Annotated in this window: 58 protein-coding genes (2 of these 58 cut by a window edge); 29 read left to right on the top strand and 29 right to left on the bottom strand. The window is 35.6% G+C overall.

Features of this window, described 5'->3' with window-relative positions:
- From KIK00_RS05785 to KIK00_RS05775, 3 genes are all read left to right on the top strand, one after another.
- A protein-coding gene (locus KIK00_RS05785; RefSeq protein WP_255815608.1) for a cupin domain-containing protein crosses the window boundary here: on the top strand, positions 1 to 5 show its 3' end. 382 nt of this gene lie to the left of the window's left edge; 5 of the gene's 387 nt are visible here — the last part of the coding sequence; the start codon falls outside the window, past its left edge; it ends in the stop codon at positions 3 to 5.
- 130 nt (positions 6 to 135) lie between these two features.
- Positions 136 to 1539 (top strand): dihydrolipoyl dehydrogenase, encoded by a 1404-nt coding sequence (lpdA, locus tag KIK00_RS05780; protein ID WP_255815607.1) that lies wholly within the window; start codon positions 136 to 138, stop codon positions 1537 to 1539.
- Between the two features lie 119 nt (positions 1540 to 1658).
- Positions 1659 to 2513 carry a DUF4476 domain-containing protein gene (locus KIK00_RS05775; protein WP_255815606.1) on the top strand — a complete coding sequence of 285 codons (855 nt, stop codon included), beginning with the start codon at positions 1659 to 1661 and terminating at the stop codon, positions 2511 to 2513.
- A 73-nt stretch (positions 2514 to 2586) separates the two neighbouring features.
- On the opposite strand, the gene KIK00_RS05770 is transcribed toward KIK00_RS05775, so the two are convergent.
- Positions 2587 to 3033 (bottom strand): hypothetical protein, encoded by a 447-nt coding sequence (locus tag KIK00_RS05770; protein ID WP_255815605.1) that lies wholly within the window; start codon positions 3031 to 3033, stop codon positions 2587 to 2589.
- A gap of 137 nt (positions 3034 to 3170) precedes the next feature.
- Here KIK00_RS05770 and KIK00_RS05765 point away from each other — a divergent pair, with 137 nt between their 5' ends.
- Positions 3171 to 3995, top strand: a complete 825-nt coding sequence (locus KIK00_RS05765) for a S1 RNA-binding domain-containing protein (protein WP_255815604.1) — start codon at positions 3171 to 3173, stop codon at positions 3993 to 3995.
- A 31-nt stretch (positions 3996 to 4026) separates the two neighbouring features.
- On the opposite strand, the gene KIK00_RS05760 is transcribed toward KIK00_RS05765, so the two are convergent.
- Positions 4027 to 4404, bottom strand: a complete 378-nt coding sequence (locus KIK00_RS05760) for a helix-turn-helix domain-containing protein (RefSeq protein WP_255815603.1) — start codon at positions 4402 to 4404, stop codon at positions 4027 to 4029.
- A 179-nt stretch (positions 4405 to 4583) separates the two neighbouring features.
- Here KIK00_RS05760 and KIK00_RS05755 point away from each other — a divergent pair, with 179 nt between their 5' ends.
- From KIK00_RS05755 to KIK00_RS05720, 8 genes are all read left to right on the top strand, one after another.
- Positions 4584 to 4868, top strand: a complete 285-nt coding sequence (locus tag KIK00_RS05755; RefSeq protein ID WP_255815602.1) for a hypothetical protein — start codon at positions 4584 to 4586, stop codon at positions 4866 to 4868.
- 74 nt (positions 4869 to 4942) lie between these two features.
- The gene (locus KIK00_RS05750; protein WP_255815601.1) at positions 4943 to 5671 is read left to right on the top strand and encodes a GLPGLI family protein; all 729 of its coding nucleotides are present in this window, start codon (positions 4943 to 4945) and stop codon (positions 5669 to 5671) included.
- Between the two features lie 23 nt (positions 5672 to 5694).
- Positions 5695 to 8262: a hypothetical protein gene (locus tag KIK00_RS05745; RefSeq protein WP_255815600.1), complete on the top strand. Its 2568-nt coding sequence runs from the start codon at positions 5695 to 5697 to the stop codon at positions 8260 to 8262.
- A 512-nt stretch (positions 8263 to 8774) separates the two neighbouring features.
- On the top strand, positions 8775 to 9368 hold the full coding sequence (locus KIK00_RS05740; protein ID WP_047374291.1) for a TetR/AcrR family transcriptional regulator: 594 nt from the start codon (positions 8775 to 8777) through the stop codon (positions 9366 to 9368).
- A 90-nt stretch (positions 9369 to 9458) separates the two neighbouring features.
- Entirely contained in the window at positions 9459 to 10811 is a 1353-nt protein-coding gene (locus tag KIK00_RS05735) for a TolC family protein (RefSeq protein ID WP_047385339.1), read from the top strand.
- Positions 10812 to 10820: 9 nt separating this feature from the next.
- On the top strand, positions 10821 to 11882 hold the full coding sequence (locus KIK00_RS05730; RefSeq protein WP_255815599.1) for an efflux RND transporter periplasmic adaptor subunit: 1062 nt from the start codon (positions 10821 to 10823) through the stop codon (positions 11880 to 11882).
- Between the two features lie 7 nt (positions 11883 to 11889).
- Positions 11890 to 15078, top strand: coding sequence for an efflux RND transporter permease subunit (locus tag KIK00_RS05725; RefSeq protein WP_255815598.1), 3189 nt, complete (start codon positions 11890 to 11892; stop codon positions 15076 to 15078).
- Positions 15079 to 15322: 244 nt separating this feature from the next.
- Complete coding sequence (locus KIK00_RS05720; protein WP_255815597.1) at positions 15323 to 16324, top strand: hypothetical protein; 1002 nt, start codon at positions 15323 to 15325, stop codon at positions 16322 to 16324.
- 74 nt (positions 16325 to 16398) lie between these two features.
- Here KIK00_RS05720 and KIK00_RS05715 read toward each other — a convergent pair whose 3' ends face one another.
- The 13 genes from KIK00_RS05715 to KIK00_RS05660 form a co-directional block, all read right to left on the bottom strand.
- Positions 16399 to 16845 (bottom strand): KTSC domain-containing protein, encoded by a 447-nt coding sequence (locus KIK00_RS05715; RefSeq protein WP_047374300.1) that lies wholly within the window; start codon positions 16843 to 16845, stop codon positions 16399 to 16401.
- 147 nt (positions 16846 to 16992) lie between these two features.
- On the bottom strand, positions 16993 to 17889 hold the full coding sequence (locus tag KIK00_RS05710) for a retropepsin-like aspartic protease (protein WP_255815596.1): 897 nt from the start codon (positions 17887 to 17889) through the stop codon (positions 16993 to 16995).
- A 187-nt stretch (positions 17890 to 18076) separates the two neighbouring features.
- Positions 18077 to 18841, bottom strand: coding sequence for a hypothetical protein (locus tag KIK00_RS05705; RefSeq protein WP_255815595.1), 765 nt, complete (start codon positions 18839 to 18841; stop codon positions 18077 to 18079).
- Positions 18842 to 19052: 211 nt separating this feature from the next.
- Positions 19053 to 19433, bottom strand: coding sequence for a VOC family protein (locus KIK00_RS05700; RefSeq protein ID WP_255815594.1), 381 nt, complete (start codon positions 19431 to 19433; stop codon positions 19053 to 19055).
- Positions 19434 to 19717: 284 nt separating this feature from the next.
- Complete coding sequence (locus KIK00_RS05695) at positions 19718 to 20380, bottom strand: DUF2306 domain-containing protein (RefSeq protein ID WP_255815593.1); 663 nt, start codon at positions 20378 to 20380, stop codon at positions 19718 to 19720.
- Positions 20381 to 20535: 155 nt separating this feature from the next.
- Positions 20536 to 20646: a hypothetical protein gene (locus KIK00_RS22895; protein WP_370647745.1), complete on the bottom strand. Its 111-nt coding sequence runs from the start codon at positions 20644 to 20646 to the stop codon at positions 20536 to 20538.
- A gap of 11 nt (positions 20647 to 20657) precedes the next feature.
- Positions 20658 to 21239, bottom strand: coding sequence for a GDP-mannose pyrophosphatase NudK (gene nudK, locus KIK00_RS05690; RefSeq protein WP_255815592.1), 582 nt, complete (start codon positions 21237 to 21239; stop codon positions 20658 to 20660).
- The gene (locus KIK00_RS05685; protein ID WP_255815591.1) at positions 21226 to 21585 is read right to left on the bottom strand and encodes a DUF4406 domain-containing protein; all 360 of its coding nucleotides are present in this window, start codon (positions 21583 to 21585) and stop codon (positions 21226 to 21228) included. Before KIK00_RS05685 ends, nudK begins: the two co-directional genes overlap by 14 nt.
- 52 nt (positions 21586 to 21637) lie before the next feature.
- Positions 21638 to 22228, bottom strand: coding sequence for a Crp/Fnr family transcriptional regulator (locus KIK00_RS05680; protein ID WP_255815590.1), 591 nt, complete (start codon positions 22226 to 22228; stop codon positions 21638 to 21640).
- 4 nt (positions 22229 to 22232) lie between these two features.
- Positions 22233 to 23141 carry a TIGR01777 family oxidoreductase gene (locus KIK00_RS05675; RefSeq protein ID WP_255815589.1) on the bottom strand — a complete coding sequence of 303 codons (909 nt, stop codon included), beginning with the start codon at positions 23139 to 23141 and terminating at the stop codon, positions 22233 to 22235.
- Between the two features lie 24 nt (positions 23142 to 23165).
- Positions 23166 to 23510 (bottom strand): hypothetical protein, encoded by a 345-nt coding sequence (locus tag KIK00_RS05670; protein WP_255815588.1) that lies wholly within the window; start codon positions 23508 to 23510, stop codon positions 23166 to 23168.
- A gap of 4 nt (positions 23511 to 23514) precedes the next feature.
- Positions 23515 to 24117 carry an HPP family protein gene (locus KIK00_RS05665; RefSeq protein ID WP_255815587.1) on the bottom strand — a complete coding sequence of 201 codons (603 nt, stop codon included), beginning with the start codon at positions 24115 to 24117 and terminating at the stop codon, positions 23515 to 23517.
- Positions 24118 to 25023 carry an arginase family protein gene (locus tag KIK00_RS05660; RefSeq protein WP_255815586.1) on the bottom strand — a complete coding sequence of 302 codons (906 nt, stop codon included), beginning with the start codon at positions 25021 to 25023 and terminating at the stop codon, positions 24118 to 24120. It abuts the gene before it with no gap.
- 395 nt (positions 25024 to 25418) lie between these two features.
- Here KIK00_RS05660 and KIK00_RS05655 point away from each other — a divergent pair, with 395 nt between their 5' ends.
- A complete protein-coding gene (locus KIK00_RS05655; protein WP_255815585.1) occupies positions 25419 to 26210 on the top strand; it encodes a hypothetical protein in 792 nt (263 codons plus the stop codon).
- A 203-nt stretch (positions 26211 to 26413) separates the two neighbouring features.
- On the opposite strand, the gene KIK00_RS05650 is transcribed toward KIK00_RS05655, so the two are convergent.
- Positions 26414 to 26776, bottom strand: a complete 363-nt coding sequence (locus tag KIK00_RS05650; protein WP_255815584.1) for a helix-turn-helix domain-containing protein — start codon at positions 26774 to 26776, stop codon at positions 26414 to 26416.
- A 348-nt stretch (positions 26777 to 27124) separates the two neighbouring features.
- Between KIK00_RS05650 and KIK00_RS05645 the strand changes: the two genes are divergently transcribed.
- The 8 genes from KIK00_RS05645 (at position 27125) to KIK00_RS05610 (ending at position 33460) form a co-directional block, all read left to right on the top strand.
- Positions 27125 to 27457: a single-stranded DNA-binding protein gene (locus KIK00_RS05645; protein WP_255815583.1), complete on the top strand. Its 333-nt coding sequence runs from the start codon at positions 27125 to 27127 to the stop codon at positions 27455 to 27457.
- A 14-nt stretch (positions 27458 to 27471) separates the two neighbouring features.
- The gene (locus KIK00_RS05640) at positions 27472 to 27927 is read left to right on the top strand and encodes an HRDC domain-containing protein (protein WP_255815582.1); all 456 of its coding nucleotides are present in this window, start codon (positions 27472 to 27474) and stop codon (positions 27925 to 27927) included.
- 124 nt (positions 27928 to 28051) lie between these two features.
- Positions 28052 to 29404, top strand: coding sequence for a histidine--tRNA ligase (hisS, locus tag KIK00_RS05635; protein WP_255815581.1), 1353 nt, complete (start codon positions 28052 to 28054; stop codon positions 29402 to 29404).
- Positions 29405 to 29630: 226 nt separating this feature from the next.
- The gene (locus KIK00_RS05630; RefSeq protein WP_255815580.1) at positions 29631 to 30482 is read left to right on the top strand and encodes a PH domain-containing protein; all 852 of its coding nucleotides are present in this window, start codon (positions 29631 to 29633) and stop codon (positions 30480 to 30482) included.
- A 9-nt stretch (positions 30483 to 30491) separates the two neighbouring features.
- The gene (locus KIK00_RS05625; RefSeq protein WP_255815579.1) at positions 30492 to 31340 is read left to right on the top strand and encodes a PH domain-containing protein; all 849 of its coding nucleotides are present in this window, start codon (positions 30492 to 30494) and stop codon (positions 31338 to 31340) included.
- A gap of 18 nt (positions 31341 to 31358) precedes the next feature.
- Positions 31359 to 32006, top strand: a complete 648-nt coding sequence (locus KIK00_RS05620) for a GNAT family N-acetyltransferase (RefSeq protein ID WP_255815578.1) — start codon at positions 31359 to 31361, stop codon at positions 32004 to 32006.
- A gap of 64 nt (positions 32007 to 32070) precedes the next feature.
- Positions 32071 to 32607, top strand: a complete 537-nt coding sequence (locus tag KIK00_RS05615) for a PH domain-containing protein (RefSeq protein WP_255815577.1) — start codon at positions 32071 to 32073, stop codon at positions 32605 to 32607.
- A 61-nt stretch (positions 32608 to 32668) separates the two neighbouring features.
- On the top strand, positions 32669 to 33460 hold the full coding sequence (locus KIK00_RS05610) for a bifunctional 2-polyprenyl-6-hydroxyphenol methylase/3-demethylubiquinol 3-O-methyltransferase UbiG (protein ID WP_255815576.1): 792 nt from the start codon (positions 32669 to 32671) through the stop codon (positions 33458 to 33460).
- A gap of 118 nt (positions 33461 to 33578) precedes the next feature.
- On the opposite strand, the gene KIK00_RS05605 is transcribed toward KIK00_RS05610, so the two are convergent.
- From KIK00_RS05605 to KIK00_RS05595, 3 genes are all read right to left on the bottom strand, one after another.
- Entirely contained in the window at positions 33579 to 33815 is a 237-nt protein-coding gene (locus tag KIK00_RS05605; RefSeq protein ID WP_149385995.1) for a YtxH domain-containing protein, read from the bottom strand.
- Positions 33816 to 33914: 99 nt separating this feature from the next.
- Complete coding sequence (locus KIK00_RS05600; RefSeq protein WP_255815574.1) at positions 33915 to 34757, bottom strand: isoaspartyl peptidase/L-asparaginase; 843 nt, start codon at positions 34755 to 34757, stop codon at positions 33915 to 33917.
- Between the two features lie 194 nt (positions 34758 to 34951).
- Positions 34952 to 35842 (bottom strand): cyanophycinase, encoded by an 891-nt coding sequence (locus tag KIK00_RS05595; protein WP_047374335.1) that lies wholly within the window; start codon positions 35840 to 35842, stop codon positions 34952 to 34954.
- Between the two features lie 198 nt (positions 35843 to 36040).
- On the opposite strand from KIK00_RS05595, the gene cphA reads away from it, so the two are divergent.
- Together cphA and KIK00_RS05585 are read left to right on the top strand one after the other, a co-directional pair.
- Complete coding sequence (gene cphA, locus KIK00_RS05590) at positions 36041 to 38671, top strand: cyanophycin synthetase (RefSeq protein ID WP_255815573.1); 2631 nt, start codon at positions 36041 to 36043, stop codon at positions 38669 to 38671.
- A 516-nt stretch (positions 38672 to 39187) separates the two neighbouring features.
- Positions 39188 to 39340, top strand: a complete 153-nt coding sequence (locus KIK00_RS05585; protein ID WP_255815572.1) for a hypothetical protein — start codon at positions 39188 to 39190, stop codon at positions 39338 to 39340.
- 154 nt (positions 39341 to 39494) lie between these two features.
- On the opposite strand, the gene KIK00_RS05580 is transcribed toward KIK00_RS05585, so the two are convergent.
- From KIK00_RS05580 to KIK00_RS05535, 10 genes are all read right to left on the bottom strand, one after another.
- On the bottom strand, positions 39495 to 39953 hold the full coding sequence (locus KIK00_RS05580) for a hypothetical protein (RefSeq protein WP_255815571.1): 459 nt from the start codon (positions 39951 to 39953) through the stop codon (positions 39495 to 39497).
- A gap of 21 nt (positions 39954 to 39974) precedes the next feature.
- Positions 39975 to 41153 (bottom strand): hypothetical protein, encoded by a 1179-nt coding sequence (locus KIK00_RS05575; protein ID WP_255815570.1) that lies wholly within the window; start codon positions 41151 to 41153, stop codon positions 39975 to 39977.
- A gap of 192 nt (positions 41154 to 41345) precedes the next feature.
- On the bottom strand, positions 41346 to 42179 hold the full coding sequence (locus KIK00_RS05570; protein WP_255815569.1) for a type 1 glutamine amidotransferase: 834 nt from the start codon (positions 42177 to 42179) through the stop codon (positions 41346 to 41348).
- A gap of 33 nt (positions 42180 to 42212) precedes the next feature.
- On the bottom strand, positions 42213 to 43331 hold the full coding sequence (locus KIK00_RS05565; protein ID WP_047374342.1) for a carboxylate-amine ligase: 1119 nt from the start codon (positions 43329 to 43331) through the stop codon (positions 42213 to 42215).
- A gap of 29 nt (positions 43332 to 43360) precedes the next feature.
- Positions 43361 to 44314, bottom strand: coding sequence for a RimK family alpha-L-glutamate ligase (locus KIK00_RS05560; RefSeq protein ID WP_255815568.1), 954 nt, complete (start codon positions 44312 to 44314; stop codon positions 43361 to 43363).
- A 54-nt stretch (positions 44315 to 44368) separates the two neighbouring features.
- The gene (locus KIK00_RS05555) at positions 44369 to 45082 is read right to left on the bottom strand and encodes an alpha/beta hydrolase-fold protein (protein WP_255815567.1); all 714 of its coding nucleotides are present in this window, start codon (positions 45080 to 45082) and stop codon (positions 44369 to 44371) included.
- A 28-nt stretch (positions 45083 to 45110) separates the two neighbouring features.
- A complete protein-coding gene (locus KIK00_RS05550; RefSeq protein ID WP_255815566.1) occupies positions 45111 to 45389 on the bottom strand; it encodes a hypothetical protein in 279 nt (92 codons plus the stop codon).
- Between the two features lie 3 nt (positions 45390 to 45392).
- Complete coding sequence (locus tag KIK00_RS05545) at positions 45393 to 46607, bottom strand: acetyl-CoA carboxylase biotin carboxylase subunit family protein (protein WP_255815565.1); 1215 nt, start codon at positions 46605 to 46607, stop codon at positions 45393 to 45395.
- Positions 46608 to 46748: 141 nt separating this feature from the next.
- Entirely contained in the window at positions 46749 to 48164 is a 1416-nt protein-coding gene (locus KIK00_RS05540) for a leucyl aminopeptidase family protein (protein ID WP_255815564.1), read from the bottom strand.
- Positions 48165 to 48256: 92 nt separating this feature from the next.
- On the bottom strand, positions 48257 to 49378 hold the full coding sequence (locus KIK00_RS05535) for an alpha/beta hydrolase (protein ID WP_255815563.1): 1122 nt from the start codon (positions 49376 to 49378) through the stop codon (positions 48257 to 48259).
- Positions 49379 to 49576: 198 nt separating this feature from the next.
- Here KIK00_RS05535 and glgB point away from each other — a divergent pair, with 198 nt between their 5' ends.
- The 6 genes from glgB to KIK00_RS05505 form a co-directional block, all read left to right on the top strand.
- Entirely contained in the window at positions 49577 to 51523 is a 1947-nt protein-coding gene (glgB, locus tag KIK00_RS05530) for a 1,4-alpha-glucan branching protein GlgB (RefSeq protein ID WP_255815562.1), read from the top strand.
- A 3-nt stretch (positions 51524 to 51526) separates the two neighbouring features.
- Positions 51527 to 52933: a glycogen synthase gene (locus KIK00_RS05525; RefSeq protein ID WP_255815561.1), complete on the top strand. Its 1407-nt coding sequence runs from the start codon at positions 51527 to 51529 to the stop codon at positions 52931 to 52933.
- Positions 52934 to 52967: 34 nt separating this feature from the next.
- A complete protein-coding gene (locus KIK00_RS05520) occupies positions 52968 to 53471 on the top strand; it encodes a hypothetical protein (protein ID WP_255815560.1) in 504 nt (167 codons plus the stop codon).
- A gap of 15 nt (positions 53472 to 53486) precedes the next feature.
- Positions 53487 to 54755 (top strand): glucose-1-phosphate adenylyltransferase, encoded by a 1269-nt coding sequence (locus tag KIK00_RS05515; protein ID WP_255815559.1) that lies wholly within the window; start codon positions 53487 to 53489, stop codon positions 54753 to 54755.
- 237 nt (positions 54756 to 54992) lie between these two features.
- Positions 54993 to 56033: an SRPBCC domain-containing protein gene (locus KIK00_RS05510; RefSeq protein WP_255815558.1), complete on the top strand. Its 1041-nt coding sequence runs from the start codon at positions 54993 to 54995 to the stop codon at positions 56031 to 56033.
- 125 nt (positions 56034 to 56158) lie between these two features.
- Positions 56159 to 57671, top strand: partial view of a 2-oxoglutarate dehydrogenase E1 component gene (locus tag KIK00_RS05505; RefSeq protein WP_255815557.1) — the 5' portion only. 1304 nt of this gene lie beyond the right edge of the window; the window shows 1513 of its 2817 coding nt (coding positions 1–1513); the start codon lies at positions 56159 to 56161; the stop codon falls past the right edge of the window.

Below are 57671 nucleotides of genomic sequence, written 5' to 3'. Positions count from 1 at the left end.
AATAACATTTTTCATAAAACTAAAGCATATAATTATCATTTTTAAAATTGATAAAACTCACTTTGGTGCTTGGTAATTTATATGTAAATTTGTGAGAATTAAGATAGATAATAATAAACAAATTCATAGAATAACATGAGTCAATTCGATGTTACCGTAATAGGTTCTGGTCCCGGTGGTTATGTTGCTGCTATCCGTGCAGCACAATTAGGTTTCAAAACAGCAATTATTGAAAAATATTCAACTTTAGGCGGAACTTGTCTTAACGTTGGATGTATTCCGTCAAAAGCGCTTCTTGACAGCTCTGAGCATTTCGAAAATGCAAAACACAATTTTGCAGGTCACGGAATCATCATCAATGAGCCGCAAGCAGATATCGCAAGAATGATCGAACGTAAAAACGAAGTGATCAAGCAGAATACAGATGGAATCAGCTACCTGATGAACAAAAACAAGATTACCGTTTTTGAAGGCGTGGGAAGCTTTGAATCTGCTACTCAGATTAAAGTTACAAAAAACGACGGTTCTACTGAAACTATCGAATCTAAATATACAATCATTGCAACGGGATCTAAACCATCTGCATTGCCTTTCATCTCTTTAGATAAAGAAAGAGTGATTACTTCTACAGAAGCTTTAAACCTTAAAGAAATTCCTAAACATTTAGTAGTAATCGGAGGAGGTGTTATCGGTCTTGAATTAGGTTCTGTATACCTAAGATTAGGAGCTCAGGTAACTGTTGTCGAATTTATGGATAAAATCATCCCAGGAATGGATGGAGCTTTAAGCAAAGAATTGACTAAAGTTCTTAAAAAACAAGGAATGAAGTTTATGCTTTCTACTGCGGTTTCTGCGGTTGAAAGAAACGGAGATACTGTAAAGATCACTGCTAAAGATAAAAAAGGAGAAGAAGTAGTAGTAGAAGGAGATTACTGTTTGGTTTCTGTAGGAAGAAAACCTTACACAGATGGTCTTGGACTTGAAAAAGCAGGGGTAGAACTTGACGAAAGAGGAAGAGTAAAAGTAAACGACCACCTACAAACTAATGTAGCTAATATCTATGCGATCGGTGACGTTATCAAAGGGGCTATGCTTGCTCACAAAGCTGAAGAAGAAGGAGTTTTTGTTGCTGAAACATTAGCAGGACAAAAACCTCACATTAACTATAATCTGATTCCTGGTGTTGTTTATACTTGGCCGGAAGTTGCAGGAGTTGGTAAAACTGAAGAGCAGTTAAAAGAAGAAGGAGTAGCTTACAAAGTAGGATCTTTCCCAATGAGAGCATTAGGTAGAAGCCGTGCAAGTGGTGATGTCGATGGTCTTGTGAAGATTATTGCAGACGAAAAAACAGATGAGGTTTTAGGGATGCACATCATCGGAGCTAGAGCCGCTGACCTTATTGCTGAAGGAGTAATTGCTATGGAATTCCGTGCAAGTGCTGAAGATATTGCAAGAAGTTCTCACGCTCACCCAACGTATGCAGAAGCAATTAAAGAAGCTGCATTGGATGCTACAGGGAAAAGACCAATCCATATGTAATAATTGGTTAAAAGATTTAATCATTTAAATATTTAAAATTAAAGGCTGTTTCTTTTTTGAAGCAGCCTTTTTATGTGGCTTTTGGCATGAAAATGGAGATTATTTTTGAAATTTCATGTATGAAAAAGATTTTTATTAGTTGGATGCTTTTAATAGGGATGAGCTCATTTGCTCAGGAAGCAGGAAAAGCAGGTGAGTTATTGAAAAATGAAGCTTCCACCACAGAAATGAAGGCTCCTAAAAGCTTCAATGAAAGAAACAAAATTTTTGACCAATCAAGACCCGGAAACAATCCGGCTCCTCAAGGAAACAGAATCAAAAATCCCAGCTACCAATGGAACAGAAACTATGGATATGCAGAAGTTTTTCTGAGAATTCCTGAGCAAGGTTTTTTTACTGTTGAAGTTGGAGATCAGATAATAGCAAACGGTTCAGGAAAATACAGATTCTTTGATTTGTCGTCAGGGAGAATGCCTATTTCCATCTATGAGAACGGTTTTCTGATGTACAGAACAACTTTGATGCTTCGAAATAATAATAGAATGGTGCTGGATTTTTTCACCAATGAAGGTTTATATCTTTTGGATTCTTATCCCGTTCAGGGTCAATATGGCTTCAATGACTGGAATGATGTATGGAATAATCCTTACGGAAATCAGTCAGGAGATGGATATAATCAGGGTAATGTAATGGATAATAATTCTTTTCGTCAGTTTTTTGATATGATGATGAGGAATGAGAGGTTTGACGATGGAAAAATTGCTATGATCAATCAGCAGATGCGAACTTCTATGTTCACTTCCGCACAAATAAGAGATCTGGTAAAAGCAATCAGTTTTGATAATAAAAAATTGGCACTCGCTAAATCTATGTACCGTAATTGTGCAGATAAAAACCGATATTTTATGGTATATGATGCTTTTGATTTTGAAAGCAGCAAGCGGGAACTGATGGATTATATTTCTAATTTATAATATTCAATAGAAACGGGTTTTAGCCCGTTTATTTTTTACAATCAATCCATTGGCTTCTGCCAAAACGTATTTTCTACATGATTTTTAGATTATCATAAAACATAGAATGTTTCGGAGCAATATTAAACTGGATTCCAAAAGTTACTCCTTTAAAATATTTTTCTCTATGGATAGGGAAGGCATAACCGCTATTGAGAAACACCATATTGAATAACGAAACACCAATTCTTGGTTCCAGTGAGTATGGATTGCCGGATATTCCCAGCAATAGTCCGGTGCGGAGAAGATTGATGTTGATCTCTGGGATTAATTTATCTGTCTTATTTACATGCGTATAAAGCAGAGATGGTCCAATAATAATAGAACCTTCATAGCTTTTGCCCAATCTGTATTCTAATCCTGCCTGCAGAACGTTTCTTCCAGTGTATCGGTAAGAAATATTCAGTGCCGTTTTCTCAAGCAACTGAGCATTTGAAAAGATAACCGAAAGGAGCAGAGATAGGATGAAATACTTTTTCATGATTATTTTTTTGTTCAAATGTAAGGGTTTTACGGCCTTTATAAAAAATGAAAATAATTCTTCAAAAGAATTATAACAGCATTAACTAGGTTGGCATCTTCAAATTTCCGTACCTTTGTCAGCTAATTTTATCATCAATGCAACTCGGAAAAACTCAGACTTTAACAATTTCAGAACAAATTAATTCAGGATGGATCCTCGTAGACGAATCCGGAGAAAAAGCTTTTCTGCCTAAAATCTTTATTCAGGATGAAAAAGAAATAGGTGATGAAGTTGAAGTTTTTGTGTATCAGGATGACGATAAATTAAAGGCAACTACTGAAATTCCATTAGCTGAAGTAGGTGAATTTGCGGTGATGAGCTGTGTACAGAGTCTTCCAAGTGGAGCTTTTATGGATTGGGGAATCATTAAAGATTTATTTATCCCTTACAAACAGCAGAAAACCAAAATTATCGAAGGTAAAAGATATCTGGTTTACATTTATGTAGATGAAGATATGGAGTTGATTACGGGCACAACAAAGTTTAAAAGAAATCCGCAGTATGATGATCTTCCGTTTCAAAAAGGAGACAAAGTAGATCTGCTTATGATGAACGAAAGTGAACTGGGCTGGAATGTGGTGATCAACAAACAATACATTGGTTTGATATATGCTTCCGATGTTTTCAAAAAACTATATCCACTGTCAGAAGAAACAGGATACATCAAAACCATCCGTGAAGACGGGAAAATAGATATTTCTTTACAGCCGGAAGGTTTTGAAAATATTGACGAGTTCAAACAGAAAATTCTTAACAAACTGGAAGAAAACTACGGACTTCTGTATGTATCTGATAAGTCTTCACCTGAAGAGATCAAAGATGAACTTCAGATGAGTAAGAAAAACTTTAAAAAGGCGATCGGAGGACTTTATAAAGATAAGATCATCGATATTTCAGACGATAAGATCAAATTATTATAAACAAAAGACGGGCAGAAATTTCTGCCCGTTTTTATTTTTTTTCTTTCAAAAATGAGATTTGTTCTTTTAGCATGACTATCTGGTCGTCTTTTGACTGGATTAGCTTGTCATATGTTTCTTTAATATCCTTAATAATATCTTTATAATCATTATTGATAATTTCTACATAGCCGTTTCCTTCATTGGATTGATTATTAAATACATTTTTAGTATCTATATCCAAAAGATTGGATAAATCTTCGTCGAGAATTTCAGATATTTTCATCAATCTTTCCACACTTAGTTTAGTTTCTCCGGTTTCTATTTTGCGATAAGCAGCAGGAGTGATGTCTAATTCATGAGCCATGTTTTCGAAAGTATAGCCTTTTTTACTCCTTTGTTGAGCTATTTTTTCAATAATTTTCTCCATTTCCATCATTTATATTTATTTTCCTCAAAAGTATATATTTTTTTATTAAAAGTAAAGATATTTTTACCAAAAGTATTTCTCCGCGTGGAGGGATATAGTTAGTTTAGCTAATGAAAAACACAAGTGCACAAATGTTTTTTTAGTGTATTAAAATTATTACAAATTAAAAATTTCATTTTATGAAAAAAATTCTATTCACGGCGCTTTTAGTTGCTGGAACAACTTTAGGATTTGCTAAAGACAACGTACAAAAAAATGAAGTAGAGACTGCTACAACAAAAGAAGTAAAACAATTTGTAAAAGCTCTTCAAATCAATTCTATTGAAGAAGATTTATTAAAAGCAACTTGTACGGATATTCATGCTTTTTTTGATGAAGTTGATGGAGAATTAGAGTATCAAGGGTCAATGGAGATAAGTTATGAATGTGACAATGCTGAAGTTAGCCTCTATATTTGGTACTAATTAATACTAAACTTAATTTGATAATTTGATAAGAGACTTATTTAAGTCTCTTATCTTGGTAAATTTATTTTGAAATGTATAAATCTATTATATTCTTTTCATTCTTTTTTTCAATATTTATCCATTCACAGGAAAAATTAAAAGTAAACTACGAAGTTATTCATCAAACTAATGTTTCCTGGGGAGACGCAAATTTATCTGATGAAATGAAAGATCAAATGCTGAAAAAAATAGAACAGCTAAAAAAGCGCCCCGAATCTTGTATTCTCTACTATTATGGAGGAAATTCTTATTTTACAGAATTAGTATCGGATGAAAAAAACATAAATAAAAAACAAAAAAAGGAATACTTTAAATTTAAAAACCAAAACAGTTATTATCAGTTAAATGATTACAGAGTTGAGGAATTCTACGGATATTATCCAGACAGCAGCTCTGAGATTGAATATAAGAACGAAAATCTGATTATTGAAAATTATCTCTGTAAACTAGCAATTGTCAAAACAGGTAATATTATCAGTAAAGTATGGTATACTGAGGAAATTCCGGTGTCCGCCGGACCCTATAACTATAACAGCCTGCCAGGTTTGGTTTTGAAAGTTGAAAATTCTAAATATTTGTGTTATGCTACTCATATTTCCAAAGATTGTAAAGAACAGGAAATAAAAAAAATGGACTCCAAGCTTTCGGTCTATAAAGGACTAGAATTGGAGACAAAAATAAAAGAAGGCCGGGATAAAATGAGAAAGAATGGAAGAGAAAATTTAGAAGCATTTAAACAAAAAATGCAAAACTCTAAGTAGAATTAAATTGAATATTAAAAAGTATGAAAGGTGTTGTTACATTATTATTTCTTTTTTTATTCGGTGTGTACTTTTCACAAAATATTTTGATAAAGCTTGTTGACCAGCAAGGAAAAAAACTTGATAACATCAATGTCCAACTTCAACAAAATGGACGAACATTACAATTCAAAAAAACTGATGTACAGGGAATTTGTAATATTAATATCTCGACAAAAGGAGTTTATACTTTAAAATTTACTTCATTACTCTACAAAACAAAATTTGTAGAAATCAATACATCGGAAAAGTCAGACTTTGAAATTACGTTGGAGCAACAGATCACAGAGATAAAAGAAGTAGAAATAAAATCACGACCCAAAATTGCGACTGTAAAGGGTGATACTATTTCGTACAATATTAAAGTAGTTAAGGATGGAACTGAAAGAACTGTAGAAGATCTGATCAAAAAATTACCAGGATTAGAGATCAATGAAAATGGAAAAGTAATCCATCATGGAGATATTGTAGGACAAGTTTTGATTGATGGAAACGAACTTTTTGGAAGAAATCATAAAATGTCTACACAAAATATTTCTGCTGATATGATTGAGGGCATTGATTTTTGGCAGAACTATACAACAATTAGCGGAAATCAATCTACTGCACTGAACTTAAAACTTAAAGATGGATATAAAGAAAGGATTACAGGGAACATTGAAACCAATTATGGAAATAAAAATAGTTATCTTGCTCATGTCAATCTATTCAAATTTAGTAAGGTTGGAAATTTAGCTTTAATTACAGATGCCAATTCCATTGCAAAAGATCCCATTGGAATAATGGATTTTTATGACATGAATAAACAGGAAGAAGCAGTTACTATAGATGGAGGAATAGGAATAGATACTCCTACTTTTTTGAATAATGACGGAAAAGTTAAATCAAAAGATAATCAATTTGGAGCTTTGCAATATTCAAAATCTGGAAAGAAATTATCTGTAACTGCATTTTCAATTTTTGATCGCTCAAAATTAGAGAAACTCTCAACAATTAATAGAATAGCATTTCCAGAGCAACCAACAAACTATAATTTCTATGAAAGTCGTTTGGAAAAAAATAATGGATATTTTGGAACAACTCAAATCAAAGTAAAAAAAACTTTTTCAGACAGTAGTTTTTTTTATTACAGTTTTGGATATAATCCATCGGAAGATAACTTCGATCAAGATATAAATAGAAATACATTTCTTAAAAACAGCATTTTTGATATTGAAAATACTGTTAGAGGTACAACATTTGGGAATTTTATTTCTTGGAACAAAAAAATTAATAGTTCTAAAATAATTCTTGCTTTTTTACAACAACAAAATAATTATAAATCAACATTAGATATAAATTCCACAGAAAATATTTTTCAAAATTCATTTAATAAATTAGCACAAATTTTAGACACAGATTCTAAAAAGTATGCTTTGGATTTTTTTCTGAAAAATGATTTCAAATTTATTACGGTTAATTTTCGTTCAGGATATTCTAATAAAAATGAAAATGCGTTATTATTAAAAGCTTTTACCAATAAATCAGAAGCGAGGAAACTCAAAACCTATCATTTTCTAAATGAAATTTTTACTCAAAAAAACTTGGGCAGCTTTGATTTTTTTGGAGCATTGAGTTCTCATTTTCTCAATTTTAATCAGAGTGAGAAACACTACTTTGAAAAAAAAATAAAGATAAAATTTCAGCCAAAGACAAATACAAAGACAGCTTTAACGCTAGAATATTTTAATAAGTATAAATCTCCCGAATTTACCCAATTATTATATGATGAAAATTATAATCGTGATTTATCATATATGCGAAATGTTTCCTTGTTTCCAGAAACTTTGATTAATACGGAAACTTTCAAATTCAATTTTATTCGTTTCAATTTGAAAAAAGGAAACTATTTATTTGCAATGTTGATGTATGAAAAAGCAAATTCTAATTTTACATCAGATGTATCTAACTATGGGATGTTTTCGGAAACTTTGAATGTTCTGGGCAGTTTAAATGACCGTTGGCTCTTACTTGTTTCTGATGATAGACGATTAGGGGATTTTTTCTCGCTCAAATCTAAATTTACAGGATCATATAGTTGTACTAATAATTTTATTAACCATAAAACTAATCAGACTAATTTGAAAAATTTTCAATTAGGACAAAAGTTCTTAACAAATTTTAAGGAAATACCTATACAATTTGATTTTGGATATACATTTACCCAATCATTTTTTAATCAAAGTCTTTTTAATATTACTTCAAGTCAGCAGAATTTAAAATTATCTTTAGGAATTCGAACAAATATTAAAAAAGAATGGATTGGAAGTTTTCTAGGAGAATACCTCATCCAAAAAACGCAACAAAATACAATAAAGAATTTTTTATTAGGTGGCCAAATTTCATACAGGAAAGAAAATTCGGTCTTAGAATATAATATGGCTATGAATAATATATTAAATCTAAACTCATTTAATTATATAAATAGCTCTGTTTCACTTTTAGGAACGGATGAAACTTCAACAATAGCATTACATGGATATATTATGGGTGGATTGAAATATAATTTCTGATTTTGTTTACTCTGAATAATCAGAAATTTTAATTTTATTCAAATAATATAAAAAGCATCAAAAGAAAGATAAAACATCTGGCTTAGTCGTGTTTACTCCTTTTGAAACCGCTTCTTTTACTGTACCATAGTACATCATTGAAGCTACAAGTGCTTCACTTCCTGCAAGCATAATAATCATTCAAATCAAAAGCCAGCTGTTCTGCAAGATTTGCTAAAGAATTTAATTCTGTAACTACAGATTCATCTGTCAAGGTCGAGCAAATTCAGGATTTATACTTATGTATTTGCTGCCATTATCTATTGTTGTAGTTTTTATCTCCCATTTTGAAAAGTGATTTTCTCTCATCTGGAGTAAGAGCCTGCAGACATGGAGTTAAAGCTTTACATTCTAACATTAATGTCCTTAAAAAGACATGATGAATGTCATGACATTTTTGTTTAATTTTTTTGTTTAACAATTTTGTCAAAAATAAATTTTAGTATAAATTTGCACAAATTTGTTTAACAAAAATGTCAAATCAAGCAAAAAAAGACCAAACACAGGAATTGATCAAGGAGACAGCGAAGAATTTGTTCTTTGTGAAAGGAAAATTTGATGCTACTACGCAGGAGATTGCAGATGAAGCAGGAGTGAACAGGACTCTCATTAATTACTATTTCCGTTCAAGGGATAAGCTTATTCAGATCATCTTTGATGAAGCACAAAGAGTAGAACAGGAAAAATCGAAGATTATTCAGAACTCTGCTCTGCCTTTTAAAGAAAAGATCAGCAAGTTCATAGAAAGCAGTCTTTCTACAAGCCTTCAGTATCCGTATCTGGAAACGTATATCGTATCACAGATCAATAAAGGAACCTGCCATCACAGAGAAATTGAAGAGGATATCCTGAATGAAATGTATAGTGACATCGAAAAAGAAATGGAATTGGGAAATATAGAAAAAATGGCACCTGTTCAGTTTATTCTTAATATGGTTGCTCTATTAGTATTCCCAAGTGCCATAAGACCATTATTTATGGAAAATTTATTAATTAATGATGAAGAATATGATAAGATCATTTCTGAGCGAAAAGAGATTATTATCAATATGTTGTTCAAAAACTAAAAAAAAACTAAAGTATTTCTTGCGATGATTCGTCATTCAGAAATAAATAATGACTGAAGATTAAATAAAAAATAAACGAAGTATAAAATTATGAATAGAAAACGTATAACTGCTACAAAGCTAAAAATTGGGATAGCTTCAGCATTTATGATTTTCGGCTCTACATTGATGTCTGCCCAGCAGCAGGTTTCCCTGCAGGAAGCAATAAAACAGGCACTTCAAAATAAGGCAGAAGCTAAAAAAGCTGCTTTACAGATCAAAAAAGCCGAATACAAGATTGATGAGGCCAGAGCCGGTGCTCTTCCACAGGTCAGTGCGACGGCGGGCTTAACCTATAATCCGATTATTCAGGAGTCTTTGCTGGAATTTGGAGGAGAGAAAATCAGGGCTCAGTTTGGGCAGCCTTGGGGTTCAACAGCTTCTGTACAACTTCAGCAGGCGATTTTTGATCAAAGAGTATTTACAGGACTTAAAGCTGCAAAATCAACAAGAGAGTTTTATGTACTGAATGCTCAGTTAACCAATGAACAGATTATTGAAAATGTAGCAACAGCTTATTATCAGGTGTTCGTACAGGAAGAAAATCTTAAAACGGTAACTGCCAGCTATGCCAACACTGAAAAAGTAAGAAATGTTATTAAAAGCTTGGTTGATAACGGTTTGGCAAAATCAATCGATTTAGACAGGACAAATGTTCAGCTTACGAATATTGGTTCCAATAAGCAGACTTTAATCAACTCTGTTGAACTTTCAAAAAATGCTTTGAAGTTTTATATGGGAATCCCGATTTCTACAGATATCGAGCTTGAAGAAAAAGAGATAGAACCAAAGCCTGAACTGATTGCGAGCAACGTAAATCTTAATGATCGTACAGAGATCAAAGTTTTAAATAAAAACAGGGAACTTTTGGTTTTCAATAAAAAAGCAACCGAAGCTTATCTTTATCCTTCAGTAAATCTTACTGCGAACTACGGATGGGGAGCAAATGGAGCAAAATTCCCGTTGACAAATGGTCTTAGTAAGGGCGTTCTTTGGAGCGATTATTCAGCAATTGGTTTGAATGTAAATATTCCTATTTTCACGGGAGGAGCTACAAAAGCGAAGATCAATCAGGCAGAAATTGATATTCAGGATCTTGATGTTGATATTGAAAACACCCAGTTGAGCTTAAGTTTAGATTATAAAAATGCAGTCACCAATATGGAAAATGCATTGATTAATATCGAAAGCATGAAAGATAATGTAGGATTGGCAGAAAGAGTTCAGAAAAATACCCAGTCAAATTATCAATATGGGTTAGCAACCCTTACAGAGGTTCTGGATTCTGAAAATGCTCTGACACAGGCAAAACAGAACTATTCTAATGCATTGCTGGATTACAAACAGGCAGAGATCAAGCTGATAAAAGCTAAGGGTGAACTAAACACACTACAAAACTTATAATAAACTAAAATGAAAAAAACTTTAATATATATCATCGTAGCAGCAGTACTGGTAGGTCTAGCCGCTTACAAGATTGCCGGGAACAAAGAAAAGCAGACGCAGGAAGTAAAAGAAGTTGCCAAGCAGGTAGATAAAATCAACGTAAATATTGTAACCGTTACAAGAGAAAATATTGATACAGACTACTCTGCCAACGGGACTTTCATTCCTAAGCAGGAAATGAACCAGTCTTCTGAAATTGCCGGACGTATTGTAAGCGTTTTGGTAAAAGAAGGTTCAAGAGTAAGTGCGGGTCAGGTTTTAGCCACCATCAAGAGAGATGCTATTGAAGTGGATGTTACACAAGCTCAGAATAATTTGCAGAATGCTATTATTGATAATCAGCGTTACGAGAACGCCTTTAAAACAGGAGGTGTTACAAAACAACAGGTTGATAATTCAAGACTTCAACTGAAAAATGCACAGGCAGCTGTGAAAGCTCAGGGAGTAAGAGTGAATGACACAAGCATCCGTGCAGGTATCAGCGGAACAATCAATAAAAAGTTGGTAGAACCTGGAACAGTTGTTTCGATAGGAACTTCTATGTTTGAAATCGTTAATATCAACAGCTTAAAACTTTCTGTTTTAGTAGATGAAAGCCAGATCGGGAAAATCCAGTTAGGTCAGGAAGTTCCGATTAAAGTAAATGTTTTACCTGAAGATTCTTTCGCAGGTAGAATTACCTTTATCGCTCCTAAAAGTGATGCTTCTTTGAATTTCCCTGTGGAAATTGAAGTTCAGAACAGAGGAAACCTGAAAGCGGGTATGTATGCAACAGCTAAATTCAGTACAAATAACGGTGCAGAAACTCAGAATATGCTGACAGTTCCTGCAGAAGCCTTTGTAAATGGAGTAAGCTCAGGACAATTATTCATTGTTCAGAATGGTGTTGCTAAATTGATCAAAGTAACCATCGGAAAAGTTTACGGAGATAAAGTTCAGGTATTAAGCGGATTGAATGGAGGAGAGCAGGTAGTAACCAGCGGACAGATCAACCTGGACAATGGATCTAAAGTGAACATTATAAAGTAGTAGATCTATGAAGTTAGCAGAAATATCGATTAAAAGACCCTCGCTGGTAATTGTATTATTTACAATTCTGACGCTGGGAGGTATCCTGAGTTATACGCTCATGGGATACGAATTGATTCCGAAGTTTGAAACCAACATGGTAACAATATCTACGGTATATCCGGGAGCTTCCCCTGCAGAGGTGGAAACATCTGTGACCCGAAAGATTGAAGATGCCGTAGGTTCCCTGGAAAACGTAAAAAAAGTAGAATCTTCTTCATATGAGAGTTTATCCGTAATCATGGTTCAGCTGAACGATGGGGCCGATGTAGACTACGCCTTGAATGATGCCCAGAGAAAGGTAAATGCCATCCTTGCAGACCTTCCGGACGATGTGAAAGCGCCCTCTCTGAACAAATTCTCTTTAGATGATCTACCAATTATCACGATGAGTATTTCATCTGATAAATTAAATAGTAAAGACCTTTACGACTTATTGGATAAAAAGATAGAACCTATTTTCTCCCGTGTAAATGGTGTAGCTCAGGTTGACCTTGTAGGTGGACAGGAAAGAGAAATTCAGGTGAATCTGGATGAGAAAAAATTACAGGGGTACGGACTTTCAATTGGAGACGTACAACAGTCAATTCTTTCATCAAACCTTGACTTCCCAACAGGGAGTTTGAAAACGAGAACAACAAAATCTACGATCAGGCTGTCAGGAAAGTATAAGTCTACTGAAGAAATGAACAATCTTGTAGTTTCCAATAAAAATGGAGCACAGGTACGTTTGTCTGATATTGCAACAGTTTTTGACTCTCAGAAAGATGTTGAAAAAGTAGCGAGATTCAATCAGTTTCCGACCATTTTGATGCAGGTTAAAAAACAATCTGATGCGAATGCGGTAGCAGTATCTGAAAGTGTTCAGAAAACAATTAAAACAGTAGAAGAAGCATATAAAGTTCAGGGTGTAAAAGTAAAAATTGTAAACGATACTACAGAATTTACCCTTGAATCAGCCAACCACGTTATTTTCGACTTATTCTTAGCGATTATCCTTGTGGCAATTGTGATGTTATTATTCCTTCACAGTATCAGAAACGCGTTTATCGTAATGGTTTCTATCCCTGCTTCATTGGTGGCAGCGTTCATCGGAATGAACTTAATGGGATATACTTTGAACCTGATGAGTTTACTGGGGCTATCCCTTGTGGTAGGTATCCTGGTGGATGACGCGATTGTAGTACTGGAAAACATTTACCGTCACATGGAGATGGGTAAAAGTAAGATCAGAGCAGCTTATGACGGAGCTTCAGAGATCGGATTTACCGTTGCTGCGATTACATTGGTAATTGTGGTGGTATTCTTACCAATTGCGATGAGTTCGGGTCTGGTAGCAAATATCCTGGCACAGTTCTGCGTCACGGTAGTTATTGCAACCCTGTTATCATTATTAGCTTCATTTACCATCATTCCTTGGCTATCATCAAGATTCGGTAAACTGGAACATTTAACAGGTAAAAACTGGTTTGAGAAATTCATTCTTTGGTTTGAAGGATTAATTGACAAGTTTACACACTGGATCACCGGTATCCTTGAATGGTGTCTGAAAACGACATTAAGAAGAATCTCAACGGTAGTGATCACGTTCATTGTCTTAATCAGTTCATTCATGCTGGTAGCATTCGGATTCATTGGAGGTGAATTCTTCCCGCCAATCGACCGTGGTCAGTTCCTGGTACAAATGGAATTATCAAAAGATGCAACCGTTGAAAAAACAAACCAATTAACATTAGATGTTGAGAAGTTCTTAAGAAACGATAAAGATGTTGTAGACCTTATTACAACCGTTGGACAGCAGTCTACAGGTTTTGGTGGAGCGCAGGCAACAACTTACCAGTCTGAGGTTCAGGTAAACTTAACAGATAAATCTGAGCGTTCTGAAAGCACCAACATCAAAGCTGCGAAAATAAAAAGACAGTTAGAAGAGAAATTCACAGGAGTTGAATTCAAAACTGCTCCAATTGGTATCATGGGTGCTGAAAATGCTCCTATTGAAATGGTGGTAACAGGACCGGATAACGAAACAGCTGTAAAGGAAGCAACAAGAATCTTAGAACTATTGAAAAAAGTTCCTGGAGCTGTGGATGCAGAATTATCTACAGATACAGGTAGCCCGGAAGTTCAGGTAAGTATTGACAGAGATAAAATGTCTTCTCTAGGTTTAAATCTTTCAAGTGTAGGACAGACAATGCAGACTGCATTCAACGGAAACACTGATGGAAAATTCAGAGCCGGAGAATATGAATATGATATTAATATCCGTTTTGGAGATGTCAACAGACAATCCATTGATGATGTTAAAAACCTTATGTTTACAAACCCTCAGGGGCAGCAGGTTCGTCTAAGCCAGTTTGCTGAGGTAAAAATGGGTTCAGGACCGAGTTTGCTTGAACGTAGAGATAAATCTCCTTCGGTAAAAGTAAGAGCAAAAGCAGTAGGTAGACCGGTAGGGGACGTAGCTAATGAGTGGGCAAACCAGTTCATGAACAGCAACAAAAAACCTATTGGAGTAGAATACATCTGGAGTGGAGATATGGAAAACCAGCAGGAAGGTTTCGGTACTTTAGGAATTGCTTTATTAGCAGCTATCGTATTGGTATACCTGGTAATGGTTTCGCTATATGACAGTTTCGTATATCCTTTCGTGGTATTGTTCTCAATCCCGTTAGCGATGATCGGAGTAATGGTGATCCTTGCATTAACTGCAAACTCACTAAACATCTTCACCATGTTAGGGATGATCATGTTGATTGGTTTGGTAGCGAAGAATGCGATCCTTATCGTTGACTTTACGAATGCAAGAAAGGCAGCTGGAGCTAATACTCATGATGCTTTGGTACAAGCTAACCACGCCCGTCTACGTCCGATCCTGATGACAACGATTGCGATGATCTTCGGTATGTTACCAATTGCATTGGCAACAGGTGCAGGAGCTGAGATGAATAAAGGTCTTGCATGGGTAGTAATCGGTGGTTTGACATCGTCTCTATTCCTTACCTTGATCATTGTACCGGTAGTTTACTCTCTGTTTGACTCTGTTCTACGCAGAATGGGTAAAGATACTAAAGTAGACTATGAAGCTGAAATGAAAGCAGATTACGTACACAGAGAACTGAATGAGGACGGATTTACTCCTAAGCATTTAGATAAATAAAAGTTAAGCCTTTAATTAACCAAAAGCGCCTCAGAATTTCTGAGGCGCTTTTTTTATTTGTAAATCCCGGTGCTTTCTAATCGTTATTTTTAAACTATATTTGCCATCCAATGTTTTCATTTTGGAAACATTCTTAGGCAGATTTCGAAAAACCTATAAAAAATTATAAACACAAATGAAAAAATTAATTTTGCTATCTTTATTGTATTGCACTAACATGGGCGCGCAGAACTTATATTGTACAATGTCAAGTTATTCTAATAACGTCATGTACGATTATATGAATAAACTGAATAATAGCAGCGGGGCACAAATGTCATCAAACTATTTGTTCAGCAATGGGAGTTCAAATATTGGCAGTGCATCATTCGATCCTTCTTCCAATATGATTTTTACTCTTAATTCAAGCTTGAATGTACTGGGTAAATATAATGTTGGAAATGATACATTTTCATCCTTATATTTACCTTGGCCTACCAATAGTGGTGAACTGTATGTAAACGTTGCCATTGCTAATGGAAGATTATTTGCCGTTAAAGAAAGTTCTTCCAATATTGTTTCTGTGTGTGAATTTGATAAACTAACAGGAAATTTTGTTTCTGAACATATTTATACAACGCCTTCCCTTAGTGGTTTTTCGGATTTTGCCTTTTGCCAGGAAACCAACGAACTTGTACTTTTGGTGAATAGTAAAATTGTTAAATATAACATTACAACAGGAAGTGAAACATCATTCAATTTACCTTCGGCAAGTTATAGCAGTATTGTACCTGTAAATCAGAAGCTTTATATTACGAAGCAGAATACCGTTTCAGGAAATATAGTGTTTACTATAGAATCTTATCAATTATCCACTGGGAACCTTGTTGGTTCTAATGTGCTTTCCACAACCTTTACAGAGGTGGATGAAGGAATCAGTAATTTATGTTTCCTGGGAGTTACCAACGAACTTGTAGGTACCATAAGTTCGCAGAATGAAATCAAGTTGCTAAAATTCAATATCGGTACATCTGCTGAAAGCTTAACCCATCTTTTTTGGGGACCTTACTATTTTTTAGGAGATATGGTAGCCACTACTCCTATGTCAACATTATCAACAAGTGAAAGTTTGGATAAAATCAAAAGCAAGAAAATAAAGAATGTTTATGATATATCAGGGAAGAAAATATCTCCTAATACTAAAGATCAGATAATCATTCTGGAATATGAAGACGGAACCCATAAAAAGGTATTTCAAAAGAGATAAAATACATTGGGAGTTTCGGTAATAAAAAGGCTTCCGATGTATACCGGAAGCCTTTTTATATTGTATCGTAAAAATTAATCTGCCATAGCCTCTCCGGACTTTCTGTAGATAAAGTTTCCATAGATGTGTCTTCTTGCAAAACGGCTTGGTGAATCAGCGTTGATCATTTTGATATAAGTATTTTTAGGAACTCCCATGTACTCATACATATTTCCGTTCAGATGCTGAACCGTTAAAATCGACTTTTCAAGATAAAAATCCTGAATGTTAGATTTTGTAATGGTTTCTGTATATTCTTCTTTATATTTTTCCTGCGTCTCAGAATTGATACTTACCAAAAAATGATATGCTTCAATCACAGACTTGCTTTTTTCTTCAGCTTCTATTTTTCCGGATTCATCATTAATGAATTTATCAGGATGTGTATCTTTCATCACATTTCTGTAAATAGTCTTTAATTCTTTTAAAGTAACATTTTTATCTACTCCAAGAAGCGTTCTGTGCTCACCAATTTTTTTCATATCTAACCCTTATTTTCGGGGTGCAAAATTAAGCAATTATATTTAAAAAACCATAACTTATTCATTATTAATTTATTTCGCGGAATGCGGGGTGGAAAAAATATCATAGCTTCAGACGGATAGAATGTGTATAGTTAACCCTTACAGTTAATTAAACTCCGAATACAGATTTTTATTCAGTTTAAAATAAATAAATCCGTTCTTAAAATCAATGACGGTATTGAATCTTTTTAAAAACTGATTGCCAAAAAATCCCGCCATTTTTTCGGTAGCATCAATTCCTTCTGTAGAGGCAGAAAGTGTAATCGGGAGGTTATAAAGATATTTTTGGGCGAATTGGACAGCCGGACAAAGAACCACAGGCATTTCGTATATAGAACCATCAGAACCTCTTGCTGTAGCTTTGCCTATGGTTTTCATAATTTTTACCAACTCATTACTTTTTGCAAAAGGAGAAGCTATTGTAAGCACATCATCCGCTCCGCTGTCAAGCCCGAAGAATCCTGAATATTCTTTGCCATTCACTATTATACTGCTTTCTACAGCGGGGTAGTTGCCAATCATATGAAGCTTTACTTTCTCATATCCTGCTAAGTCAATAGACAGGTTATTTTCTTCATGAAAGCGGATTTTATTTTGATGATAATCAATTTCAATGATTTTCCCTTTCATCAGATCAGTTCCGAAAACTCCGTCAAAATCAGCAGAACCATAGGGAATAAGAGTAAACTGTATATCGTTTTTCTGAATGTTTCCAAACTGTACTGTATTGTGATTGCTGTAATCAACGGAATTTACCCCGTTTGATCCTTTATTTTCAGACTGTCCGTCAATTTTCAACGGTACTTTTTTCTTTGCATTGATATTGATGACAGAACCATCGGCACCTGTATCAAACAGGAACTTTATACTGTCAGTTTTATTGACTTTACAATACACATAAATGGAATTGTTTTCCAGAGAAAAAGGAAGGATAGTAGGTGTCTTTTGAGCTGATACTGCTAAAGAAAATAGCAATATCAGAAAAATAATAATCAGTTTCATGGAATTGTTTTTAGAAGTACGAAAATAGAGGTAATGAGCAATTTCCCAAAGGAATAACCAGCCATTAACCCTCCTTTAACCATTCCTTAACTGTTCTCTGTAGAACTTTGCAAATAAAAAGCAGTACCCAATCTGAGTACTGCTGTTATATTTTTTTATAATTAAATGTTTCAATCTTTTAATCAGCCTATGGCTCATCACAAGTTCTTTTCAGCTTTGTAAAAATCTTATCAAAATCCTTGTAAGATGTTACCTCATCTTCACGCTTCTGTCTGAAGCTGCTGTTGGCACAGTTGTGAAAGCCAAGGCCAATCAGGTCTATCAGTGCATAATCTTCTTTTTGCGGATCATTCATTTTGGCATCAAATCTTGCCATTACACTTTTCGGATCAGCATTGTTTTTACTCTTAAGTTCAGTGTAATTTTTCCATGCAGCAAACATCTTTTCTCTGTCCGGAGAGGATATCGCGTCAATCTGTTCTCTGCAGGTATTGTAATATTTACTGTTTTTAAGGGTGGAAGGATCAGAATAAGCCAGTATTTCTTCTTTATTCAGCTGGTATTCATTTTCAAAAGAATCAATGGTATTTTCCATTAATTTTTTCCATCTGGGAAGATCAATGACTTTAATGCTGTATAATTCCTTTTTCTTTTCCTCGTACTGCTTTTCAAGGTCCTGTAAGTAAGCTTCTCTGTTTTGACGGATTTCTTCAAGCTGGGAAAGTTTAAAAACAGGGCGGGTATCAAATACAACTCCATTGAACTGATACAAAAGCTTATTGACTCCGTCTATTTCTTCTTTTTTATATTTAGCCGAATCAAAATATCCTTTATTGTCACAATTGAAAGTCTGATAACTATAAGGTGTCAGATTGTTTGTTTTTGCTGGAGCTTTTTGCCCCCATATAGTAATGGATAAGGCCAATGTAAGCCCGATCATCATTTTTTTCATGCACATAAGTTCTGAAAGAATCCGAATTTTTCTGAATTTCGGTGCAAAATTAAGGCTTTAAATTCAAAATCTAAAGAATTAAATAGATTTTCTCAATAGATTTCCCATATTTTATAAAGATTTTCTACCTGCATTTTATTTTTTGCAAAACTGAAGGAATAAAACACTAAAAAACGGGTAAAGAAAAACTAAAACAGAGTATATTTTTTACCTAATAATAGTTACTTACTTCAATAAGATTCTGATCCGGATCTCGGAAGTAAACCGATTTGATTTTTCCTACAGCTCCGGTTCTGTCTACAATCCCTTCAATGATTTCTACATTTTTCTGTCTGAGCTCTTCCATTACATCATGAATGTCTGTTTGTGCAATAAAACAAAGGTCTGCAGAACCAGTGGTAGGACGTTCTGCTTTAGGCTCAAATTCATGTCCTTTCTGATGAAGATTGATCTTTTGATTTCCAAAAATCAATGCTTTTCTGTTGTCTCCAAAAGTTACTGCTTCAAATCCCATCACATGGGTATAAAATTCAATAGTCTTATCAATATCTGTCACAGTGAGGACAAGGTGGTCAAGGTTCTTTATTTCCATAAATTAATTCTAAGGATCAATTCCAATCAAAATTAAGGTTATTTGTAAGCCTGTTGTTACTGTTATTGATTGTTTTTTTAGATTTAAAATAATAGATTTACACAAATTAACACGAAATCATGATATATTATTTTTTTCTTCTTTTTATTATCGCTTTTTTTGGAGGAATTGCTTATCTTATAATGCGTTTTTTCAGTAAATGGACCCGAAGTAACAAGTATGAAGTACTTTTTAACACTTTAATATTTATCACATCTTTTTTTCTGGTTTCATTTCTAAGTCTTTTAATCTTCTTTTCCACCGTTGATTTTTCCAGGTAATAAAGCCTCTTTTCTGAGAATTAAATAAGCAATGAAAAGGTTGATGAAAAGGGCAGCCCAGACATTCAAGCCGTAAAAAAGCTCGTAATCATGGCGAGTTTCATTATAAAACATATTTTTAACAATTCTGAAAGTAATGGCTGTGGTGGTCACCGCATAGCTTAAAATCATGTAAGTTCTATGTCTGCTGATATTTCCTTTTTTAATGGAAAGTACAGCAACAATGGTAAGATATGCCCAGAGAACATCCTGAATCAGAAATCCTGTAATCCCGATAAGACCACCATTTGAAAAAAGTCCCAGTACAAAACATGCCGGAACATTGATGATCAAAATATTGTAGACATATATTTTCCCAATGATCTTATGAAGGTCTCTGTTTTCAGTTAAAAACCGATTTGAAAACTGAGTAAGACCAGCCAGAAGACAAAGCGTTATAGAAAAAATATGAATGTAGAAAAAAGCCATCCAATACGGATTGCCGACTACCTGCTGCTTAAAGGCCAGAAACCCGATGTTTTTATCAAAAGAAGTATACTGAGAAATCGTTTTCAGCATGAGAATACTGAAAATCAAAACTGAAAATAAAGCGATTACTTTAATGATTTTTATTCCTAGCAACTTCATTATTCATAGATTATTGTAAAATATCTCGAGGATTGGAATTTAATCTTCCAAAATGACTCTGATCTGTTTTTCTATATCTTCAGGACTTTCAAACTTTCTTAATTTAAGAGATTTTCCGGAATTTCCAAGCTCTTCTATAATATCAAGGATCAATTCTAAGGCTCAACCTCATCGCCAAACATATTGCTGTCAAAGTCTGTTCCTACCAGTAATCCATCATTATTCATTCCCAGACACCAGTTTTCTGCATATTTATTGAGCGAAATAGGAGAGGGTTTTACATGATTCCTTTCATCCGTAGGTGCTGCAAAAGCATAATCGTTTTCGCATCTTTGATTTCACCGGTATCAATCATGGCCAGGCTTTCATCAAAAGATAGTTCAAGAACTTCTATATTTTCACCTTCCTCTTCCAATCCGCCGCCGTCCGTGATTTTCATTTCATTTGAATATTCTGCAATAAAGAAATGAAGGATTTCTGTAACAGATCCTGGGGACATATAGGCTTCAAATACCTTTTCAACTTTGGAAATTTTATATCCGGTTTCCTCTTCCGTTTCCCTTTTTATACAATCTTCAGGATTATCATTATCCAAAAGTCCGGCACAGGCTTCAATGAGCATTCCCGAAGGATTTCCATTGATATAAGTTGGAAGCCGGAATTGTCTGGTCAGAATAACCGTGTTTGAAAGTTTGTTGTAAAGGAGAATAACAGCTCCGTTTCCGCGGTCGTAGGCTTCTCTGCTCTGAGTTTCTGTAGTTCTGTCCTTTTTTAAGACAGAATAGGTGACTTTGTTTAAAGTATACCAATTGTCTGAAAGGACTTCTGTGTGAAGGATTGTTATATCAGGATTTTGCATAAGGAATATCTTCTATGTTATAATAAATGGTCAGACCTCTTTCTTTGGCTATTCTTACATCCTCATCAGCTCCTTTTGATGCTCCTTCTATACGCAGTACCGCATCACATTTTTCAAGAAGGGCATGAGCTACCGGATACTGTATTTCCTGCCATGCTTCATCGCCTATTTGGGTAGAACCGGCAAGATGGATCAATGGCAGCGCAACCCATTCTCCGATAATAGGAATATGCCCCTTTCTGAAAATAGGAAGAGCAACGGCTTCAAGATTGTTAAGATTCTGTTGGATAAGCTGCGGATCATCGTTCGTTCCGCTGCGGTAAGGGCCTGCAATAAGTATAAACATAATTTTTTTTGGTAAAGTAACAGAACTTTCAGAATAAAAAAAATAATATAGCTTAAGAGAAACTGTTTTTTTGTTTGGATTTTATAAGACTTAAAAATTCAGGAGTGATCCCTAAGTAAGAAGCAATTTGTTTTTGCCTGATACGTTTTACTGCTTCAGGATATTTCTGAAGAAAGTTATAATAGCGTTCTTCTGCCGGTAAAGAAAGGTTTTCAATTGTTCGGAGCTGTTCTCTGATGTAAGCGTTTTGCATCATAATCCGGAAAAAGCGTTCAAATTTGGGAATTTTGTGATAAAGGTCATTCAGATGATCTTTCTGAAGCTGCAAAATAGAGCTTTCTTCCAATGCTTCAATATTCAGCATGGCAGGTTTTTGATTGATAAAGCAGTACATATCAGTGATCCACCAATCGGGAACAGCAAACATGATCGTAGATTCTTTTCCTGTGGTATCCATATGAAAAGCTCTCAAAATTCCTGTCTGAACAAAATTGATCTCTTTACAGGCATGTTGCTGTTGCAAAATCAATTTTTTCTTAGCAACCTTTTTTTCTTTTAATAGAGACAGAAAATAAGACTGCTCCAGATTGGTAAGCGAAATATGCCTGGAAATGTTTTTTAAAATTAAATATTCTTCCCCCATTCTGTTATTGCTTCTTTAATAGATTCTTTAAAGCCTCATTCAGGTCCGGAAACTTAAAATGAAACCCCGCATCCTGAATTTTCTGTGAAGAAGCTCTTGAACCTTCCAATATAGCTGTAGCTAGTTCTCCGAAGATAAGTTTCAAGACAAATCCCGGAACATTAGGCATGAATAAAGGTTTTCCAAGTACTTTTGCAATCTTTTTTGTAAGATCTTTATTAGTAGTGTGTTGTGGAGAAACAGCATTATAGGCTCCTACCATAGTTGAGTTTTTTAAAGCTAGCTCATAAATAGAACAAATATCTTCAAGATGAATCCATGGCATATATTGCTTGCCGCTTCCTAACGGTGATCCTATATAATATTGAATAGGAGGAATCATTTTCTTTAAAGCTCCGTCTTTTTCAGAAAGTACAACGGCAGTTCGTATTTTGACTACTCTTTCTGTGAGATTCTTGTCTTTGAAATCATCAGCAGCTCTTTCCCATAAAACTACGACTTCACTTAGAAAATCATTGCCCGGAGGATCATTTTCAGTATAAATTTTTTCTGAAGTTTCAGTACCATAAAAATTAATTCCTGAAGCTGAAATAAAAGACTTAAGCTTTATTTTATTTTTTCTTAAAGCAGTTTGAAGTAATTCCGCTGAATCAACACGGCTCGAGATCAATTCTCTTTTTCTTTCCGGAGTCCAGCGTTTTTCTGAAATGTTGGCGCCGGCAAGATGAATGATGTGAGAGACATTTTCCAAAGCAGCCTCATCAATATTTCCTTTTATGATATCCCATTCATATTCGTAATCATGTTCTTTTTTTCGGGTCAGAAATCGGATTTCATATTCCCTGCCAATCTTTTTGGCCAGTTCTTTGGCGATCATGCCACTGGCTCCGGTGATCAGAACAACTTCTTTCATAATATTTTATTTAAGGTGTGCGGGTTATGCCTGGTTCTTTACAATCAGTACAAAATCATCTTCCAGAAGTTTATAGCCATAATCATAAATAAACTTGTATTCAGAACCGTTTTTATAGACTTTCAGGTTGGTGAAATAATCAAAATCAAAACCTAAGCCATCCAGCCTGGATCTGGCTACTTTTGTTTTACCGTCAGTATTGATCTCCATCAGGATGCGGTAATTTTTACGGAGTTTGTTGTTTACATTCCGCATCAGGTTGTTAGAATCCTTATTTTGCTTATTGTTATAGGCGTTCCGGCAGGCATCATTGCAAAACTTTTTATCAGACCTCCCGATGATTTTTTCGCCACATTCCATACAATTCATCTTCTTATTTTTTTATTTTATGGGGATGTGTGTGTCTCTTTTTTAACAGTCTCATGAACCTGCTGTGAGTAGGGTAACTTCTGTTAGGAGTAATATTATTAAAAAACAAAGCCACAAGCAGCAGAATGATACACCCCGAAAGAACGGGAGAGATCACATACCAATATCCCAGTTCCGGAATTTTCCCGGTAGAACTTACGGCAATCAGGGCTGTAGCACCACCTGGTGGATGCAAGGTTTTGGTGTACTGCATCAATACGATGGAAAAGGCCACCGCCAAAGGAGCCGAAAGCCATATAATATCCGGAACAAACTGATAGACTGTAACCCCTACCAATGCAGACAGTACATGTCCGCCTACAAGATTTCTCGGTTGTGCCAGCGGGCTCTGTATTGCTCCATAAATAAGAACACTTGAAGCTCCAAAAGAACCGATCAGAAATATATTCTCAGTTTCTGTTAACGAATGAGACTGGATAAATGCAATGATTCCAATTCCGAAAAATGCACCCAAAAATGACCAGAAATGCTCTTTGTAATCAACAAGCGTTTCTTTATAGATCACATATTTGGAAACTCTGAATGTTCTTTTTATGGTCTTCTTCATTTAGTCTTCTTTATTTTTTATAATTTGAATTAAATTTTCTACAAATGGCCGGGTATACATTCCGTTTTCATCATAATCAGGATCTAAAATAGTAATCTCTATCCCAAAACACAGAGGACTTTCAAATAAAGGTTCCAGTATTTCTCTGAGATCATCATAGCTGATTCCGTCTTCCATTCTGCTGTCTACAGCTGGCATTATTTCATCTTTCAGAATATCCACATCAAAATGAATAAAAAAACCGTCCAAGTCTTTATCATTCACCATTTTCAGAAAGTTCTCAGCAGTTTTTCTGAAACCATTTTCTCTGAGACGGTAAAGATCATAATAATGTATATTGGAATTGATGATTTGATTAACATATTCATCATCATCTGTTTCTGCATTTCCGCAGCAGAAAATATTTTCCTCAGATAAATAAGGTTTTAAGCCATCAATATTGGTCAGTTTCTCATGTCCGGTTCCGGTAATGATAGCGAGATCCATTCCTGCTGCACCTCCGGTTTCTGAAAGTTCTGGCGGGATAAAATCTGTGTGCCCGTCAAGATAAAAGAGCCCGAAGTTTCCCAGTTTTTTCAAAGCAATAGCATTTCCAATCAGGATACTGCAGTCACCGCCCAGGATAATATTGAATGTATTCTTTTCGTAATTCTTGAGAATACAATCAGACTGTTTTTTGGCATATTCAATAATTGGATCTGCATTTCTGACGTTTGATTCTTCATCAAAGTCCATGGAATATTCCGGAGCATCAAGCCTGAAAACTTTTTTAGGAGCAATTCTACGATGAAAATCAAATTTCCTGAGCCAGTCCGGAAGTTTTCGAACCCCGGGTTCTGTCTCATGTTCCTTTTTTGTAAGTCCCAAATTGAGAGGAAACTCAAAAATATTGATATTCCTTTTCATAGATGAATTTTCACAAAGATACGGAATTATCCGTTTGTAAATGGATAGCTGTGAGACAGGCAGTTATTTTATTGAAACAAGCTTTTCTTAGAATGGGATGTTTAATTAACTCTGAAATACAATAAATTATTCTTCTGATAGCAAAAAAACTAAACTAATTTGGTAAACCTCTGTTCACTTTTGCAATTTTAATTTTAGAATATTTAAGGCTGTATTTTGATTAATTCCCTTTTCCTTGAAAAAATTAGTATTTATCGATGTTTTAAATGATATTTTCATTCATAAAGTTTTATTGTTATGTATAACTATCTTATTTTCAGTAAATAAATTGTATTTTTATTTCACTCTATTGTGTTTTTTTGTAAATTTGATATTAACATTCAAAAAAACAAACCATGAAAAAATCCAATTTATTGATGAGTATTTTGTGCTCTTCTTTAGCATTTGCACAGGTAGGGATAAATACAACTTCCCCACAAGGTGTTCTAGACGTTACCTCAGCAAATTCAGCCGTCGTATTAACGAGAAATGCCAACCCTCCGGTCAATGTAACCACACCCACAGCAGGAATGATCATCTATGATTCCACGAACAAGACCTTAAGGTATTATAATGGAACTCAGTGGAGTACTGTAATTTCTTCACAAACACTTACAACTGCCAATGAAGGAGTTGTTAAGCTCAATAGTGGGGCAGGAGTGAAACCCTCATTTGCATTCAAATCTTCAGGAGGAGTTCCTTTAATGACTTATCAAAACATTGTTTACCAAACTCCGATGAATATTGTGACAGATTTTGCTGCACCTCCTACCACCACATGGCCGGAAAATATTATCAGTCCGGTGCCCGGGGATATATATGATCCGGCGACAGGAAGGTTTTTGGAAAATCCTATTGCCGGACAGGTACACATGTGGCGGGTTATTGTAAGTTATTCCAATAAGAACAATGGCTCTGTAGCCTTTGTGACGGTAAATCTTTCAAACCCTGTTCCTCCGTCTACATTCTCTATAGATCAAACCGCTGTGGCTCCTAATGGGGTAACATCCGGAGATCTTGTTTTTTACCTTGTGAGTGTTGCCGATCCCTTATCTATAGGCAGTGGATATCTTATTAAAATAAAATCTGATACTTCATTGGATGCTACTATTAATAGTATAACAAGGATTTCTCAAGCCAAAGATTAATCTCATTATTTAAAGCTTACTAACCAACTGATCATTGAATGAGAAACTCATGAAATTCCAATTCTAAGTTAGATGATTAAGTGAAAGGTACTCAATGGTTGCTTGAGTGCCTTTTTATTTATTTTTATGGTATCTCCTTTGAAAAAAGAAAGCCAGAATAGGAAACATTCCATTCTGACTTCAGTATTTTTAGTTGATGATTTCTATTTTTTCAGTCTTTCGATTTCTTCTTTCAACAGGACAATATATTCCTGCATCGTTTTTATAATTTCTATGCTTAAATCATTACTTATATTTGTTGTAGCATTATTATTTCCTACATTGACTCCAGTATTATCAGTAAAAACAGGATTCTCGAAGATGAATTTCGCTTCCTCTTCTTCGTAGATTTCTTCAAGAGGAACACTTAAAAAAGTGGCGAGTTTGGACCATTCTGTCTGTGTTATAGATACAGCACCACTTTCTTTTCTGCTATAGTTGGAAACGTCAGTGGGGATTACTTCAGCCATTTGCTGCTGAGTGTAACCTTTTCTCTTTCTTACTGTGCGTAGTTTTTCTTTTTGCATATCAGACATTTTTACAAATTTGCAAAAAAAAATTAAATTAAATGGAAAAAAATCCTTGTTAATGCATCTGTTTTTCAATGTTTTTTTAATAGAAAAATATTTTAGCACATGGTTTTTTATTATTGAATTTTTACTTAAAAAAATGTGATTATTGTTTTTTAAGCTTAGTAAATATTGTTTTAAGCAGAATTCTATTTATTTTATTACCCGTTTTCAAACGACTACAAACGGATTTAAATAGTTTATAACCGACTGAAGATTGATAACATCGCAATCTTTGCAACAGAGATTTGAGAAAAACAGTGAACGTCTCTTATCTGAATTATTAATCTTTAAAATCTAAAAGTTATGTCACTAAGAAACAAAGTAACATTAATTGGTTACACAGGAAAAGAAGTTGAAATGGTAAACTTCGAGAACGGAAATGTAAAAGCAAGTGTATCCTTAGCAACAAGTGATCATTATACGAATGCCAAAGGAGAAAAAGTAGAAGAAACGCAATGGCACAATCTTATCGCATTCGGGAAAACAGCTGAAATTTTCGAGAAATATGTTTCCAAAGGAAAAGAAATTGCCATAGAAGGGAAGCTTACCTACAGATCATATGATGACAAAGATGGGGTGAAGCGTTATATCACAGAAGTTCGTGTAGACGAGATCTTATTATTAGGAGGAAAATAATTCTAAAAACACAAATGATGAAAGTAAAAGTTTTTAAAATAAGACTTCCGGAAGAATTTCTCTACAAAGATCAGAAAATGCTGGATGATTTCCTGGAAGCCAATGAGATTACGAAAGTGGAAACAGCTTTCGTAAGTGAAGAACGGTATTGGTCTGTAATATTGTATTTTGAAAGTTTGAAACTGACAAAAAATACAGTTAAAGAACCAAAAGCAGTTAAATATTCTGCAGAGAATGATTTCCTGAATATGGATGAAGAAAAGATATTGGATGCACTGAAGTTTTGGCGGTCAGAAAAAGCCCGGGAGCAGAATCTTCCTACTTATTTCATTGCCAGCAATAAAGAGCTGATATCTGTAGCCAAATATAAACCTGCCAGGAAAGAAGAATTGCTGGAGATCAAAGGATTTGGAAAGCATAAGATTGAAAATTATGGTGAAGAGATCCTTGAGATTCTTGAAAGTGTCTGATTTTTCAGAATAATTGATAACACAACAGCAAAAAAGCTGGAGAAGATTGTTTCTTCAGCTTTTTATGCTGTGTAAAGTCCATGCAATTCCGTACTTTTGCATTTATCAAAATGACTTACAAAAAATGAAGCCAAGTTTAGCAAAAGGGACGAGAGATTTTACGGCACAGGAAGTTTCCAGAAGAAAATATATCATCAATATTTTACAGAATAATTTTGAATTATTCGGGTTTCAGCCATTGGAAACTCCAAGTTTTGAAAATCTTTCTACACTGACAGGGAAATACGGAGAAGAAGGAGACCGTTTGATCTTTAAAATTTTAAATTCGGGAGATTATACTTCTGAAATCAATCAGGAAGACTGGGATAATAAAAACCATCAGAAACTTATTTCTCAGATTTCAGAAAAAGCTCTTCGTTATGATCTTACTGTACCTTTTGCAAGATTCGTGGCTATGAATCATGGGAAACTGACATTTCCGTTCAAACGTTCTCAGATCCAACCGGTTTGGAGAGCTGACAGACCTCAGAAAGGAAGATACAGAGAGTTTTATCAATGTGATGCAGATGTGGTAGGAAGTGAAAGCTTATTACAGGAAGTAGAGCTGGTTCAGTTGTATTTAAAATCATTTGCTGATCTGAAAGTTCCTGTAACCATTCATATGAACAACAGAAAGATTCTTTCAGGATTGGCAGAATATGCAGGAATTACAGATAAACTGATTGACTTCACGGTAGCATTGGATAAGCTGGATAAGATCGGTAAAGAAGGAGTGGTAAAGGAATTACTGGAAAGAGAAATTTCTCAGGAATCTATTGATAAGCTGGATTTCCTGTTCAGCCAGTCAGACGATGCACTGGAAAACCTTCTTCAACTTAAAGAAAAATTTGCTGGTAACGAAATCGGACTGAAAGGAGTAGAAGAACTTGAATATGTTCTTACACAGTCTCTGAGCCTTGGTGTTGATATGCAAAACCTTGTATTCAATATTACACTGGCAAGAGGACTGGATTATTATACAGGAGCGATCTTTGAAGTGAAAGCAGATGAGGTTGCTATGGGATCCATTGGTGGCGGAGGAAGATATGATAACCTTACAGAAGTCTTTGGAGTTAAAAATATTCCGGGAATAGGAATATCATTCGGATTAGACAGAATTTATCTGGTAATGGAAGAATTGAACCTTTTCCCTGAAGAAGCATCATCCAAGATCGAGTATTTGTTTGCTAATTCTGGAGGTGAAGAAACAATAGAAGCTTTAAAATTGATTATGCAGTTAAGAGCAAAAGGAATTTCAGCAGAATTATATCCTGAAAATGCAAAAATCAATAAGCAGTTTACTTACGCAGAAAAGAAAGGGATAAAAAATATGGTTTTCCTGGGCGAAGAAGAAATTAAAAATAACACTGTTACTTATAAAGATCTTGAAGCGGGAGAAAAGAAAACGGTTTCTGTTGAAGAATTCTTGGGGTTATAAAATTGCAAAAATTGCCCAATAGTTTCTCATTTGACTTTGGGATATATAAAAAGAAAAAATCAACCACAAAAAACTTTTTGTGGTTGATTTTTTTTGATTGATATTAAGATTTGAATATTTTTGATCTTTAAAATCGACTCAGAATTTGTAATTTGGATCGATGTATATAAACAGAGTAAAAATTATGCTCTGAATTCATTAAAAAACTTTTAAACATAAAAACCAGATGAACACTATTTGCGCATTGTGCGGAACACCGCTAACGGCAACAGATATGTCTGTAGGTAAAAATAAACTTGCTGACGGTGGTTATTTGTGTGCGGGATGCTTTACCAAAGCTGTTACTATCAACAGAGACCTTATCCATAATCTTGATCAGTTTTATTTTGCAGAAATTACGGGAATGATTCTGAAAAGTAAAATTGATGCAAGCAGTCCCCAATATACAGAAAATAACCATTACGAATATGATGTACCAACAAGACTGGATGAAATAAAAGATCAGATTGTTGCTCTGAATGCAAGGTTAAGTGTTCTTGCCAATGAAGAAGTGAATGAATTGGCTAATGTTCTGGACAGAGATGAAAAATTGTTGGCTATTGCAGAAGGAATTGATCTTCAAAGTAACAGGGAAGGAATTATATTTTCAACACAGAAAAGGGTTGCCTTCATTGATAAAAAATTCTTGGGTGGAGTTGTAAAGAATGAGTTTCCCCTTCAGGATATCTCTTCCATTGATCATATTGAAAATCTTTTGTATTCAATTCTGAAAATCAATACCTATAGAGGTGATGCACAGTTTAAACTTCACAATAAAAACGATGGAAGAATGTTTTCCAATGTCAAAAACAAAAGTAAAAACTATTCTGAAAACGAATTGAGGCAGGATTCAAGTCCATTGCTGGCATTTTCTCAAACAATCCCGGATCTGGTTCAGGAAAACGTTTATTCTACCGATAAAGAAGATCCCGGAGCTATTTTTGAGCAGCTGGAGAAACTGGGTAAACTCAGAGAAATTGGAGTGCTGACAGAGGCTGAATTTGCCGAACAAAAGAAAAAACTGCTAAATAAATTATAAAAAGAAGAAATGAGTAATAACTGTGCATTGTGTAAAACAGAATTGACCTCTATGGATACGCTTCTGGGAGCCAATAAGCTTTCAGACGGCAATGTTTTATGCAATAAATGTTTGAATAAAACGAGCGATATCAATGAAGAATTGCTGTACAACCTCAATAAATTCAGTATTGACAATATTAATGAAATGCTGAAAACAGAGATAACGGAACCAGTTCTGCCGATAGCAGTGGTAGAACAAAATTTTCCTGTAACGATAGATTCTGATTCAAACCAAATTTCAAAAGAAGTTTATAAACGGAGACAGCGCAAAATAAAATTTGAACTGCAAAAGCTGAACGCCAATCTTTCAATGTTTACCAAAGGAGAGATCAAAGAACTTCCTTATCTGATTTCCGAAGATGAACAAATAATTGCGATTACAGATGCCCAGTTTGTCAATACATTGGATGCTGGAGTATTGGTGGCAACTCCAAAAAGGATGCTTTCTGTATCAAAAGGAATGTTTGGTGAAGCAAAGATTAATGATTATCATAATGAAAGCATAAAGGCGGTAAGCTTTGTAACAGATCCGAGATCCCCGATTATTAAACTGCATTTGGACGAAAGAGTAGTTGAATTTGAATGTTATATGGATAAAGAAGATGCAGAGAAGTTCTATGATACAATAAAAACCATTTATAATAATCCTAAGGAACAATCTCCGAAAGGAATTAATACAGCAAACAAAAATGTTTTAGTGTCATCAGAAGAAGTTTTTAATCAGCTTGAGAAATTAGGAAAACTGAGAGAAAACGGAATCTTAACCGATGCAGAATTTTCAGAGCAAAAAAAGAAGCTGCTGGAACAATTAAAATAAAACTTTTAACATCGAATTATGAAGGATAAAGTATCAGCAGAAATAGTAGAAAACTGGCTTAAAGGATGGTGTTTATCAAGAGAAGTATCTTTCCCTGTTCGGTATAAATCCGGATTCAATGTGATTGTAGGGGATGAAACACAAAAAGAACGTTTTGTATTTCCTCAACTTAATGATGATTTTTTCGAACTTGCAGATTCAATTGATGAGCCCTGGATTTATCTCAAAGTATCTACTTCTCCTGATGAATTTATGGGGAAAATCCCTGAAAGATGGAAACTACAGTCACAAGGATATATGATGACCTGTTTTCACCCGATGAATTTCCCGGAAATCAGTCTTGCAGAAGGGTATCACTTAGCATTTTCTGAGTATAATACAACCTTTGTTGTCAGGATTGTAGCAGAGAATGGCGAACAAGCTTCTATAGGCCGTGTCTCGCTTATAAATGGTATAGCTGTATATGATAGGATTATTACCGAAAAAAATCATCAAAGGAAAGGGCTTGCTTCTTTTTTATTGAGAGAGCTTGAAAAGATAGCTTTAGCAAAAGGATTTTCAAATAATATTTTAGTAGCAACAGAAGAAGGAAAGCTATTGTATGAAACGCTAGGCTGGAAGATGTATTGCTTGCACAGTTCTATTGTAATTCCATCTGAAAATTAATATTTAGCCAAATTAAATTATTCTTTTCCCAAGAAATAGTAATTTAGGCTCATAAACTGTTACTATGAGTGAAAAATCAAGACTTGACGAAATAAGAGAGGAACTTAAAAAGCTGGATATCAGCCCTACTATATTTGCCAGAAAAGAAATTCATGAGCTGCCGGATATTCTTTCAGCAAACGAAAAAATTGTCTATCTCGTTGAAGGCAGAAATAAAATAAACAATCATCATATTATTTTAGTAGCCACAGACAGAAGATTGATCTTTGTAGATAAGGAATTTATGTACGGATTAAAAGTAGAAGACTTTTCTTACAGCAAAATAAGCTCCATACAATATGAAACAGCAGTATTGCTGGCTTCCATAGATATTCAGGTAACTGATGACATCGTAGAGATAGATGGAGTAGGAAGGTACCATGCTGAGCTGTTTTGTGAAAAGGTAAGAGACTTTATGTCCCGTCCTGAAGTACCCTTTCAGAATATAGCTGAGCCGAGTGTTTTGGATCAGCTCGAACAATTGGGAAGATTAAAAGAGACTGGAGTTTTAAGCGAAGAAGAATTTCTTGAGCAGAAGAAAAAGCTCATGGGTAAATTATGATCAAAATGTGGAAAAGCTTTAATGAAAAAGCAGAGCTAACACTATTTTTAAACTAAAAACAATGGAAAATTACTTAGAAATAAATAAAAAATCATGGAATGCTAAGGTTGAACCGCACCTGAAGTCGGATTTTTACTTTGTAGATGAATTTCTGAAAGGAAGAACTTCACTCAATTCAATAGAACTAGAACTTCTGGGAGATATAAAAGGTAAAAGTATTCTGCATTTGCAGTGCCATTTTGGGCAGGATTCTATTTCCCTGTCAAGAATGGGTGCTAAAGTGACCGGAATAGATCTTTCTGATCAGGCTATTGATGCAGCGAAAGATCTTGCTCAGAAATGTGGTACAGATACAGAATTTATCTGTTCAGACGTATACGATCTGCCCAATGTGCTAGATCAGAAATTTGATATCGTGTATACAAGTTATGGTACAATAGGCTGGCTTCCCGATCTTGAAAAATGGGCGGGTGTTATCAGTCATTTTCTAAAACCCGGCGGACAGTTTATTATGGCAGAGTTTCACCCGGTTGTCTGGATGTTTGATGATGATTTTACAAAAGTTGCTTATAACTATTTTAATGAAAAACCAATAGTAGAAACCTATGAAGGAACTTATGCAGATCAGTCTGCACCTATCGTACACGAATATGTCATGTGGAATCATTCTTTATCAGAAGTTCTTGATAACCTGATTAAAAAAGATTTAAGCCTGGATACTTTCCGTGAGTTCGACTGGTCGCCTTATCCTTGCTTCAGACATGTAGATGAATTTGAAAAAGGAAAATGGAGAATTCCACAGTTTGGAAATAAGATACCTCTTGTGTATGCATTAGCAGCACAGAAAAAATAAAATTAATTGAAACAGATTAATACCTGAACGATTTAAATAAAAATAAAAAAGTCATCGTAGTGCTATTACGATGACTTTTTCCTATATATGAATGTTAAAAAAAACTGCTCTTGTTAAATTAGCTCAGAGAATCTTCAGCCTTTGTTTTTGCTTCGTCCACTTTAGTCTGAACTTGGGAAGCAACATCATTGGCTTTTGTTTTAAGGTCATTTCCCCATTTGTTAAGATTATCTTTCGCTGTATTGATTTTATCTTTTACTGCTTGTTGATCTTCAGGGCTTGAATTCTTATATTTCCAATAAGCTAATGCACCTAAACCTAATAAAGCTAATAAACCTTTTGCCTTGTTTCCCATGATTTCTATTTTTTTATATATTAATATTAAAGTTTGTTGTTATCAATAATGTAAAATACGTGCCAAAAAAATAAATCTACTTATAAAAAAATGTTAAATTTAAGAGAAGACTTCAGTATTTTCGCCATCAAAACTGGCGAAAACCATAGTAGGATAGGAGTCCTGATGATAAATATTCCCATCTTTGTCAATAGCGATGGCACCTGCGAACCCATCGATGGTTTTAAGTTCATCAAATGTCTTGCTGAAAGCCTCCTGAAGGCTCATCCCGTCTGTGACTCTCGTTACGATTTTTGCGGCAGTAGCATTGCTTACAATATCTTCCCCCACACCGGTACAGCTTACAGCACAGAAGGAATTGGCATAATTTCCGGCCACTGTGGCAGAATCTGAAATCCTTCCCGGAATCTCAAAACCTTTTCCGCCTGTAGACGTAGCAACAGCCAGCTTTCCTTCTTGATCAATTGCTACACAGCCTACAGTTCCTTTACCTCCGTTGGCCAGTTTGGCTTCATATTCCGCTCTTCTCTGAGGAACCTCTGTAGAAAAATTCTCAAAACCATGTTCCGTAGCGTAGATTTTTGCACCGTGGCCTCCCAAAACCCTGTCATCTTCTCCGATAAGATCTTTAGCAACAAAAATAGGGTTCTTTACATCCTGGATATTGATGACTCCACTTAGCTTTTGAGTTTGTCCATTCATAATAGCTGCACTCATACGGATAACACCATCACTCTGGATTTGAGAGCCGATTCCCGCATTATACAGCGGATCATCCTCTAATAGTGAAACGGCATAAGCAACGGTATCGAAAGCTGAATGCGTCTTAAGATAATCAAAGGCTTTTTTGGCGATCCCTCTTAAAGAATCCTGTTTTGCAGTTTTTACTTCATGGCTTTGGTCGCTTTCTGAGAAAAAACCGCCGTGGATAATAATTTTCATAAAATATAGATGAAAGTTGATAAATGTATTCTTCTACGAAGTTAATTTATAAATTCTAATTAATTCCTACATTTTTCTGTTTCCTGAAATAGAATTGCTTTTTAAACATTGAACTTTCAGTTTTAAACAAAAAAAAATGAAACCAAGGTCCCATTTTTTATACTGATTAGCAATATTTTTAACTACCAACTAAGTTACTTATCCTGTGGTATCGGATTAAACTGAGAATTCTCAATCGTTAATGTCTTTGTTGTAAGATCATAATGATCATTCATAGACATGACATGTACCGTTAAATTATCAATAGAGATAGGTTCTCCAAGATTGATATTCGTAAGATTGGTATCTTTAATAAATCTTCCGTCTACCAGAATTACAAGACCTGAACCTACAGCTGTCATCACATCATTATGAATGAAAAGTCCAGTATCCTCTCCAAGTCCTATTCCAAGTGTTCTCGGATTGTTGACTACCGCCTGGAAAAGACGGCCAATCCTGCCACGCTGTACAAAATGTGTGTCAATAATGACATTATCAATCAAACCTAACCCCTGAGTGGTTTTAATTTCTCCTTTTAAGAGTGCTTCAGAACTGCTTCCCTGGTAGATCATATTTTCAGATGCCGCTGCAGCTCCTGCAGAAGTTCCGGAATAAATAAAATCCTGTTCCTGGTATTTTAATAGAATTGTATCATGGAATCTTGTTCCTCCAAGAATAGAAGTCAGTCTTAGCTGGTCTCCTCCGGTGAACATCATAACATCCGCAGCGTTGGCTCTTGCCACCATTGCATCAGAGTTGGCTTCCTCGCGGTTATGGATGTCAAGAACATTTACATTTTTAGCCCCAAGAAATTCAAATGCTTTTTTGTATTCAGAACCTACAATCTGAGGGATTTGTGAGGCAGTTGTTACAATTTCAATAACAGAATCTTCCTTAAGTTTTGATTCGTTGATGATCTTTCTTAAGATCCCACGTTCAAAAAAATTAAGATTCTTTTCGATATTCTGATCATAATCGGTTTCAGCAAAACTTCCTTTGTTTACAGCTCCTCCAATAACTATTAATTTTCCAACAGGTTTCGTCATGGTACAAAATTAAAAAATAATTAACATTCTTTCGCGAATTTCATGCCATCTTTAATTGATTTTTAATGTTTTAGGAATGTTAATTAAAATTTATTTTTTTTTGACAAATCTTTAAATCTGCTATGGTTTCGTTTTGGGTTTTGCATTATCTTTGGCTATGAAAGGAGTTATTGTTAACTTTTAAAATGCCAATAGACTATGAAAATCGAAAAGATTCAGGCACTAAGAGGTCCTAACATCTGGAGCATCAGAAGAAAGAAGCTGATACAGATGAGGTTAGACTTAGAAGAAATGGAGAATTATCCTACCAATAAAATCGAAGGATTCAGGGAAAGGATTGAAAAATTAATACCCTCATTGATTACCCATCGATGCTCAGAAGGAGTGGAAGGTGGTTTTTTTCATAGAGTGGAAACAGGAACCTGGATGGGGCATGTCATTGAGCATATCGCTTTGGAAATACAGACACTGGCAGGAATGGATGTGGGGTTTGGAAGAACCCGGGAAACAAAAACTCCGGGAGTGTATAATGTAGTTTTCAATTATATTGAAGAAAATGCGGGAATCTACGCTGCTGAGGAGGCAACGAAGATTGCAGAAGCCCTGATAGAAGGGAAGGATTATGATTTAAATGCCTGTATTCATAGATTAAAAGAAATCAGAGAACGTGTCCGTCTTGGACCATCTACAGGAAGTATTGTAGAAGAAGCTGCTTCCAGAAGAATTCCTTGGATCAGATTGGGAACAAATTCCCTTGTACAATTGGGATATGGAGTAAATCAGCAAAGATTTCAGGCTACCATTACCGGAAAAACAAGTTCTATTGCCGTTGATATCGCATGTAATAAAGAATTAACGAAAAGAATGCTTCATGATGCTGCTATTCCGGTGCCGATTGGTGATTTGGTTGTAGACGAAGAAGGATTAAACGCTGTAATCAGAAAAATTGGTTATCCTATTGTTTTAAAACCTTTGGATGGAAATCACGGAAAAGGTTCTTCCATTAATGTCAACGAATGGGAATCTGCTAAAATAGGTCTGGAACATGCCCAAAAATATTCCAGAAAAGTAATCGTTGAAAAATATATTACAGGTTACGATTTCCGTATACTGGTGATCAATAATAAAATGGTGGCCGCTGCCAGAAGAGTTCCAGCTCATGTTGTAGGAGATGGAGAACTGAACCTTCAACAGCTTATTGAAAAAGAAAATAAAGACCCGAGAAGAGGCTATGGCCATGAAAATGTTCTTACTGAAATTGAAGTTGATAAAGACACTTTAGAATTACTTGATAAACTTCAATATACTTTGGAAACTATTCCTCAAAGAGGAGAAGTGGTCTATTTGAAATCAACAGCGAATCTTTCAACCGGAGGAACATCCATTGATGTAACAGATATGGTACATCCTGAAAATATTACGATGGCAGAAAGAATCTCCAAAATTATCGGATTGGATGTCTGCGGTATTGATGTGATGGCGGAAAACCTAACTCAGCCTTTAAAAGAAAGTGGCGGAGCTATTATTGAAGTAAATGCTGCTCCGGGCTTCAGAATGCACCTGGCTCCAAGTGAAGGACTGCCAAGAAATGTAGCTGCACCGGTAGTAGATATGCTTTATCCACAAGGCAAACCTTTTACCATTCCAATTATTGCAGTGACGGGTACCAATGGAAAAACAACGACTACAAGACTTATTTCACATATTGTAAAAAGTAACGGTTACAGAGTGGGATTCACGACTTCGGACGGAATTTACATTCAAAACACAATGTTGTCAAAAGGGGATACTACAGGACCGCTTTCAGCAGAATTTATCCTAAAAGATCCAACGGTAGAGTTTGCGGTACTGGAAACTGCCAGAGGAGGAATTTTACGTTCCGGGCTTGGTTTTTCACAATGCGATATTGGAGTTCTTACCAATATTGAAGAAGATCATCTGGGAATGAATGACGTTCACAACCTGAGAGACCTTACCAAGGTGAAACGTGTAGTACTGGACAGTGTCAAGAAGAGTGGCTGGAGTGTACTGAATGCCGATAATGAATATTCTATGAAGATTGTGAATGATCTCGATTCTAATGTGGCTATTTTCAGTATGGATGAAAACAATCCGCATATTGTAAAATTTGCGAAAGAAGGAAAGATTACCTGCGTGTATGAAGAAGGATTCGTTACCATTAAAAAAGGAGACTGGAAAATCAGAATAGGAAAAGCCAAAGATTTCCCGATCACAATGGAAGGAAAAGCCAGGTTCATGATTGAAAATGTATTAGCAGCTAGTTTGGCAAGTTACCTTTATGGATTCGGAATTGAAGATATTTCCAATTCTTTGAGAACATTTATTCCAAGTGCTCAGCTTACACCGGGAAGATTGAATGTCTTTAAATTCAAAAACTTTAAGGTGTTGATTGACTTCGCTCATAATCCTTCAGGGTATGAAGCTATTGAAGATTATCTTAAAAATGTTGAGTCAACAAAGAAAATTGGAATTATATCCGGTGTTGGAGACAGAAGGGATAACGATATTAGAGAATGTGGAAAGATTGCAGGAAGAATGTTTGATTATATTATCATCCGAAATGAAAAGCATCTTCGTGGAAGAACGGAAGAGGAAATTAACGGATTGATTATTGACGGGATTAACGCTGCAGGCAGAGATGTGAGTTACGAGATTATTCCTAAAGAGATCGAAGCATTAAAACACGCCATGGGAATGGCGGAAGAGGGAACGTTTATCACGGCATTAAGTGATGTTATTTCCAATGCAATTGATCTGGTACAGGAATATCAGGCGAGGGAATTGTTGGAAGACGACAAAAACGTGTAAATAAACCTTTATAAAACTTATTAAAATTGCAATGCGGAATAAATAAAACGTATTGCAATTTTTATATCCATTGTGCTATAGCTTTGTAGGTCATAATTTTTAGCTACCAGTTTACAAATATTTAATTCACTGTATTTACGGTTTCCCGTAGGGCTATGACGAGAACCTATCCGTATATTTACAGTGTTTGTACAAATTAAAAGTACACTTCAAGTTTTTTTAATGCCTCCCTTTTTGGGAGGTTTTTTTCCATGGCTCAGATATGCTGCTTAATAAAAATCTGGTAAACTAAAACAATCCATCCGATTCCACATGTCCAAGAGATAAATCCAATTAATTTCACTTGCCAATCTGGGCTCTGAAATAAGAGGCAGTCTTTAATAAATTCTTTCATCTTTCTAAGGTACTTTTATTGAACGTTTTTTGTTTACGGAAATCCGTAACGGATATTTTTTTATGTTAAATCTCTAATTGGAGAATAATTTTTATATTTGACTCTAAACTAAAATCAAAACCATGAAAAATTTAAAGAAAATCTCTAAGGAGAAATTAAGAAGTATCAATGGAAAAGGAGGATGTCCTCCAGGTTGGTATGATTGCCCTATGCCGTGGGGCGATGATAAAGTATGTATCCCGCATGACAACCAAATGGCATGTCCAGATTTATAAAACTATCCCTCGCTAAGAGGGATTTTTTGTTACTGTATTTCAAACTTTTTGAGCTTCTTCTCAGGTTATACTTTTTAATACAAAAGAAAAATTCATAGAAGGTCACAAGAATAAATAAAAAAATAAACCTCCGACATTTCGGAGGTTTTGTTTTTTATAAGCTTTCCCAGGTTTTCTTTATGCTCTGCATTTTCACGAGATAGAAATACAAAGGAATGAGTTCTAATCTAAGCGTAAAACTGATCGTTGGAATGGTAAATGGAATTATTGCCATCATAATGAGACAGATAGCAATTCCTATGATGGCATCAACTATTGCAGCTTGTACTGCCCATTTTTGTTCAAACCAAAGTCCGTAAGCAACAATACCTTTGAACAGGAAAAGGAAGCTGATCAAAAGTCCTGTCATTGAATAAGGATGATTAGCATTGATCCCATATATCGATAAAGAGATATGAGTCAGCAGAGAGCCTGCAATCAATAAGATAGCAGATATTGCGCTCCCGATTAAAAAGAACCATAAGAAAACTTTAATCCAGGTGGGTAATAAGTTTCTTCTTCGTGTTAAACTGTTGTTGTCAAATTCAGCAAAAGCTGTCGACTTTTCTTCCATGTATTATTAGTTTTAAATTTTTTATCCAAAAAATGCATTTGAGCTTCCAATCCAGATGGCATCTTTTTTATTGAAATCTACATTTACCATGGCGGCTTTAGTCATTCTCCCAAGATTTTCCAATAGGATAGGGCGTTCGTCATTTTCCCGCCAAATATACAACAAACGGATCTCTGCTTTTGAAAATTCTCCGTTGATATCTTCAAAAATAGGTTCATAATACACTTTTCTCTGCAGAATATAGTTTTCTTTGTCCTGAATGGAATCTGTAATCTCTTTGGTAGGATTTAAATTAACACCACTTCCTGCGAATGAAAATAAAGGTTTCAATACAAAGTCTTCAAGGTTTTCATTTTCCGGAAATTCATGTAAGAAATAGCTTTTCGGAACAAACTGGTGTTTTAATAATGGTAAAAGGAATTTTGAGATTTTAAAGAACCAGTTTGGATGAGTGATCCATTTGACATCGACCTCTTCACGGAAATCAAACTCAGTGGCAAGATCTGGAATATTGTCCAGTTCATCAAATATAACACGGTTGTAAATTCTTTTGATTTCTATCAGATTTCCATTGTTTTCATAATACAGCTTTTTGCCTTCTTTCTTTACTTTTGTCAGACATACTGTTTTGATTCCTAATAATTTCTCTGTTAAAGCAAAATCAATGGCCGTTTTTTGTTTTTCCGGGAAGATCTCAAGCAGGATTACATTTTCAGGATTTTCATCTCCTACAATAAGTTCCTTCAAGTAGTTTTTAAAGGTTTCATGAGGCATCGGATTTTTGAGTTCCGAAAGAAAAGGGTAAACTTCACAATAAGTTTCTTCATACACTTTCTGAAAAGCATACAAAGAGGGAAACGCCTGAAGTTCTATCAGCTGAGGTTCTATTGCTCCGTTTTCACTTTTGCAAACTCCAAAATCTATCGTGAAAAAATGAGGCTGATCCGTATCATTGGGAACTTTGCAGTTATCAGGGATTGCTTTACGAAGTGTTTCTGCAGGCATTGCCTTAATCTGACTGATAATACTTTCACTGGCATCAATAAGTTTATTTTCAAATTCTTTAGTCAAGAAAATAGGGCTTTCTGAAACCCTGAAAATAGGTGCAGTACCTCCTTTTTCTGCAAGTATATTTTTTAATTGATTGTACTTTTCATCTGAGAACTCCTGATTATACTGTTTTCTGTATTTTGGAATCATATTTTTTTTCTTTGTGATGTTAAAAAAATCGAACATTTCTGCCCGATTGTTATAGTAAGCTGCTGGAAGTTGGAAGCTGGGAGAGGGAAGTTTTTAATTCTGAAATTTAAATTATTAGTTTATAAATAAAAGAATAATAAATAATCTTAACCGATAGTAACTTCCAGCATCCTTCTTCCAGCTTCCAGCCTTTTAAGCCAAAGTCTCAGCTCCTTTCAAAATGTTTTTTTTTGCAAACTGAAGGAATCTCGGAAGTATCTGATGTCTGGTCAGAATGATTTTATCTTCATCGTCTATTCTGTCGATAGTTTCAAGATATTTTTCCATACCGAAATTTTCGATCATGGCTTCTCTGTTTTTTTCATCTTTCAGATTTTCGATCAAAGATTCAGGATTAGCTTCAGGGTGAAACTGTGTTCCGAATATCTCATCTGAAAAACGAACCGCCATTATCGCTCTTTCCAGATTGATATGAGGACGGAATTTTTCAATCGCCATGATGGTCATTCCAAGTTCTTCAAAACGTTCATGACTCGGTTCAATAAACTGATAAGCTCTGGAATCTACTGCATAAAAAGGATCCTGAAGATTTTTGAACAAAAACTCTTCTTTGCCTTCGTCTGTTTTATGGACAGGCATTACTCCGAAAGAATAAGATTTTCTTTTGCAGATATTACCCAGTTTCCAGTGAATACTTGCCAGTTGGAATGAGTGACAGATAAGGAAAAGATATTTTTTATCTTCATTATATTTATTATGCTCAAAAACAGAATCTAAAAAATGGGCAAATCTGTCTTCCCAGGCAAAGCCTTCACGATGTGGATTTCCCGGACCACCTGAAGAAATGAAAATATCAAAGTCTCCAATCTCCGGCATTTCATCTTTAAACCTCACATCAAATGTCTTGATGACAACATTTTCTTCAGAGTTCTGCTGAAATGCTTCAGAAATTTCTTTAATGTTCCTAAAACCTTGATTCACATGATTGTTGTTCATGTCCAGCAGAGCAATTCGAATATCTTTCATTACATCATATTTTTTGTAAAGTTACCAAAAATATTATGAAGCAGGTTCACCATGTGTTATGCCATACTCCGTTTCAGAGATCATATAATCAACGACTTTCGTGAGATCACCTGTTTCCTTAAAGATCTGAAGCTGCCTGTCTGCGCCGGTTCCGTTTTCAAGAATCTTCCAGGCATATTCCACTTCGTGGCGGCATCCCAAATCGTCTACCACATCATCAATGAATTCTAAAAGTTCTTTCAATAAATGAGGATATGGAACAGATTCTTCTTTTCCAAAATCAATCAGATGGGCTTCAATACCGCTTTTAGAGGCACGCCATTTATTTTCATTCAGCAGCAGTCTTCTGTAGCTTCTGAAGCTCAGGTTTTGCTGGTGAAGTTTATAGATTTTGGCAACGAGACTCTGCATGATAGCAGCAAGGCATACCGTTTCATCAATTCTCAGCGGCATATCACAAATTCTGAATTCAATTGTAGGGTAGAACGGATGTACCCGTAAATCCCACCAGATTTTCTTGGCATTGTCGATGGTTCCTGTTTTTACAAGAAGATCTACATAGCTGTCGAATTCTGCCAGAGAGTTAAAATAACTCGGAATACCGGTTCTCGGGAATTTCACGAAGATTTCCTGTCTGTAAGATTTAAATCCTGTGTATCTTCCGATCCAGAATGGTGAATTGGTAGAAAGAGCATATACGTGAGGAAGAAAGTAACGCATTACATTCTGAATTCTCACGCCTTCTTCACGATTAGGAATCCCAATGTGGACGTGCAGTCCGAAAATAAGATTTTCACGGGCTACATCTCCCATATCGTCCACGATTTTGATGTATCTTTCTCCCTGGGTGATATTGTTATCTGACCAATGTGAAAAAGGGTGGGTACCTCCTCCGGAAACCCGCAATCCTTGCTCATGAGCAATGTTGATAAGATGACGTCTTAAATTAGTCAATTCTGCTCTGGCTTCCTGAATATTCTGGCAGATCCCTGTTTCCATTTCAATCATGGATTCGTGCATTTCGTGTTTTAAATTTTCACTTAAAACCGCTTTGCCACCCTCAATGATTTTTGAAACGTGAGAAACCAGATCTCTGCTTTCCACATCAATGATCTGATATTCTTCTTCAATTCCAATAGTAAACTGATGCATTTTTCTTGTGTTTTTTATTTCTTTCAATGTTATTTTATGGAATCTTTCACAAAGGTTCCCCAAGTAATATTAGGTTTCCCAGGAACATATTCTTTAGCTTTTTCTATAGCCAGTTTTGCAGCGTGCTCTATAATCCATGCAAAATTTTCTTCTCCTACAGAATTTCGGTCTGCATCTGGAGCCGGGTTGCAGAAGTCAATGGCATAAGGGATGCCGTCTCTTACCGCAAATTCTACTGTATTGAAATCATATCCCAACGCTTCATTCATAGTAATGGTATAATCATGAATGGTTTTTAGTAGTTTTTCAAGTTCTTCGCCTTGTGTCTGATGAGTCGTGGCATATCTCAGGTGAGGAGCATTTCTGGGCTCGTAAGGCATGATGTGGACATATTTTCTGCCCAGGCAGTAAACTCTGTAATAATCATCAAAGATAATTTCTTCCTGTACCATCATTACAAGCTGTTCTGTTTCTCCCAATTTGTTCCAAAGATCATCCGGGTTTTCCACTCTGTACACATTTTTCCAGCCACCACCGTCGTGAGGTTTCATGTATGCCGGAAATCCTACATAATTAAAGATATATTCCCAGTCGTGCGGAAATTTCAGGTTTCTGAATGAAGTTTCAGAAGTATTGTCAGGTCTTTCGTGTGACGGAAGCAGAACGGTCTTAGGAAGCGGAATTCCAAGTTTAGACATCAGGGCATTGTTGAAAAATTTCTCATCAGCACTCCACCAAAACGGATTGTTGATTACATAAGTGCCATTAAGTGCTGCATTTTTCAGATAAGCTCTGTAAAAGGGAACGTCCTGTGAAATTCTGTCGATGATTACCGCATAACCATAATCTGCACCCTGTTCTAATTTGTCAATGGTAACGGGTTCAGCTACGATTTCTCCACCTCCCAGTTCATTCACTTTGTCTATAAATGCCCAGGGAAACGTGTCTTCCATACCGAAAAGAATTCCTACTTTTTTTGTCATAATTTTTGTTTTTAAGATGGGTGTATATTTTTTTCTATTTGCCTTTTTATTGTTTTAAGAGAAAAATGTTCCTATGAAGGTTGGAAAGACCATTCTCCACAGCGGCCAGTCGTGGCCTATCCATTTTCTTTCGTCATACCAGAAGTCTATCCCTTTCAGTCTTAAAATTTCAGCCATTTCAACGTTTTTATCTTTGCAGATATCCTGATCAGAAGTGCTGAGTACAATATGCATGTGTTTATATTTCCAGGCATCATCATTTCTTACAAATTCCCTGGGGCAGTTGAAATATACTATTTCATCAGAATAGCCATCCATGAAATTTCTTATGCTGAACGCTCCGGAAAGACAAAACAGATGGGAAACCACATCAGGAAACCTGAAAGCAAAATTGGCAGCGTGATATCCTCCAAAACTTGCTCCGGCTACTGCTACGCGATGGGTTTTATGAAGTTTCTGAATATAGGGAACAAATTCCTTGATAAGAAACTGTACATATCGTTCATAGTTTCTTATTCTTTGCTGAGGAGAAATTTTGTCATCATAAAAACTCCAGCTGTCGATGGTCTGAACATTGTAAAGTTTTACTTTTCCCTGTTCTATAAACCAGTTGATACTTCCGTTAAGATGAAAATCATGATTTTGGGTGTATTGTCCCTGGGAAGTAGGAAACATAATAATAGGGTGGCCGTAATGCCCGGTCACTTCTACCTGAAGACTTGTTCCCAATATATTTGAATAATACTCTGTATGTTCTATGTGAGGCATTTTTCCTTGTTTAATTTTAATACTGTACTTATATTAATTTGATAAATTCAATTCCTCCAAGCTGATCTTTTTCCAAAATATCCAGTACGATTGTTCCTAATTTCGGATGTTCGAGGATTATATTTTCTTTAAAGATCCATTTTGATCCAGTTTTGTTGGCATGAGTTGAGTCAACGAATCGATAATATGCTTTGCTTTGCCATTTTCCCGGATCTATATTCTCTAAATTACATTTTAGTACGGAATCTTCTGGCAAATTGTATATTATGAATTCAATAACATTTTGAATATCAATGTCACTCTTCATTTTTTAGGAACTCAACTTATTGCTTTTGGGAGGCAGAATGTTCAGCATATCTGCATGAATCATATCTGCAGCAGAATCCAGCCTGTCCTGTACAACGGAGGCATCTCCGGATTTGTAAACAATTCCTACATGGTAATCTATCGGAAGGAATTTTACAACTTCTTCACATTCAAAATTACTGTAATCCGGTTCTTTATCTTTAATCAAAGCAACAATCAGCCCCGAATAATATCCTGTAGGTGGTGAAACACTGTAATCATTTCCTCTCAGAAGGGCATCTTCAATTTTAGCCCATTCTCTCCAGATATTAATACCGCTTGAGGCTTCTACAAGATCAGGAATATGAGCACCACCAACTCTTGATGAGGTTTCAAGGAAGTACCATTTCCCATCTTCTCTTCCTCGGATAAATTCTGTATGGGTTGCGCCATTAATCAATCCAAAATTGGAAAGAACTTTGGCATTAATTTCTTCCAATGCCTTAAACTCCTCGGAATATCTTCCTAAAGTCTTGGATCGGAATACTCCGCCTTCATGGGAAACCTGCATAGGAGGAGCAAGGTATTTTGAAGCAGAAGTGAATACAATTTTTTTATTAAAAGTAAGGCTGTCTACATGGTAAACGTCTCCGGGTTTAAAACTTTCCAGTAAAAAAAGATGGCGTTCTTCTCCCAGTGTCTCTAGCGCCTCATAAAGTTGTTCCTTGGAAGTTATTTTCTTGATTCCTGATGCTGAAGCTTCAGAACGGGGTTTCAGTACCCATGGTGCAGGAACGCGGTCTGTAAATTCATTGACTTCATTATCATTGAATACAGCTGTAAATTCAGGAACACTGATCTCTGAATCTTTTGCTTTTTGGCGCATAGCCAGTTTATCTCTGAAATATCTGTGTGTAGTCTGTCCCATTCCCGGAATGCGGAATGTTTCCCTGATTAATGCAGCTTTTTCTACGTCATAATCATCCAATGCCACTACAGCATCTACTTTTCTGGTTTTCATCAGGTGGGAAAATCCCTGAATCAGATGTTCCAGATTCCATACGGACGGTTTGAGTTCTGGCATATAAAATACCTCATCAATTGCGTGCCAGGGCCAGTTTTTTTCTTTAAGATTTTCTGAGGTTACTAAAATGATTTTATTGCCGAGATTCTTCATTTCGTCCATAAAATCGTAGCCTTTGTAATAGCACGAAATACACACAATAGTTTTCTTCTCCATATAATGTTTTTTAATGTTTAGTGAATTTTCAAAAATAAAAGCATTTGTTTATTATTTTATTAATACTAAAAAATGTAATATCGTGCGTTTTTGAAAATTCACTAATCAATTATACAGAGTTTTTTTGTAAAAAACTAATTTTTAGTGATAATTTTCAATTAAGTTCACGAGTAGTTGAACCCCGAAACCTGTTGCTGCTTTTTCTTTGGCATAGCCTACACTTCCGAAGGCTACTCCGGCAATATCCAAATGAGCCCATTTAGGGTGGTTTTCAATGAATTGCTCTAAGAATTTTGCTGCAATAATGCAGTCCCCAACAGGCTTCATAGAGATGTTTTTCATATCGGCTACATCAGACTGAATATCGTCTTTCCAGACGTCCCATAAAGGGAGATTCCATACTCTTTGATTGGTTTGATCTCCGGTTTTTATCAGATTATTTTTCAGCTCCTCATTATTGGAGAACATCGCGGCACAAGTGTCTCCAAACATGCGTACAGAGCTTCCTGTTAAAGTAGCCAGATCAATAAGAAAATCTGTTTTGTAGTTTTTAGAAAGATAAGATAATCCGTCTGCAAGGATTAAACGGCCTTCGGCATCAGTATCAAGTACTTCAATGGTTTTTCCGTTGTAGGCTGTAATCACATCACTTGGAAGCAGGGCTTTTTCTGAAACAGCATTATCTGTAATAGGAAGAACAGCAATAATGTTCACAGGAAGTTGCATTTCTGCAGCATAAATTAAAGTTCCCAAAACAGCTGTAGCGCCTCCCATATCAGATTTCATATAATGCAGATTGGCAGAGCTTTTTATTGATATTCCTCCAGTATCAAACAATACACATTTTCCAACCAGTCCGAAAGTCTTGGCATTTTTAACCGTAGTTTTATATTCTAAAATAGTGAACGCTGCATCATAAGCGCTTCCTTGATTGACTGAAAGATAAGCGCCTAATCCTAGCTCTTCACATTTCTTCCTGTTGAATACTGTATATTTTAATTCATATTTTTTTGCCAAATTTTTAAGGTATGCGCTTAAGATATCCGGTTTTTTAAGATTGGCAGGTTTGTTAAGCCAGTCCTGGCAAGTGGTCTGTCCGTTAATCAGAGCTTCTGTTTTCTGGCTGATATGGTCTAATTTTTTCTGGCTTACATTTTCAAAATGCAATTCAAATTTTGTATTCCAGAAAGTATGTTTCTTCTCAAAAGGGTAATTATAAGTTCCGGCTAAAAGTCCCTTTACAAATTCCTCAAATTGTTTTTCATTCATGAAGTCTGCCAGAGCTAATGTAGGCACTGCATGAAGTTTTTCTTTCTGTGTTTGTGAGAATTTGGCCGCAACCTGCTGGATTTCGAAATTTTGTAACGTAGATTTTCCTAATCCAATGAAATAGGTAATTCCTTCTTCATGAGCATTGATGAAAACTTCATACTTCTTTCCTGTAAAAAAAGTTGAAATGTTTTTATTGAAATTTTTACTGGATTTTGTCCATTCTTCCTCTGTAAATAGGTGGAAGACCTGAGTGTAATTTTTGTTTTTTTTATTAATTAGTTTCATAAATAGATGTTATATTTTTCTAAGATCATACACAATCGCCTTCTTCATTTGTTCTTGTCTGTCTGAAAATCTTCTTCAGTGATTTTACAAGCTTAGTTTTTAATGCTTTGTTGTTGTGGCTTTACTTCAACAGGGTTTTCTGTATTGTCATAGAACAGCCATTCAATGGCTCTTGGAAACTCCTGTGACCAGTAAAATTCATTATGGGTGCCCTCAGGATTGATATTGGTTTTAAATTCAAAATCAAAAAGCTTTTTCTCTTCCCATCTTTTCAGATATTCTTCAAAAATATGAATTCTTTTGACCATTTTAGACCCTTCCTGACCACCTCCATAAAGATAAATTTTTGTTTTAAAAGGAACCCTGAAATTCATCATTGGGAAGTTATTGTTAGGTTCTACCCAAAGCGAAGGTGAGAAGATCAGTAATTTGGAATAGACTTCAGGATAAAGAAACCCACTGTATATGCTGATCAGTGCGCCCAATGAACTGCCTCCAATCCCGGTATTGTCGCGGTCTTTTTTTGTTCTGTAATTTTCATCTACAAAAGGTTTTAAAGTATCTGCAATAAAACGGATATATTTTTTTCCCTCAGAACCGTTGGCTACATGATCATTATCGAAAATATATTCTTTAATTCTTTCCTCACTGCCGTGTTCTATGGCAATGATGATAAGGTCACCACGGCCATACTCTGCAAGAATAGACAGCTTTTTATCAATTTCCCAGTTTCCGAAGCCACTTCCTTCATTGAATAAGTTCTGGGCATCCTGAAGATATAAAACAGGATATCGCTTATCTGTTGTATGATAATCATAGGGAAGCAGTGCCCAAACTTTACGGTGGCGGTCAAGCTGCGGGATATAAAAATTTTCGGAAATTACTTCAGCAATGGGATAATATTCTTCTTTGAACGGTCCCCAGTTTAATCTCCACTTTTCTATTGTATCAGAAGTTTTGCCGACAGATCTTTTTACTTTGCGGTTGGGAGTAATATTTCCATATTGGTCCAGTTCCACATTCTCCCAGCCTCCTTTTGTGAATTTATAATCAATTTCTTCTGGCAGAAGCTGATCTTCAATTTCTATAAAGTAATTGGAGGAGTCAGTTTGTGTAAGCTGGAAATTGTAGTCTTTGGGATTCCAGCTGTTGAAATTTCCGGTAATAAATACCGGTCTGTCATCTTTTTCTTCGGTATAAAGTTCAAACCTCATCGTGTGTGTTTAATAATGTTGATGTTAAATTTATAAAAAAAGATTGTTTTGAAATCATAAAAATGTGAGTTAAAAAATGATATATTTGATAGAAAGACAAAACACGAAATGATATTGATAATTATTTGATGAATAATTAATCGCTATTGTCAGTATTTTTCGTAGTTTCAGGGAAATTATAAATACAAACCGATCTTGATGAATTCTGTTAAAACCTACACGCTTTTCACCGATCATGATGTGTATCTTTTCAAAGAAGGTAGACATTATAAGCTGTATGGTAAATTTGGAGCACATTCTGCAGAAAAAGATGGCGTGAAGGGCGTGTACTTTTCAGTGTGGGCACCTAATGCAAAGAAAGTTTCCGTGATCGGAAATTTTAATAACTGGAATCATAAAGATCATATTTTGTTTCCAAGATGGGATGGATCAGGAATTTGGGAAGGATTTATTGAAGGATTAACCTGGGGAACATTATACAAGTATGCCATTGAAACAGCAAGAGGCGAGATCCTGGAAAAAAGCGATCCTTATGCCGTAAGCTGGGAACAGAATATTCAGGCGGCTTCCTTGGTTTCTACCACCTGGTATGAATGGAATGATCAGGAGTGGATGGATAAACGCTGGGAAAGAAACAGACTTGAAGCTCCTATATCAGTGTATGAGCTGCACCTTGGTTCCTGGGTGAGGGAAGGTGATAATCCGGGTCAGTTTTTAAATTATCGGGATATTGCGGAAAAGCTGGTTCCCTATGTCAATGAAATGGGTTTTACCCACGTAGAGTTTATGCCTGTGATGGAGTATCCATATGATCCAAGCTGGGGATACCAGATTACAGGTTTTTACGCAGCTACTTCACGCTTCGGTTCACCGCAGGATCTGATGTTTCTCATTGATGAACTTCATAAAAATAATATAGGTGTTATCCTGGATTGGGTTCCGTCTCATTTTCCGGGAGATGCTAATGGTCTTCACCGTTTTGATGGATCATATCTCTATGAACATGAAGATCCTAGAAAAGGTTTTCATCCCGATTGGAAATCCCATATTTTCAATTACGGAAGAAATGAAGTCAAATCTTTTCTGATTTCAAATGCTATGTTCTGGCTGGACCGCTATCATGCTGATGGATTGCGTGTGGATGCCGTAACTTCAATGCTTCATCTGGATTATTCAAGGAATGAGGGCGAATGGGAACCGAATATCTACGGAACCAATGTAAATCTGGAAGCGAAAACCTTTCTGCAGGAATTTAATACTGCAGTTTATAAGGAATTTGGAAATAATATCATGACCATAGCGGAGGAAAGCTCAGATTTCCCTATGCTTACAAAACCCGTGCATGACGGTGGAGTAGGATTTGGAATGAAATGGATGATGGGCTGGATGCATGACACTTTGGATTATTTCAAAGAAGATTTTGATAATCGTAAATTCCATCATCATAAGCTGACGTTTGCTTCTATGTATATGTATAATGAAAATTATATGATGCCTTTGTCACATGATGAAGTCGTACACGGAAAAGCAAGTCTGATCTATAAAATGAAAGGTGATGAATGGCAGAAATTTGCCAATCTGCGCACCTTATATGTATACATGTATACCCATCCCGGAGCCAAACTGCTTTTCATGGGGGATGAATTCGGGCAGACGAGTGAATGGAACTTTACCCGAAGTCTCGACTGGCATTTGCTGAAATATCCTGTTCATAAAGGAATGCAGGAAATCGTTAAAGAACTGAATCACCTGTATACATCAGAATCTGCCTTTTATGAAAATCAGTTTGATAAACATGGTTTTGAGTGGGTAGAAGCAGATGATCTGGAAAACTCAGTGTATGTATACCTGAGAAAAGGAAAACGAAAAGATGATGTTGCTATGGTAGCTCTAAATCTGGCTCCCAAAGTACTGGATTATAAAATCGGGATTCCTGCAGGAACTCATTGGGAGGTTGTTTTAAATTCTGATGATGAAAAATACAGCGGAAGCGGAGTAGAACCTGAAATTCTGGAAGAAAAGGATGAAGAATGGAGAGGATATCCAAAATCAATGACTGTGAAATTACCGCCATTGGCAGGAATTATTTTAAGACAGAAGAAAGATAAAAAGTATAAATTACACAGAATTAAACACAAGAGATAAGGAATGGTTGTTTATCATTTAAGTACAGAATGTTATCCTGTAGCAAAAGTAGGTGGTCTTGCGGATGTAGTGGGAGCACTGCCAAAATATCAGAATAAAATTAAAGGAATAGAAGCCAAGGTAGTAATGCCATGGTACAACAAGCCCTTTATATATGACCATGAATTTGACCTGGTTTTTGATGGATTTATTCATCAGGGAACCAATATGCTACAGGTTCAGGTGTTGAAAGAAAAGACAGACGTTTTGGGATTTGAACTGTATATGGTAAGAATTCCCGGATTATTAGATAGAGATAACCCTTACGGATATCAGGATGAAAGTTTCCAGTTTATGGCTTTCCAGCATGGAGTGTTACACTGGCTGTGTGCCATGGAAATCCGTCCTGATGTTTTACATTGCCATGATTATCATACCGGTTTGGTTCCTTTTATGGTGGAAAACTGTTCAGAATTCGGATTCTTAAAAGGAGTGAAAACAATAGGAACCATCCATAACGGAGAATATCAGGGAATGATGAGCTGGGGTATGGCCAACTATATGCCGTCTTTTGATTCTTATAAATGGGGACTCATGGATTGGAATGGATTAATAAACCCTCTGGCCAGTATGATCAAATGTGCTGATGCCTTTACCACCGTTTCAGAAGGATATCTGGAAGAGCTTTTTATAAGCTTTCGCGGATTGGAAAGCCTCGTTCGCCAGGAATTTGGAAAAGCATATGGAATCATCAATGGTATTGACACTGAAGTCTGGAACCCTGAAACCGATCCTATGCTGGATTTTAATTTTAACAGTAAAAACGCAGTAGCTCAAAAGAAGAAAAATAAAGAACAACTGTGCAAAGAATATGGATTGAAGCCGGAACTACCTTTATTTGCCTTTATTGGAAGGTTTGCCACAGAAAAAGGAGCCGATCTTTTACCGGATGTAGTATGGAAAAGTATTAAACAGAGCTACGGAGCTTTAAATATTATGATTTTGGGTTCTGGTAATACCTATATTGAGAATAAGCTAAAGGAATATGATTATACCTATACCAATTTTGCTCTGGATCTGGGATATAAAGAACATCTTTCCCATAAGATTTATGCCTCGGCAGATTTTCTTCTGATGCCTTCAAGGGTAGAACCTTGCGGATTGAATCAGATGTATTCCATGAGATACGGAACCGTTCCAGTGGTAAGGTATACAGGAGGCCTCAGAGATACCGTAGAAGATATCTCAACCGGAGGAGCAGGACTGAACTTTACTTATCCGGGTGTAGATGATGTTGTACACGCGATGAACAGGGCAATGGCAATTTATAATCAAAAAGGAGTAATGGAAGATCTTATCCATGCCAACATGAATTTTGACTTTGCATGGGAGAAATCTGCAGAAAAATACATAGCTTTATATAATAGCTGATACAATGAAGATTTTCGGATTTCTTCCTTTAATAATGATACTGTTTTCTTGTAAAGAAGATAGGGGAAGTTATCATGGAGGCTATTATTGGATCTATGGGTATGGTCTTCCCGCAATGGAACGATATGAAGCTATGGATGGTATTTCTGAAAAATGGAAAATCAAACATTATTCTGTTGGTGGCTGTCTGGTAGAACCTGATGAGATGAAGAAAATAGACGCTATTAATAAAAGAACATATGCCGCAATAGAAAGAAAATATGGAAAAAGATGGAGAGAAGCATATCGTAAGGATGTTGATGATTTTGTAGTGAAGAGAACTGATGTTATGGATGTTCTTATTACCAATCAGTTCTTCAGAAATGAGCTTAAAAAATATAATATTGAAATCTATAATCTGGATAAAGAGGTTTTAGAATTAAATGATAAAGAAGATTTTCAGGTGGTAGTTTATAATAACGAACTCCAATATGAAAATAAAGAATGCTTTAAAGTAGCAGTAAACACTAAGAACAGAACAGTAAACTTAATAAAATAAAAACGCAAGATATTTATGAATCGAAATGTAATCTCCATAGTTTTAGGAGGAGGCAGGGGAACAAGATTATTCCCGTTAACGTATTCCAGATCGAAACCGGCTGTACCTATCGCGGGAAAATACAGATTGGTAGATATTCCTATTTCAAACTGCCTGAATTCAGGATTAAATAAGATTCTGGTCTTAACGCAGTTTAATTCTGCTTCCCTCAATTCACACATTAAGAATTCTTATCACTTTGATATCTTCAGTAAAGGCTTCGTCGATATTCTGGCAGCTGAGCAGAATGTGGAAAACGAAAGCTGGTATCAGGGAACTGCAGATGCCGTAAGACAATCGATGAAACATCTTGAAAAATATGATTATGACTATATCCTGATTCTTTCAGGAGATCAGCTGTATCAGATGGATTTCAGAGAAATGCTAGATTTTCACATCGAAAATGGAGGTGATCTTACTATTGCTACCATTCCGGTGAATGCAAAAGATGCCACAGGTTTTGGGATCTTAAAATCGGATGATGAAGGAAATATCACATCTTTCTATGAAAAGCCGGATTATGAGATGCTGGATGGCCTGAAATCTGAGGTTTCAGCAGAAAATAAGCATACAGGAAAAGAATTCCTGGCTTCCATGGGGATCTACATCTTCACCAAGACCATCCTTAAAAAGATGTTTGACGAAGGTGCTGGTGATGATTTCGGAAAAGATATTATTCCAAGTTCTATTGGAAAATACAAGACATTAAGCTATCAGTATGAAGGTTACTGGACAGATATCGGAACTATAGAATCTTTCTACGAAGCCAATCTGGATCTTTGTCTGGATCTTCCTCAGTTTAATCTTTTCTCTTCTTCGCCCATTTATACCAGAGCAAGGATGCTTCCACCGTCAAAAATCAATGGTTCTTATGTAAGTAAGGCAGTGTTTGGCGACGGATGTATCATTATGGCTGATAAAATTGAAAACTCCGTGATCGGAAACAGAACAAGAATAGACAAAGGGAGTACCATTGTAAATTCATATGTAATGGGAGCCGATTTTTATCAGAATACCACAGAAATTGTACTGAATGACAGAGCTGGCCGTCCTAATATGGGCATCGGGAAATACTGTTATATAGAAAAAGCAATCCTTGATAAAAACTGTTACATTGGTGACAATGTGAAAATCATCGGAGGAAAACATATTCCGGATGGCGATTATGGAACCTATTCCGTACAGGATGGAATTGTTGTAGTGAAGAAAGGTGCTGTAATTGCCCCGGGAACACACGTCGGATAGCAGAAGGGAAGATGGAAGTTATTAAAGCCGGAAAATAACCAGATTTTATCATATAGAATTTAGGCTTATTTGGCAAGGTTGAGTATTTTCAATCAGAAGTCTATTAGCAATTTCTGTCAAATAGTAACCTCCAGCTTCCCTCATCCATCTTCCAGCCACTAGGTTAATTATTGTTAAACACACAATCAGGGTGATCAGTATATTGTTCACTCTTTTTATTTGTATTATTTTTGTGCAATGCGTATTTTTAAAATATTAACATTTATTATTGTTTTGTTGGGAGGAGCTTATGCTGCTTCCATGTACTATTTTGTAGACGAAAGCAAAAATTTCACTATTGAAAAAGAGATTGATTATCCGGTAGATAAAGTTTTTACCCAGTTTAATAATCTGCAGAATTTTACGAGATGGAATAACTTCTTTACCAGTTCACAATCTATTGATATTGATTATTATACGCCTTACGAAGGACAGGGAAGTGCTATCAGCTATGTAGATCCTAAAAATAATACAGATGGAGAAATGTTCATTAGGTATGAGAATCTTAATAAAACTCTGAAATATCAGCTTTTTGAGGACGAAAATGAAAATCCAACGCTGGTTGACGTCAAATTTAAGCCTGTTTCTGCAGAAAAAACAAAAATCATTTGGTACGTACATACACCGAAACTGCCTGTCTGGAAAAGAGTAGAGAACTTCTGGACTGAAGATCGTTTTGCTGAAAATATAAATAAAAGCATGACCAATCTTAAAAATTCTTTAGGAAATAAAGTAGAAAAAGATAACCAAATGGCAGCCATCAAATATGACAGTCTGATGGTGGAAAATGAAGAAGATAAGCTGTTGCTTGGGATCAATGTAAGCACTTCGAATAAGAAAGATGCCCTTTACAGAAATATCGTGATGAATTATAACAAAGCTTATAACTTCGTAACGATGGATATGGGGAAAAGAGATGATGAATTTGGATATCCCATCCTGATCACTGATGCAGACAATTACAAAGACAAAGAGGTTTCTTATTTCCTGGGAATACCGCTTTCTAAGAAAATTGGAGTATCTGACAATAACTTCAATTTTAGATCCGTAAACCCGTCTCAAAATTATGTAATCTACTACAAAGGGAACTATGAAGGGCGAATTCGGGCAATTCAGCAGCTGATTCAGAAAGCCAAAAAAGACGAGATGCGCTTCGGAGATATCCGTCAGACCTTTATTGAACGTCCCATGGAAGGACAGGAGGTGAACATGAAGCTCTCATTATCAGTGTATAAGTGATTTTTTTTTATTTATTTTTTTCTTAAGTTTTTTTAACGGTTTGAGACTGTTCTAACTCGGTTTTTTTTATTAAATTTGAAGATTAATTCTACAAATAAATTTTAATAAATAGATAAACTGTAATAATGGACAGATTTTCATTCCTAAACGCAGCTCATTCTCAGTTAATTGAGGATTTATACCAACAGTACTTAAAATTCCCGGACTCCCTAGAACCATCATGGAAAGCCTTCTTTCAAGGCTTCGATTTTGCTTTGGAGAACTACGGAGATGACGATAACACCCAATTTATTCAGGCTTCAGCCAACGCTGCTCCGGCAGTTCAACAACAGATTTCTCAGGCAGTATCAAACGGAGAAGTTCCTGAGCACATCAAAAAAGAATTTAAAGTAGTAAACCTTATTGAGGCTTACAGAACAAGAGGGCACCTTTTTACAAAAACTAACCCGGTTAGAGAAAGAAGACACTATACACCTACTTTAGACATCGAGAACTTCGGTCTTTCTAAAGAAGATTTAAATACAAAATTCAACTGCGCTGTTGAAACAGGAATGAAAGAACCTGCTACTTTGGCAGATTTGATCAAGCACCTTGAAAGCATCTACTGTGATTCTATCGGAGTAGAATACATGCACATCAACAACGTTGAAGAAAAAGATTTTATCAAGAGATGGCTTCAGGTAAACGAAAACCATCCAAGTCTTTCTGCAAACGAAAAAACAGAAATCTTATTAAAATTAAACCAGGCAGTTGCTTTTGAAAACTACCTGCACACAAAATTTGTAGGACAAAAAAGATTCTCATTAGAAGGAGGTGAAACATTAATCCCTGCTTTAGATCAGCTGATCTCAAGATCTTCTCAGTTAGGAGTAGATGAAGTAGTATTAGGGATGGCCCACAGAGGTAGACTGAATGTTCTTACAAACATCTTTGGAAAATCTTACAAGCAGATCTTCTCAGAATTTGAAGGAAAAGAATTCGAAGAGGATGTATTCTCAGGTGACGTTAAATATCACTTAGGATCATCTAAAAAAATCAAAACAGCTTCCGGAGAAGAAGTTTGTATTAACCTTACTCCGAACCCGTCTCACCTTGAAACAGTTGCTGCCCTTGTAGAAGGTATCTGCCGTGCAAAAGTAGACGACAAATACAAAGATTACTCTAAAGTATTGCCAATCATCATCCACGGTGACGGAGCTATTGCCGGACAAGGTATTGCTTACGAAGTGGCTCAGATGATGACTTTGGAAGGATACAGAACAGGTGGTACAGTTCATATTGTTGTAAATAACCAGGTTTCATTTACAACCAACTATATGGATGCAAGATCTTCAACATACTGTACAGACATTGCAAAAGTTACAGAATCTCCTGTAATGCACGTAAATGCTGACGATGCTGAAGCTGTTGTTCATGCTATCCATTTTGCTGCTGACTTCAGAGCAAAATTCGGAAAAGACGTTTATATCGACCTTTTAGGATATAGAAAATATGGTCACAACGAAGGTGATGAGCCAAGATTCACTCAGCCTAACCTATATAAAACCATTTCAAAACACCCGAATCCAAGAGAAATTTATAAAGATAAATTGCTTAAAGACAGCGTTACTTCAAATGATGTAATTGCTAAAATGGAAA

It is taken from the genome of Chryseobacterium sp. MA9, assembly GCF_024399315.1.
In the GTDB taxonomy this organism is placed as follows: Bacteria; Bacteroidota; Bacteroidia; order Flavobacteriales; family Weeksellaceae; genus Chryseobacterium.
This window is presented reverse-complemented; position numbering and strand designations above follow the sequence as displayed.

Bases quoted from the DNA above. Each gene is read 5' to 3' on its own strand.
- lpdA (WP_255815607.1), top strand. From the start codon at position 136: ATGAGTCAATTCGATGTTACCGTAATAGGTTCTGGTCCCGGTGGTTAT.
- KIK00_RS05775 (WP_255815606.1), top strand. From the start codon at position 1,659: ATGAAAAAGATTTTTATTAGTTGGATGCTTTTAATAGGGATGAGCTCA.
- KIK00_RS05770 (WP_255815605.1), bottom strand. From the start codon at position 3,033: ATGAAAAAGTATTTCATCCTATCTCTGCTCCTTTCGGTTATCTTTTCA.
- KIK00_RS05765 (WP_255815604.1), top strand. From the start codon at position 3,171: ATGCAACTCGGAAAAACTCAGACTTTAACAATTTCAGAACAAATTAAT.
- KIK00_RS05760 (WP_255815603.1), bottom strand. From the start codon at position 4,404: ATGGAGAAAATTATTGAAAAAATAGCTCAACAAAGGAGTAAAAAAGGC.
- KIK00_RS05755 (WP_255815602.1), top strand. From the start codon at position 4,584: ATGAAAAAAATTCTATTCACGGCGCTTTTAGTTGCTGGAACAACTTTA.
- KIK00_RS05750 (WP_255815601.1), top strand. From the start codon at position 4,943: ATGTATAAATCTATTATATTCTTTTCATTCTTTTTTTCAATATTTATC.
- KIK00_RS05745 (WP_255815600.1), top strand. From the start codon at position 5,695: ATGAAAGGTGTTGTTACATTATTATTTCTTTTTTTATTCGGTGTGTAC.
- KIK00_RS05740 (WP_047374291.1), top strand. From the start codon at position 8,775: ATGTCAAATCAAGCAAAAAAAGACCAAACACAGGAATTGATCAAGGAG.
- KIK00_RS05735 (WP_047385339.1), top strand. From the start codon at position 9,459: ATGAATAGAAAACGTATAACTGCTACAAAGCTAAAAATTGGGATAGCT.
- KIK00_RS05730 (WP_255815599.1), top strand. From the start codon at position 10,821: ATGAAAAAAACTTTAATATATATCATCGTAGCAGCAGTACTGGTAGGT.
- KIK00_RS05725 (WP_255815598.1), top strand. From the start codon at position 11,890: ATGAAGTTAGCAGAAATATCGATTAAAAGACCCTCGCTGGTAATTGTA.
- KIK00_RS05720 (WP_255815597.1), top strand. From the start codon at position 15,323: ATGTCAAGTTATTCTAATAACGTCATGTACGATTATATGAATAAACTG.
- KIK00_RS05715 (WP_047374300.1), bottom strand. From the start codon at position 16,845: ATGAAAAAAATTGGTGAGCACAGAACGCTTCTTGGAGTAGATAAAAAT.
- KIK00_RS05710 (WP_255815596.1), bottom strand. From the start codon at position 17,889: ATGAAACTGATTATTATTTTTCTGATATTGCTATTTTCTTTAGCAGTA.
- KIK00_RS05705 (WP_255815595.1), bottom strand. From the start codon at position 18,841: ATGAAAAAAATGATGATCGGGCTTACATTGGCCTTATCCATTACTATA.
- KIK00_RS05700 (WP_255815594.1), bottom strand. From the start codon at position 19,433: ATGGAAATAAAGAACCTTGACCACCTTGTCCTCACTGTGACAGATATT.
- KIK00_RS05695 (WP_255815593.1), bottom strand. From the start codon at position 20,380: ATGAAGTTGCTAGGAATAAAAATCATTAAAGTAATCGCTTTATTTTCA.
- nudK (WP_255815592.1), bottom strand. From the start codon at position 21,239: ATGCAAAATCCTGATATAACAATCCTTCACACAGAAGTCCTTTCAGAC.
- KIK00_RS05685 (WP_255815591.1), bottom strand. From the start codon at position 21,585: ATGTTTATACTTATTGCAGGCCCTTACCGCAGCGGAACGAACGATGAT.
- KIK00_RS05680 (WP_255815590.1), bottom strand. From the start codon at position 22,228: ATGGGGGAAGAATATTTAATTTTAAAAAACATTTCCAGGCATATTTCG.
- KIK00_RS05675 (WP_255815589.1), bottom strand. From the start codon at position 23,141: ATGAAAGAAGTTGTTCTGATCACCGGAGCCAGTGGCATGATCGCCAAA.
- KIK00_RS05670 (WP_255815588.1), bottom strand. From the start codon at position 23,510: ATGAATTGTATGGAATGTGGCGAAAAAATCATCGGGAGGTCTGATAAA.
- KIK00_RS05665 (WP_255815587.1), bottom strand. From the start codon at position 24,117: ATGAAGAAGACCATAAAAAGAACATTCAGAGTTTCCAAATATGTGATC.
- KIK00_RS05660 (WP_255815586.1), bottom strand. From the start codon at position 25,023: ATGAAAAGGAATATCAATATTTTTGAGTTTCCTCTCAATTTGGGACTT.
- KIK00_RS05655 (WP_255815585.1), top strand. From the start codon at position 25,419: ATGAAAAAATCCAATTTATTGATGAGTATTTTGTGCTCTTCTTTAGCA.
- KIK00_RS05650 (WP_255815584.1), bottom strand. From the start codon at position 26,776: ATGCAAAAAGAAAAACTACGCACAGTAAGAAAGAGAAAAGGTTACACT.
- KIK00_RS05645 (WP_255815583.1), top strand. From the start codon at position 27,125: ATGTCACTAAGAAACAAAGTAACATTAATTGGTTACACAGGAAAAGAA.
- KIK00_RS05640 (WP_255815582.1), top strand. From the start codon at position 27,472: ATGATGAAAGTAAAAGTTTTTAAAATAAGACTTCCGGAAGAATTTCTC.
- hisS (WP_255815581.1), top strand. From the start codon at position 28,052: ATGAAGCCAAGTTTAGCAAAAGGGACGAGAGATTTTACGGCACAGGAA.
- KIK00_RS05630 (WP_255815580.1), top strand. From the start codon at position 29,631: ATGAACACTATTTGCGCATTGTGCGGAACACCGCTAACGGCAACAGAT.
- KIK00_RS05625 (WP_255815579.1), top strand. From the start codon at position 30,492: ATGAGTAATAACTGTGCATTGTGTAAAACAGAATTGACCTCTATGGAT.
- KIK00_RS05620 (WP_255815578.1), top strand. From the start codon at position 31,359: ATGAAGGATAAAGTATCAGCAGAAATAGTAGAAAACTGGCTTAAAGGA.
- KIK00_RS05615 (WP_255815577.1), top strand. From the start codon at position 32,071: ATGAGTGAAAAATCAAGACTTGACGAAATAAGAGAGGAACTTAAAAAG.
- KIK00_RS05610 (WP_255815576.1), top strand. From the start codon at position 32,669: ATGGAAAATTACTTAGAAATAAATAAAAAATCATGGAATGCTAAGGTT.
- KIK00_RS05605 (WP_149385995.1), bottom strand. From the start codon at position 33,815: ATGGGAAACAAGGCAAAAGGTTTATTAGCTTTATTAGGTTTAGGTGCA.
- KIK00_RS05600 (WP_255815574.1), bottom strand. From the start codon at position 34,757: ATGAAAATTATTATCCACGGCGGTTTTTTCTCAGAAAGCGACCAAAGC.
- KIK00_RS05595 (WP_047374335.1), bottom strand. From the start codon at position 35,842: ATGACGAAACCTGTTGGAAAATTAATAGTTATTGGAGGAGCTGTAAAC.
- cphA (WP_255815573.1), top strand. From the start codon at position 36,041: ATGAAAATCGAAAAGATTCAGGCACTAAGAGGTCCTAACATCTGGAGC.
- KIK00_RS05585 (WP_255815572.1), top strand. From the start codon at position 39,188: ATGAAAAATTTAAAGAAAATCTCTAAGGAGAAATTAAGAAGTATCAAT.
- KIK00_RS05580 (WP_255815571.1), bottom strand. From the start codon at position 39,953: ATGGAAGAAAAGTCGACAGCTTTTGCTGAATTTGACAACAACAGTTTA.
- KIK00_RS05575 (WP_255815570.1), bottom strand. From the start codon at position 41,153: ATGATTCCAAAATACAGAAAACAGTATAATCAGGAGTTCTCAGATGAA.
- KIK00_RS05570 (WP_255815569.1), bottom strand. From the start codon at position 42,179: ATGAAAGATATTCGAATTGCTCTGCTGGACATGAACAACAATCATGTG.
- KIK00_RS05565 (WP_047374342.1), bottom strand. From the start codon at position 43,331: ATGCATCAGTTTACTATTGGAATTGAAGAAGAATATCAGATCATTGAT.
- KIK00_RS05560 (WP_255815568.1), bottom strand. From the start codon at position 44,314: ATGACAAAAAAAGTAGGAATTCTTTTCGGTATGGAAGACACGTTTCCC.
- KIK00_RS05555 (WP_255815567.1), bottom strand. From the start codon at position 45,082: ATGCCTCACATAGAACATACAGAGTATTATTCAAATATATTGGGAACA.
- KIK00_RS05550 (WP_255815566.1), bottom strand. From the start codon at position 45,389: ATGAAGAGTGACATTGATATTCAAAATGTTATTGAATTCATAATATAC.
- KIK00_RS05545 (WP_255815565.1), bottom strand. From the start codon at position 46,607: ATGGAGAAGAAAACTATTGTGTGTATTTCGTGCTATTACAAAGGCTAC.
- KIK00_RS05540 (WP_255815564.1), bottom strand. From the start codon at position 48,164: ATGAAACTAATTAATAAAAAAAACAAAAATTACACTCAGGTCTTCCAC.
- KIK00_RS05535 (WP_255815563.1), bottom strand. From the start codon at position 49,378: ATGAGGTTTGAACTTTATACCGAAGAAAAAGATGACAGACCGGTATTT.
- glgB (WP_255815562.1), top strand. From the start codon at position 49,577: ATGAATTCTGTTAAAACCTACACGCTTTTCACCGATCATGATGTGTAT.
- KIK00_RS05525 (WP_255815561.1), top strand. From the start codon at position 51,527: ATGGTTGTTTATCATTTAAGTACAGAATGTTATCCTGTAGCAAAAGTA.
- KIK00_RS05520 (WP_255815560.1), top strand. From the start codon at position 52,968: ATGATACTGTTTTCTTGTAAAGAAGATAGGGGAAGTTATCATGGAGGC.
- KIK00_RS05515 (WP_255815559.1), top strand. From the start codon at position 53,487: ATGAATCGAAATGTAATCTCCATAGTTTTAGGAGGAGGCAGGGGAACA.
- KIK00_RS05510 (WP_255815558.1), top strand. From the start codon at position 54,993: ATGCGTATTTTTAAAATATTAACATTTATTATTGTTTTGTTGGGAGGA.